Genomic DNA, 54,909 nt, shown 5'->3' with positions numbered 1-54,909 from the left:
CGAAATGGACACAACAGGCGCTTCGCCGGCCTCGCGGTATTCGGCGATGTCGCCGGAGGTTTCAACCACGACGTCGGGCAGTTCCTTGAGCGCGGGCAGCACCTCTTCGGTGAATGCCAGCGTGTCCAGGCCGCCCAGTTCCGCTGTTGCCGTGAGGCGTGGAGCTCCCCAGCCACCAGTGGCTGATTCGGCCAGCGCGGGCACCACGTCCCATGGCCTGCCTATGGTGTCCAGGATGCGGGCTTCCTCGGCGTCGTCTCGGTATCCGCGGTCCTCGGGGTGCCGCCACAGCGGCTGGGCCGTGACCAGCGTGCCGGATTTGTAATGCCATTCCCAGTGCAACCGGACCTTGTGGTCCGTGCCGTAATTAGCGAGCAGCGAGAGCGTGGGAACTGCAAGGGTGGGCAGCTCAACGGATTCGTCGGCAGCCTGAACGGGCGTGGACTGCCTGAGCTTTGGGTAGAACGAGGTCAGGAAGCGGCTCTCGTCCTCCGCCGGAATCTGCAGCGTGGAACCGTCCGTGACGAACTCCAGCAGTTCGTCGCTCACCCCGCCCTCCAAAGGGGCCAGCGTGATGAGGTTGTCCTGCGACGGAACGCCAGGCAGCGTTTCGGGTCCGCCATGCGTGAAAAAGATTCCGTATGCCGGCTTGCCGAGGAAGCCCACGGAGCCGGCATCAATCTGTTCGCCACCCAGTGTCACCGACGACGCAAGCTGCAGTCCGCCGTCGTGCGCTTTCGCCTCGCTGCCGCCGGCGATTGCTTCCAAGCGCGCCAAACTCAGCCCGACGACGGCGGGCTGGGACTCGATGCGGACAGGCTCGCTTCCAGCGGTGTGAAGGAGCGGGATGCCGATCTTGGCTGACTCGGAGAGCAGGGTCCAGAGGTTCTTCCCGGCGAAATCGTTCAGGCTCAGCCACATCGCCCCGGATGGTTGCTGGCGTCCGTTGCTGGAACCGTGTGCTGCCAGGAACGTCTGCAGCCACTCGACGTGGGACTCGTTGAACTCCCTGCGGTAGCTGACGTAGCTGAGGTTGTTCCACGAGACGTCGCCGCGGATCCATTTGCCCTTGGCGCCCATCATGACCGGGCGGGCCTTGAGCTGACGGACGCTGCGCATGGGGTCGCGGCGGCCTGTGTAGGAGAAGTGGGCGGCGGGCTCTTCGACCTCGAACTGCAGAGCCAACGGAACCCCGGCAGTGCTCGGGGCGGAACCTGGCTTCGCGATCAGCCTGTTGAGGGCTTGTTCCCATGCCGGCCGTGCCGAGCCGCCCTGATCGCCCGCACCCGGGCGTGACGCCGTTTGCGAGCCGGGCGATGCGGACAGCAACTGTGGACGGATGGTGGGGTGGTCTTCGGCGGTGAAAAGCAGCGCGGCAACGTGTTTGCAGTCCTTGCGGACCGGGCAACTGCAGATGCCCACCGTGCAGCTCCAGCCGCTGGGCTTGCGGACCAGTTTTGCCGACGTCGAATATGGTTGCGGACCGTTGCCGCGAACCTTGCCGAGGAGCAGGCCCGTGGACCCGTCGAAGGAAATCCCGCTCACCCTGCTGCCCATGGCATAGGCCAGTCCGGCCGCGAGCGAGCGGTCGTTGATGGCAGGAGTCTGTATGGCCAGTTCCCAATTTTCGTCTGTGTGGGACGGCATGCGTAGGGCTACTTTCGGCAGGAGGTTATCTGCTCAATCTTAGTCAGCCGGAAACGGCCCCCAAACTTCGCCCTCCGTTAACCTCAACCTCGATTGCCGCGCCACTCCCACGCGTACCTTGAAGGTGTCCGGAGCACCATCAGCTTTCAGCAGTGAGGATTTCCCATGACTACCAACGAGTACCCCGTCGTCCTGAACAAGACCAGCTTCGAAGCCGGCAATGCGGATGTTGTGGATTCAAACGTCAACGTCGTGAACGAGATGTACCAGGAGCTCCTCAACAGCGACGAAATCGCCCCCGCTGCGCTCAATAGCTACTTCGTCGATTTCTACTTGACGCAGGCATTGGCAGGCGGGTTCGCCCAGTACGTTTTCACCGTTCCTGAGCGTGAAGAAGTGGACGCGTACGTGCGTGCAGGCCTGGCAGGTATGGGCGCAACCCGCCACCTGGACCTGTTCAACCGCACGGCCGCCGCTTTCGACGCCCTCAGCGAGGACGAGGCCGAGGCCTACCTGGATGGGGACCTTGACGAGTCCGAAACGCCGCTCTCGGCCGTAGTTGTCCTGGACGAACTGGACGGCGAATTCGAGGCACTGCTCGAAGAAGAGGACATCATCGAGCTCAACGCAGCCTTCCTCCGGGACCAGTCCGACCTGCTGGTACTGTCCGACGAGGAGATCCACGCCCACATTGCCGAGCGCGTTTCCCTGATCCCTGACCTTGAAGAGCGCAAAGCCGAAGCTGAGGAAGAAGCCCTCGCCAACGCTCCCGAGTTCGAGGTCATCATCCGCGAACTCTGCGACGTCGCTGGGTACTCGCTCCAGAAGATCACCATGGGCGACCCGAATTACGAGCACGACGGCGAGAAGACCCTCGCATGGCACTTCTCCACCGACCACGGCGACTACATCATGGTCGAAGACGACGACGAAGCCTTCATGATCCACCCGGAAACGAAGGAAATTATCGCAGCCGTTGAATTTGAGGAGTCCGACGAGTTCGCTGACGCGTAGGTCTTGCCGCCGAGTTCGCCGGAACGCTGCGGGACCGCCGTAGCGTTCCTGGCGATTCCGGCGATCTCGTGGAACGCTTAGCGGTTCTGGTCCAGCGCCGTGGCTAGGTAGGCGAGCAACTCGTCGTCGACGTCGTCAATGGACCGGAGCCGCACTCGGCGGTGGAAGAAGTCGCCCTCCCGCACCTTCACGGCTTCCAGCCGGCCCTCAGCCGGGGCATCCACCCGCAGAGCAACGTCCACTGTGGTGTTGTTTGCCCTGGTCACTTGGGCGAACTTCCGCCGCGGACTGTGGAGGGATATATACCCCTTGCGCATTTGGATAGCGACGCCCTCGGTCTCCGCAGACCAAGCGAGTAAGGCATCGGCGATCGGTCGGAGCTCGGGGCGGTTGGCGTATTGGCCGTCGATGAGTTCGTCGGCGTCTCGGAGCATGAACTCGGGGTAACCGAACATTTCCCACGAGACGGCGTACTGGGCATAGCCCGTGATGCCGTGCTCGTCGCGCATCCAGTGCCGGAGCTCGGCGTCGTTCTTAAGACCTTGGGCCCGGCCCTGCTCGGCCCACCAGTGAAAATCGTGGCCTGACTTCCGCAACAGCAGCGCCTGGTTGCTATCTACCATGGTCTGCCAGGTCTTGGCGGCCGCCTTAAGGTCGGGGGTCTGGTCCATGTCCCGATGGTAGCCTGCAGCGCTTCCATTACTTCGCCCGACTTCGCTGGAACACTGTGACCGCGACGGCAAACCTCCCGCGTTCTCGCATCGTTTCCGCCGTCTCGGCGCCAGTTTTCCACATAGGGTGGCACAGCACTTCTGCGACTCCATAGGCAGTCGCCATGCTGAATCGATGGAGCCAACATCTACTGAAACCCCCGTCCCGACAGCCCGTTCGCTACCTCAACGCGGCAACATGTGGCGAACCGACGAGTTGCTCCGGCTTGGTCTCAACAGTCGACGCATTAAAGCGCTGGTGGACGCGGGCGAGCTGCATCGCTTGAGGTATGGCTGCTACATCAGGGCCAGCAGGTGGAAGGCCCTGGGGCCGAGGGGGCAAGCCAAGGCACGGATTGTGGCACATGCCCACGGGACTTTGACAACGTCAACGGGTGGCTTTGTCTACAGCCATCTTTCGGCGGCGCGACTCCATGGTCTGTTCTTGTGGAGTGTGGATGACAAGGTTCATGTCCTTCACCCCGTAAGGCCCTCATCCGATCGCTGGGGCAAGGATGTTCGGGGCCATACAGAAAGCTATAGTGAGGACGACGTCGTGGTGGTTCAGGGCATGCGTACCACCAGCCTTGAACGAACAATCTTCGACGCTGCCAGGATGCTTAGCTATCCCAAGGCACTGGTGGTCATGGACCATGGTTTGCGACTGGGCGCCGACTTCAGCACTCTTTCAAACATGGCTGCAGCCTCTGCCGGAAAGAGGGGCATCCGTACGCTGCGCAAGGCCTTGGACAATGCGGATCCCCGCTCCGAGTCTGCGGGCGAAACGCTGACCCGTGAGTTGATGCAGAGGCTACGCATCAAGCCTCCGCAGCCACAATTCGAGGTGCAGTCCCGCATGGGGCGCCATCGCTTGGATTTCGCTTGGGAAGAGGAAAAGCTGGCCCTGGAGTTCGACGGGCGAACCAAGTACTTCGACTTCAAACCTACGGAGGAGGTCATCTTCCAGGAGCGGCGACGGGAGAAGGCCCTTGTTGAGGACGGCTGGCGCTTCATCCGGTTCGAATGGAAGGACCTCTTTCAAGAGCGCGCCTTCAAGGAGCGCATACTTCGGGCGCTCAGGTGATGGTGCTGGAGCGTGAGTTCGCGGGAATCCTGCGCGCTCGCACGGAAGGTTCCGGCGACGCGGCGGGGTTCCCGCGAACTCGACGGAGGAGCAGCGGGGACAGGAGCAACGCTGGGATGTCAGTAGGCCGCCGCTGCGCCCTTGACCATCTCCCCGGCCGGGCTCACCACGTACCAGACGTTGTTCACGCCCTGGCCCAGGACATCGCCCGGTGCTTTGTCGTTGGCGAAGTAGTACAGGGGCATGCCGTTGAGCGTGACTTGCTTCTTCCCGTCGGGCGTCGCAATGGTTCCCACGGTTCCGGTGACACCTTCAACAGCGGGGGCGTCCGACGTCGTGGTGAAAACGGGCCAGGCCGCAAGGCAAGCGGCCGTGCATGCACTGGTTCCGGAGTCCTTGACGTCCTTGGTGAAGAAGTAGAGGGTCATGCCTTTGCTGTCCACCACGACGTCCCCGAGGCTCGAGGAAGCTACTTTCAGCTCCGCACCGGCTGCCGCCGGACTCGACGCCGGGCTCGACGCAGGAGCGGAGGTCGAAGCCGAGGGGGCCGAGGAAGCAGGCGCGGCAGATGGAGTGGTGGTCGTTCCCGGGCTGCCTCCACAACCGGCCAGAGCTGCGGCCAAAACCAAGATGCCGAATCCAAAGCTGAGTCGTTTCTTCATGTTTAGCTCCTTGTGATGAACCGGCCGGGACCAGCCGATGCGTACCCCTATGACGCAAGCGGGAGAAGAATGGTTCACAGGACTGAACCGTTTCCCGGCGTGCGGCGTCATATCAGCGCAGGGACACGCCGCAAAGGCAACAAGAGGGAAGCGAGGTGGCAATGCCGCTGGATGAGGACGTGGTGGCCGCGATCTACCGCGACCACGGCACCGCCTTGAAACGCTTCGTGCTCAGTTGCACCCCGGACGCACATATGGCCGACGACGTGGTCCAGGAAACCATCCTTAAGGTGTGGCAGCACGCCCCGCAGATCACGGGGAGCCTTCGCAGTTACCTTTTCCGAACGGCCCGCAACGTCATCATCGACAACTACCGCAAGGCGCAGCGGCGGCCTTCGGAGACCGGCGAGCACGATATGCCCGATCACGCCGCGGCTGAGCGTGTGGACGAGTTGCTGAACCGGGTCCTCATGGAGGAGGCGTTATTGCGGCTCAGCCACGAACATCGCGAAGTCCTGGTGGCCCTGCACTACCAGCGGTACACCGTGAACGAGGCCGCCCTGAGGCTGAACATCCCCAGCGGCACAGTGAAATCCCGGGCTTTCTACGCTGTGAAAGCCCTCCGAACAATCCTTGACGAAATGGGGGTGGAACGATGAACGAGAATTCCATGCACCAGTTGCTGGGCGCCTACCTACTTGGCGGGCTGGAGCCAGATGAGCAGCGTACGTTCGAGGACCACCTCGCCCGCTGCGCTGAATGCCGGCGCGGGCTGGAGGAACTGGAAAGCATCCCGGCGCTGCTCGACGCCGTGCCCGCTGCCGATGCCGTAGCCCTCACCGTGGCCGGCAACGCCAGCGCCCTGTCACCCCTTGAGTCGACTGCCCAGACAGTTCCGCAGAACGTCCTGATCGATTTGTCGGCACGCAGGCGGAAATCACGACGGCGGTGGGCTGCTCTTGTGGGCGCTGTTGCTGCCGCTTGCCTCGCCATTGGTTTCCTCGCCGGTCCGGCGCTGAACCAACCACCCAAACCGGACGCGAGCTATTCCGTCCAGGCCGAAAGCGGGCTGCAACTCACCGTAGGCATGGTGAAGAAGACCTGGGGCACCGAGCTTGAGGTCGAGGGCAGGAGCATGCCACTGCAGGGGACGCTGTACCTGTGGGTGAAGGGCCGGGACGGCGCGGAAGAGCGTACGTGCGGCTGGACGGCCACGCCCAGCGGACGCATCAAGATCACCGGGGCAACCCCGGTGCAGCTGACCGGGATCGCAGGTGTTGAACTTCGGGACGAAGCCGAGAACACGGTGGCCTCGATCTCGGTTCCGTGAGCGTTCGGGCCCGTGAGAGGTTCTGAGGAAGTCCGTTCCCCAAGACTCCGCAGGCGTCGCGGTACCTTGAGAGCTCAGGGAGCAGGTCCCTGAAAAGCTCAGCGACCTGCTTGCAGCTCAGCGACCTGCTTGCAGCTCAGCGACCAGCGCGGGATCCTCGCACGCCCGCGCGAACGCTTCGATCCTGCGTTCGATTTCGCGGCCCAACAGCCAAGCGCCGACCCTCTCCGCCACCGGCCTCATCAGGGCCGGCCGGCAGGAAAAGGTGTACTTCCAAACGGCCCGTGTGCCGCCGTCGTGGGGCGTGAACCGCCAGCCGCCGCCGAAGTTTTCAAAGAACCACGGCCCGGACACCATGGTCATGCCCACGTTGCGTGGCGGTGAGTAGGAGACGTACTCACTGACCATTCTCAGACCCATGCGGGAAACGGTTCGTGTCCTGACGCCTTTGCCCGCGGCGGTGGCGCCGTCCAGGAAACCCTGCGCCGAGATAAAGGGGTCCCATTTGAGCCGGAACTCACCGGTGGTCTGGGAGAGGGCGAAAGCGGTGTCCGGGTCCAACTTGATGAAGCGCTCGGCGCGTACTTGAGGCATTTCAGGCACCCTGCGCTGAGCCGAGCAGCAGGAAGACGAGGAACGTGACGCCAAAGATATTGACCGCCATGATCGCCAGCCCGATGATGCCCGTGACGCGGCCGGCGTTCATCCGCCCGGCGCGGAAGACGGCAATGAGGCCGCACACGACAGCCACTATGGCCAGCAGAACCGCCACAGCAGCGAGCACCAAAGCACCCACCCACCATGCGTCGTTGCCCTGGTTGTAGCGGCTGAGCTGGGAGGCGATCGCCGCGATGCCCAAAGGGATGCTGACAATAGCGGCGATGGGGGAGAGCACACCGGCCACGATGCTGGTGATGCCGGCGCCCAGACCCCGCGTCCCGGACTGCTGAGGTTGCTGATAGTAGTCAGTCGGCGGTTGGTAGCTCATGGTTCCCCCAATATCCGTTGCCTAGATCTTGCGGTACGTGAGGTCGAAGATCATGCGCCCCGCCTCGTGGGCTTTGTTCTCGAAGCTCGTCCGGATTCGGCCATCGAAACGCGGAGCCCAGCCGCCTTCCTGATCCACTCCCTCGTTCGGGCCGGTGTGCTCGGTGCTCACAGGCGCGCGGCCTTCCTTCACAGGGGCCCCACCAACTACGGATTCGACGCCGGATTGCCACACTTGCGTCAGTGGGCTTTCCTCGCCTCTGCGCTCGCCTTCGTGCATGTTCTCGAATTCCGTGGAATCAGCAAGGACTTCGCGAACGTGGACGGCGTAGTTGGACCAGTCGGTGGCGATGCGCCAGTATCCGCCCTTTTCGAGGGCCTTGGCCGCAACTGAGGCGAAGGCGGGTTGGATGAGGCGGCGCTTGTGGTGGCGGGCCTTGTGCCAAGGATCAGGGAAGAACACCCAGAGTTCGCTGACCGAACCGGCCGGGAGCATCGACTCGAGGACCTCAGGGGCGTTGGCTTCCACGACGCGCACGTTGGTCAGGCCGCGGCTGTTGATTTTGATGATGGTGTTGGCCAGCCCGGGCGTGTAGACCTCGACGGCCAGGAAGTCCTTGTCCGGATTCTCCTCGGCGGCATGGCACACGGCGTCACCCAGGCCTGAACCGATCTCGACGATCAGGGGAGCCTTACGGCCGAACACTGCTTCGGCGTCGAACGTGTAATCGGGGTGCACCGAGGTGTTGGCGACGTGCCGCGGAACCTGGATGGCCCAGCGGTCCGCATGTTCCTCCCATGCTGCCTGCCGGCGGCCCTGAAGTCGTGTACCACGGCGCACGAAACTCACCGGCCGTCCACCATACGTGCCGAACGAGGCCTGGCTGCCGGGGGTCACAGGACGGGGGGAATCTGGGGTTTCGCTCATCCTTTCCAGAATACTTGGGTTCGGCGGAGGTCGTTCGTCTAGGCCTTGCCAGGTACCAGTAACTAAGGAAGCTTCACGAAGCTGCCGAGGCTCTCCCATGCTTGCGTCGCATTGTTGAGAACAGTAGCTTCGGCACCAGTGCTTCGCACCTCTCTCAGTCCGTACTGATACCCGTTGATCGAGTACTCCTTGAGGCTTCCGTCCTTGGAGGTTTCCAGCTGAAGGAAGGCAACGTATTCTTTGCCGGCTTCAATGTCGATGTCGTCGGTGATCTTCGCCTGAATGTACTTCGCGTCAGTCGGTTTTTGACCCCGGTTCAACTGAAGTATCTTTTCCTGCTGGGCTTGATTGAGGCTATTCCAGTAGTCGTCGTAGGTTACAGTTCCGCCAACCCGTGAATAGTTCACTTGGACATCAGGCTTAAGGTCACCCTTGTAGACCTCTTTGATGGACATCCTTCCGACAGTTTGCGGGAAGACATACTGATTGGAGATTGGGCTGAACGATCGCCCGCTGTCGATTGACTCGATGTATACGCGGGCCACGACGGGGTACTCGTTGAATCCGTAGAATGGATCCTCAGGTTCCCACATAAAGTCAACGTCCATGCCGGCCTGTTGTATTTGGTTTGCAGGGATGTTGGCGTACGCATCATTGGAACTCGTGGGAGCTGCCTGACTTGACTCGGAGCCGAGAGGTTTGACTGATCCTGGGGCACAAGAGGGCAGGCTGATGAGCAGCAGCACGGCAGCCGCCATGACATGAGCTCGTGACTTGTTCATTGCGTAGACGCTCCTCCTTGATTTTGGATTGACGGCTGGCCTGCCCTTTTGACGTCCAAGGTATGGGAGGATTCCGGCGTTGCACTTGAAGAAAGAGTGAACCGGGAGAATGTGTGTTATCTCGGTGTCGCCTTAAAGAAGGAATGCAACTAGGCAAACTCTACCCTCAGTAGGCATAGTATAACTCGCGGTAGTTTTTGCCATTGGAATTTATGGCTCTTTTTAGATCGCACGCCATCTTTTTTCGATTTGAAAGAATATTCTGTCGTTGTTATCTGTTTTATAAAATATTTCGAATTTTGGCATCACGTTTTGGGGGTGACTGCCACTAATGCAAATCTCAAGTGTGTGCGATGTGCTGGATCGGGCGCCATTCTCTGCAAAGCGGTGATCTGGCGACACTTTGAGCGCACGGCAGCGTTCACAAGGGCGGGCCAGGCTGCTGAGCTCGATGGGCAGCGGACCCCAACTGCGGTCACATCCCGCCCAGCAACCCCCATCACGTGCAGCTGACAGAATAGGACGTGTGACCTCCTCCCAGACCCCCAGCTACCGAGGGAAATCAGTCCTCCCCGAAATAGCAGTCGACGCCGAGATCGACGAAGAACCGCCAGCGGAACCCACGCACCTGGACAGTAAACGGGGACTGGTCTACCTGGCCGTATGCCTGGTGCTGATCGGGCTGAATCTGCGGACGGTTTTCTCGAGCTTCTCGGCTGTCCTTCCGGAAATAACGTCCGACGCCGGTCTGCCGGGCTGGGCGGTGGTAGTGCTGACCACCGTGCCGGTGACTCTGCTGGGAGTTTTCGCACCCCTCGCCCCCGTCCTGGCTCGACGTTTCGGAGCGGAACGGGTGCTGCTCGGCGCGATGGCAGTCCTCACAGCGGGACTCCTGCTGCGGCCGAGCGAAATCCCCGGAGTCGGCCACCTGCCCACGCTCCTGGCTGGAACGGCGGCATGCGGAGCCGCAATCGCGCTTTGCAACGTGCTCCTGCCGGGCGTGGTGAAGAGAGATTTCCCGCACCGCCTCGGCCTCATGGGCGGCCTCTACACCACTGCCATCTGTGCCTCGGCAGCACTTGGCGCCGGGTTCACGTATCCGGTCTTTACGGCAACCGGCCACTGGACCTCGGCGCTGTGGTTCTGGGCGGTACCTGCCGCCGTCGTACTCTTGCTCTTCCTGCCGCTGGCTATCCGACAGCACCCCGTACGGCACCAGGCCGTGGGCGGCGGCGTCAACGTGTGGCGTTCGGCGGTGGCATGGCAGGTTACGGCGTTCATGGTGCTGCAGGCGATGATGTCCTTCAGCGTGTTCGCTTGGCTGGCGCCGATCTTGCGGGACCGCGGCATTGACGGCGGAACGGCTGGACTGATGGTGTCGGTGTCGATCGTGCTGCAGATGCTTGGCTCGCTGTTTGCGCCGGCGCTGGCAACGCGCCTCAAGGATCAGCGGGCCATCAACACCGTGGTGGCGCTCATGACCGGTGGAGGCTTCGCCCTGAGCATCTTCGGCCCGACGGAATTGATCTGGATCTGGACCGGCCTGCTCGGGCTGGGCCAAGGATCACTCACAGCTGTGGCCCTGACCATGATCATGGTCCGCACCCGCGATGGGCATACGGCCGCGCACTTGTCCGGGATGATGCAAGGCGTCGGCTACGGAGTGGGATCCGTGGGTACTTTGCTGGTGGGCCAACTGCACCAAGCCACCGGCGGATTCGGGGCTGCGGGAATCCTGTTCCTGGTGGTCGGTTCGCTGGCCGCGTTCTTTGGTTACCGCGCGGGTCGCGACAAGTTCGTTTAACCCAACTGGGTAGCAGCAGATGCCGTTTTGAGCGCTCAAAACGGCACCTGCTGCTACTTAGTTGGGAGGACCTAGTGCGTCAGGTCCTTGCCCTTCGTCTCCGGGATCGTGAAGGCGAACGCGATGCCCACCAGCAACAGGATCACTGCGTAGACGTTGAACAGGTAGCCTTGGCCGATCGTGCCGAGCCAGGTCTGCAGGTACGGGGCGGTGCCACCGAAGGCTGCGACGCAGATTGAGTACGGGACGCCGACGCCTACGGTGCGGATGTGGGTTGGGAACAGCTCGGCGTAGACGGCCGGAACAATGGACGCGCTGCCGGCGATGAAGAACAGCATCACAGACATGGACACAGACAGCTGCCACGGCGAATCCTTGAGCAGCCACGTCATGGGGAAGTGCATGAGCATGGCACCGATGGACGAGCCGATCAGCACAGGCTTGCGGCCGATGCGGTCGGACAGCTTGCCCCAGAACGGCAGGGCGGCGATGAAGACGATATTGGCGATCACGCCGGCCCAGAGTGCAGCGCCGCGGTCCATCTTCAACGTGGTGGCTGCGTAGCTCGGAGCCACGACACCCCAGATGTAGTAGACCACCGTGAGGCCAACCGTCAGGCCGATGACCTGCAGCGCCTGCTTACGGTACTTGACGATCTGCGGCCACATCGGCAGACGCTTTTCCTTGGGCGTCTCAGCCTCGAATGCTTCGGTTTCCTTCATCTTGGCCCGCATGAACAGGGCGTAGATGCCCAGTGCACCGCCGATCAGGAACGGGATACGCCAACCCCAGGCGCTCATGTCGTCCTTGCTCAGGACATTGGTGAGGATCGCGCCCAGCAAGGTACCGGCAAGGATGCCGGCGGTTCCGGACGTGTAGATCAGGGTCGCCCAGAAGCCGCGCTTTTCCTTGGGTGCCATTTCGGACAAGTACGTTTGCGACGACGGCAGCTCGCCACCGTGGGCAAGGCCCTGGATGAGCCGGGCCAGGAGCAGCATCATAGATGCGAAGGCGCCGACGGCCTGGAATGTGGGGGCGATGCCGATGAGCAAGCTGCCGAGGGCACCGAGGGCAACTGCCACGGTCATGGATGTCTTGCGGCCGATCCGGTCACCGATCCAACCGAACACGAAGCCGCCGAAAGGACGGGCGACAAACCCGACGGCGAAGATCGCCAACGTGGACAGCACAGCTGACGTGGGGTCGGCCTGGCTGAACAGTGCGCTCGCGATGAACGGCGAGAACGTTGCGTAGATGGCCCAGTCATACCATTCAACGGCGTTACCGATGCCGGTGCCGACGAGCGTGCGCAGATGGGACTTGTGGACCTTGACTTCGGTGGACGTTCCAACGGTGGCGGTCATGTGGTTCTCCAAGGTGGGGCGGGGAGGGGTGGTTAGTTGCCGGCGAGGGCGGAGATGCGGGATACGGCGAGCTCTGCGTACAGGGCAGCGCCATCGGTGAGGACGCCGTCGTCGAACGTGGCGTATGGCGAGTGGTTGAAGGGCGACGTCGCGTGGTCGGTACCGGGGGCTACGGCACTGAGTCCGACGAACGTTCCTGGAACCTCGGCGAGGACGCGGGAGAAGTCCTCGGACCCGCTGAGCGGAGTGGCCATGCGGGTGAGACGGGATTCGCCGAACATTCCGGCGATGACCCTTTCAGCGGTGTTCGTTTCGTCCTCATCGTTGATGGTGAGGGGGTATTCCTGCTGGTAGTCCACATCAACCTCCAGGCCGTGGGCTGCAGCGATGCCTTGGAGCAGCTTGGGTACTACCTCCATCATCTTCTGTCGCGACTCTTCGGAGAAGGTCCTGATGGTGGCTTCGATGCGGGCGGTCTCGGGGATCACGTTTCGCTTGGTTCCTGCATGCAGAACGCCAACGGTCAGGACTACGGGGTCGAACATGTTGAACTGGCGGGTCACCATAACCTGCAGGGCAGTGACCATTTCGGCGGCAGCCGTGACGGGGTCCTTCGCCGAGTGCGGGGCGGATCCGTGGCCGCCGGCGCCGAGCACCGTCACAACGAGTCCATCGGACGAGCTGAGCATCACGCCCTTCTTGGTGACGAATTGGCCATGCGGTTCCAGCGAAGAGAACACGTGCATGCCGTAGGCCGTATCTGCGCGGCGACCGGCAGCGTCCAGGACGCCTTCGTTGATCATGTAGCTCGCGCCGTCGAAGCCTTCTTCGCCCGGCTGGAACATGAGGACGACGTCTCCAGCCAGCTGATCGCGACGTTCCGCCAGGAGGGTGGCTGCTCCGGCCAGCATGGAGGTGTGCAGGTCGTGACCGCAGGCGTGCATGGCGCCGTCAACGCGGGAGGTGTAGTTCACTCCGGTGGTTTCCTGGACGGGAAGTCCGTCCATGTCCGCGCGCAACAGCACCACGGGCTTCTCAGCCGAAGCATACGAAGCGCCGCCACGCAGAACCGCGGTGACCGACGTCGTGTCCTTGCCGAGCGTGATCTCGTATGGGAGTCCGTCCAGCGCCTTCAGCACCTTTTCCTGCGTGCGGGGGAGTTGCAGTCCGATCTCCGGTTCGCGGTGGAGGTCGTGGCGGAGGCGGACAATGTCGTCCTGCAGTTCCTTGGCGTCGGCGGCGATGGTCATGTGTTCTCCTGGTCTTTCTCGGCTATGGGGCTCTTATGCCATTCTGTGGTGACCTGATTCACAATCATGAAAACTTCTGTAAATATGCAGTCCTAGTCCAAAAACGCAGGATTCATGCATCTGTTTGAGAGAATGGACTCATGGATCTCAGCGAAGAAGATTTACGGCTGATCAACGCCCTGCAGATTTCACCCCGGATGAGCTGGTCCGACGCCGGAGATGTCCTGGGCGTTCACGCCACCACTTTGGCGACGCGATGGGATCGCCTGCGGGCAGCGGGGGCGGCATGGACCACGGCCCACCTCATGGGCGACCCCAAGAACATGTGCCTGGCGATGGTGGATATCGACTGCGAGATGGACCTTCGGCCGGACGTCACCGCGGCCCTCGCCGAGCTGCCCGAAGTCATCACCGTGGAGGAGGCCGCGAGCAACCGTGACCTCACATTGACGGTCATCACCCAGGACCTTGATCAGTTCAGCACCGGACTGCTTCCGCGCCTTAAGGAAATCCGCGGGCTCACCAAATACCACACGTCTCTCTGCACGCGCATTCACACAAGTGGCTATGCGTGGCGGCTCAACGTACTCACCAAGGCGGAACAGCAGGCGCTCCGGGCGCTCGCCGGGCCGGAGTCGGCCAACCCTTCAGCCCCCGACGCCATAGTGGTCCCGCTCCCGGCAAGCCACTTGGCACTTATTCCGTTCCTAGCCCGCGACGGACGGGCCTCCGCTGCGGAAATAGCGCGGGCTTTGGGGCGCCATCCGGCCACCGTTCAGCGCCAGCTGGGCAGGGTGCTGGCGAGCAGGATGCTCTCCTTCCGCTGTGAAATTGCGCAGAAGTTCTCCGGCTATCCCATCACGGTGCAGTGGTTTGCGAACGTCCCGGCGGGCCAGCATGAAGCCGCCGCTACCGAATTACGGGCCATCAGGAATGTCCGGTTTTCCGCGTCGACCACCGGCCGAACCAACTTCACCATGATCATGTGGCTGCGGTCCTTGGCCGAGGTCATGGAAATGGAGCTCGCCATTCAGCAGCGGATTCCGGGAATCGAACTCGTAGAAAGCGTGGTCATGCTGAACACGGCCAAGCGCGTCGGCTGGATGTTGAACCCGGACTCGACGGCGACAGGAACGGTCGTGGCACCTTACGGCGAACTGCTGCCGGAAGTGGCTTAACGACGACGGCGGAGCTTGCCTTGGGTGCGGCCGTGCGCCTGTTCTGCCGCGCATGCCGACAGCTGGGCGGGACGGGATTTATGCGTGCCGGGTAGCCCGAAGAACGGTATCCAGGATGGTTGCCGTCTGGCCGTCGGGGCCTGAAATGATGCGTTCCCTTGAGGTCAGGACATTGACGAACCACGGCTCGCGGTCCAGCCGCAGTTCGCCGGCCAGCTGTTCCGGGGTGAAGAACATGCCTGTCTCGTGATGGTGCCCCCACGGCGCCAGGCCGTGTGGATGGTGCCCCACCACCAGCAAGGTCCCTCCCGGTGCGACTGCCGCGGCCGCGGACGCCACGGAGTGCCGCCAAGGGAGCAGCGGGCTGTGGAGGAATTGTGCGGAGACCAGGTCGAAGCTCGGCTCAGGGGTCCATGCGGCGAGATCCTGTTGCTGCCACGTGATGCGGGCCGCGTGTGAGGTTCCCGCTGCATGCGCGGCGGCCCGTTCAAGCGCGACGGCGGACACGTCCACCCCGGTGACCGTCCAGCCCTGTCCGGCGAGCCAGATCGCGTCGGCGCCTTCGCCGCACCCAAGGTCCAGAGCCGTACCTGGCGTGAGCCCGCCGGCTTCGACCACGAGTTGCGGGTTCGGATTCCCGCTCCACACCTTCGGACGCTCCCTGTACATGCCGTCCCACATGTCCTCGGCGTTCTCGGCATCCTGGTGAAGGTCCAGGCCGACTTGCTGCGGGCCGTGCTGGTGAGTGCCGTCGTCGTGCGCTTCCGCGTGGTGGTGGGTGCCGCCGTCGTGAGTGTGTTCAGCCATACGCCAAGCGTGCCGCGAGGATCAGGCGAAAGGCAATGCCTGTTGCTGTTTTAGCAAGTTCCCGAACGGAAATGAGGGGTCTGGTTTTTCCAATCGATGGTGGATAGCCTTTTGACCCACAGCGCCTCTCGCTGCAGGCGCCTGAACCTGGGGGGATTCATGGTGTTCTTCGCGCGTAAATTCCGAGTCCACACGGGCCTGGTTGGAGTAGCGTCAGTGCTGGCACTGATCACCACAGGACTTCCGGCCCACGCCGGTACGCCCCACGACGCGCCCGACGTCGGTGTGCCGGCTGCGGTGCCAACCGTCCCCGCTCCGATGGCCACCTTTGGGACACCGGTGAAGATCGACGTCCCCAGCCCGCTCTTCGTCGAGGTCAGCCGGGACAGTTCCACGGTGTACTCCACGTCGGCGTCCGGAGCCCTCAGCGTGATCGATGTGGCAACGGACACCGTCACCGCGAGCATTGACGTCCGCGATGTCTCCTCGATGGAGATCAGCCCGGACGGCGCCAAAATCTTCCTGGGCACACGGGAAGTCCAGGAATATTCGGTGACCGTGGTGGATACCGCCTCCCTGACTGCGACGAACATTATTGTGGGCGGTCCCGTGCACGGCCTCGCGGTCTCCCCGGACGGATCGACTGTGTACGCGGCTGTGTATGGCCTTCCGGCGGACACGGGGTCCATCCCCGGATCGGTTGCGGTCATCGACGTTGCAGCAGCGTCCGTGGTTTCCTCGATTCCCGTTGGCCGGGAGCCAGTCCAGGTTCTGGTCACGCCGGACGGTACCCAGGTGTACGGGCTGAACCTCCTGGACCAGTCCGTCTCTGTCATCGATGCGTCCACCAACACTGTGACCACCACTATCCCGCTGGGTGGAACGTCAACCGGCGGCACCATGTCACCGGACGGTTCGACGCTGTATTACCCCAAGCTCGAAGGCGGCATCGCCATCGCGGGAGTCGCCAGCAACACTGTGGTCGGGGAAGTGCCAACCCAAGGTGTGCCCACTGCCCCGAGCTTCTCGCCGGATGGGTCGAGGGCGTTTGTTGTGGATCAGGCGCCCAACGACTACTACGTGGCGGAAATCAATTTGCAGGGAAATTCCCTGACCCCCGTCAGCCTCTCCGATGGCCCCGTCATGAACATGGGGCCGCTGACGGTCCAGGTCAGCCCGGATGGCCGACGACTCTATGTCCTTGGCCACAGCATCAATGTCCTCAGCTTGCCGACGCTCAAGCCTGCGGGCGTCATCAACTTGGAGGACGGGTTGCTTCCACGTCAACTTGTCATGGTTCCGGACAGCTCCAAGGGGTACGTCCTTCCGGGAAACCAAGGCAACTACCTCGTGGCTGTTTCCACTCCACAGCCGGAGAACGTCTGGAAAGACTACAACTCCGACGGCGCTACAGACGTCTTGGCGCAGGATGGCGCCGGCGACCTGTGGCTGTATCCCGGAAACGGCAACAAAGGTTGGTTGCCGCGCTCGAAGGTTGGAACCGGGTGGAACGTCATGAACTTGTTGATGACTTCCGGCGACTTCGACGGCGACGCAGCACCGGACGTCCTGGCCCGCGACGCGGCCGGCGACCTGTGGCTGTATCCGGGCGACGGCGACTCAGATTGGCTTCCGCGCTCCAAAGTCGGCGTCGGCTGGAACGTAATGACCGCCGTCGTGGCCCCAGGCGACTTTGACGGCGACGGTAAGGCTGACGTCTTGGCGCGGGATGCTGCCGGTGATCTTTGGCTCTATCCGGGGAACGGCTCAGGTGGCTGGCTTCCGCGGACCAAGGTGGGCACTAACTGGAACATGATGACAGCGATCATGGGACCCGGTAACCTCCGCTACCCAGGGCGCGATGTCCTTGCCCGGGATACGTGGGGAACTCTGTTTCTTTACGAACCGGACGGCACGGGTGGCTGGCATCAGCCGCTGCTGGTTGGCATCGAGTGGAACGCGATGTCGGCTATCGCCACACCAGGTGACTTCGACAGCGACGACGTTCCCGACATCCTGGCGCGCGATGCAAACGGCATCCTGTGGCTATATCCCGGGCAAGGTTTCGGGGGATACTCCCCGCGCGTCCAGGTGGGTGTCGGCTGGAATGTCATGACCGCGATCGTCTGATGCTGCTAGCCGGACAGGTTCCAGCGCTGCGCTCCCGCGCCGGCAGCGCCGAGCTCGTCCGAGGGGTTCTGCAACGTGCACGACTTCAGGCTCAAGCAGCCGCAGCCGATACACCCGTCCAGGTCGTTGCGGAGATGCTCCAAGGCGGCAATCCGTTCGTCGAGTTCCTTGCGCCACCGCGACGACAACCGTGTCCAGTCCCGTTTGGTGGGCGTCCGACTGTTTGGCAGCGAGTCCAGCGCGTCCCGGATGTCCTTCAAAGGAAGGCCGACCCTTTGCGATGTCTTGATGAAAGCAACCCGCCGAAGCGTCTCGCGTCGGTAGCGGCGCTGGTTCCCTGCCGTGCGCTCGGCCGTGATGAGCCCGTTGCGTTCGTAGAAGTGAAGGGCCGACGGCGCCACTCCACTCCGCTCGGACAGCTCACCGATGGTGAGGGGCTTGTGGGCGGCGCCTGGGACTGGTGGCACGGCTCTGCTTCCGGTGGTTCGGGTGGTGAATTGACCTCAACAATAGTTGAGGTTCTAGGGTTGCGTCCATGACCACTGACACCTCAACGGCCGGCATTCTGCGCCGTCCGTACCTCTTGGCGACCATTGGCTCCTGCGCCCTCGTGTTCCTCAGCGCGTTCGAGTCCCTGGCGGTGACAACCATCATGCCGCTCGTGAGTCGTGACCTGGACGGTGCCAGCCTCTATGCACTTGCTTTCGCGGGTCCGCTGGCCACCGGCGTGATGGGCATGGTGGCGGCGGGTAACTGGTCTGATCGTCGTGGTCCGGCGGCTCCGCTGTACGCCTCGGTGGCATTGTTCGTTCTTGGCCTGCTTATCGCTGGAACGGCCGGAACCATGGAGGTTTTGGTCCTCGGCAGACTGGTTCAGGGGCTCGGCGGGGGCGCCATGACGGTTGCCCTGTACGTGCTCGTGGCCCGCGTCTACCCTCCAGTGCTGCACCCCAGGATTTTCGCTGCGTTCGCGGCATCCTGGGTGATCCCTTCACTGGTGGGCCCTTTCGCCGCAGGAGTGGTGGCCCAAGTGAGCAGCTGGCACTGGGTGTTCCTGGGCGTTGTGGGCCTGGTGGTTCCCGCGCTTGCCATGGTGGCGCCAGCCATCCGGGGAATGCGCGCGGGAGCGGAGGACGCGACAACTGAGCCAGACGTCGAATCCGCCACTGCAACCAAACCTGTCCCGTGGGCCTTTGGCCGAATGGGCTGGGCCGCCCTCGCGGCCGTCGCCGTCTTGGGCCTGAACCTGTCCGCGGAGGTGCCGGGCGTGGGCGGGGTGATTGCTGTTGTCGCGCTCGTCCTTGCCGTGGTGGCGGTACGGCCGTTGGTCCCACGCGGAACGTTGGTCGCCCGCCGAGGGCTTCCCAGTGTGATCCTTGCCCGCGGCCTGGCGTCGGCGGCCTTCTTCGGCGCGGAGGTGTACCTGCCGTACCTGCTCACCGAACGGTACGCATTCACGCCAACTTTCGCAGGGCTGACGCTGACCGGATCCGCGCTCGCCTGGGCCGGAGCGTCGGCAGTTCAGGGTAGGCTCGGCGCCCGGTTGGCCGATGCCCTTGCCGTGAAAATCGGCGCGACGCTGGTGTTGGTGGCTGTAGTCCTGACCTTTGTCACGGCGGCCTTCGCGTTGATGCCGGCCGTGGCGATCGGCGGTTGGATCTTTGCAGGCTTCGGCATGGGTCTCATGTACCCGAGGCTGAGCGTGATGACGTTGGCCATGTCCAGCCCGGAGGATCAGGGTTTCAACAGTTCGGCCATGTCCATCTCCGACTCACTGGGTGGTGCACTCGCACTCGCCGCTACGGGGCTCGTGTTTGCAGCGCTGACGACGACGAACTCGTTTGCGGGGGTCTTCGCGCTGACGGCGATCATCGCCGTCGTCGGGGTTCTTATTGCGCCGCGCGTCGCCGCCCGCGCGAGTGCGCCGGGTGCCACGGACAGCGCAAGCGCATCCAACACCCATCCCGACGCTCAACCCGAGCTCACGCACCACTCCTGACTCGTTGTGTGGCCTGCTCTGCGTGCCATGTGAGCCGGGAAGCACGCAGACCGGGCCCCGCAACGCAGGCTGTGCGACTTGTGGGGCCTGCTGTGCGTGCCATGTGAGCCGGGAAGCACGCAGACCGGGCCCCGCAACGCAGGCCTGAACCAGCCCGATGCAAGGCTCCACGCCCAACACTGCTAGACTGGCAATACTTGATGTGCGGTGACGCCCTGAAGCATGTGGCCTGACAGGCTGCGCGGCGGGGCATTTTTCATGTGAGAGGCACATCCTGCGTCGATGAACGCGTTCCATTTGGTCCCGGCCAACGCAATTGTTGCGAACCGGTAGACCACCTGACTTTTCCTCGGCGAACCCCTGGCCCAACCGGCGTCGGGGGCCGATGTCCGCAACTGGACACCGCCCGAAAGACATGAAGTTTATGACTACTTTTGCTGCCCTTGGCACGCCCAAGCCCATTGCTGAATCCCTCGCCGCAGACGGCATCGAAGAGGCATTCCCCATCCAGGTGAAGACCCTCCCGGACACGCTCGCAGGCCGCGACGTTCTGGGCCGTGGACGCACCGGCTCCGGCAAGACCATTGCTTTCGCCATCCCGCTCGTGGCCCGCTTGGCCGAGCGCGAAGCAAAGCATTTCCGCAAGCCGGGCCGCCCCATGGGGCTCGTCCTTGCCCCGACGCGTGAACTCGCAACCCAGATCAACGCCACCATCGAGCCTTTGGCCAAGGCCATGTGCCTGAACACCACCGTGATCTACGGCGGCATCTCCCAGGCCCGTCAGGAAAAGGCGCTGCGCGCCGGCGTCGACATCGTCATCGCCTGCCCGGGCCGTCTCGAAGACCTGATCCGCCAGCGCATCCTGACCCTTGAGGCCGTCGAGGTCACCGTGCTGGACGAGGCAGACCACATGGCCGACCTCGGCTTCCTCCCTGTAGTCAAGAAGCTCATGGACATGACCCCCACCCAGGGTCAGCGCCTGCTCTTCTCCGCGACGTTGGACAACGGTGTTGACAAGCTGGTCAACCGTTACCTCTCCAACCCGCTGACGCACTCTGTGGATGACCCGCAGGCCGCCGTGACCACCATGGAACACCACGTCCTGGTGGTCAACGATCAGACCGTCAAGAAGCAGCTCATCGTTGAACTGGCCTCCGGCGCCGGCCGCCGCGTCCTCTTCATGCGGACCAAGCACCATGCCCGCAAACTTGCCAAGACCCTCACCGACGCCGGCATCCCCGCCGTCGACCTTCACGGCAACCTGTCGCAGAACGCCCGTGACCGCAACCTGGCCGAGTTCTCCAACGGTGACGTCCGCGTCCTGGTGGCTACCGACGTCGCGGCCCGTGGCGTGCACGTTGACGATGTGGAACTCGTCATTCACGTGGACCCGCCCACAGAGCACAAGGCGTACCTGCACCGCTCCGGTCGCACGGCCCGCGCCGGTTCCGATGGCACCGTTGTCACCCTGACGCTCCCGGAGCAGCAGAGCGACGTCAAGAAGCTCATGAAGGCTGCCGGCGTTGACGTGAACTTCGAGCGCGTGACGGCCAACTCCCCGCTGGTTGCCGAGCTTGTGGGCGACATCGCCGACAAGGTTGACCCGCGTACCCGTGCGGCGCTCCTCGCGGCGAAAGCCCCGCAGGGTGGCGGCACGTCCACCGGCGCCAACGCCCAGCGCAAGCGCGCACGCCGTACTGGCGGCCAGGCGGCTCCCACCGCGGGTGGCCGTGGCGGGCGCGGCGGACGCGGAAAGGTCGCGGCTGAGCCGGTTCGTACGGACATTAACCGCGCCGACCGTCGTGCCGCAGCGAACGACGACGTCGCCCGCAGCTCACGCGGTCGAGGCAAGGCTGGTGCCACTCACCGCAACGACGTTCCCGGCTCGCAGGGCCAGAACGGCCGCAGCGGTCGTCCGGCTACCGGCCAGCGGGGTGCTGCAGCTACCGGCGGACAGCGCTCGGCTTCGGCTCCGCGCACGGCGTCCACCACGAGCACACGTACCAGCGGAAACAAGGCCGTATGGTCGTCCGCTACGGGCGCGACGTCGGGCGGATCCTATGGTTCGGGTGCCTCCGGCAACTCAGGTCGCGGTGGCTCCGGCGCCGGTCGTCCGGCACGCAGCGGCCCGCGTCGTGCCTCGGCGCCGGCTTCGAACGAGCGTCGCGGCCGCTAAGGTCCTACTTCACACGTTGTGAGGCCCGCTCTGCGCCCTATTCCTCCGGGGCGGAACGCAGAGCAGGCCCCACAACGCATGGGCTCCACGTTGTGAGGCCCGCTCTGCGCCCTATTCCTCCGGGGTGGAACGCAGAGCAGGCCCCACAACGCCAGGCTCACCAGCCGCGGGCGCGCCACTCGTCAAGATGTGGCCGCTCGGCTCCGAGTGTCGTGGGCAAACCATGGCCGGGGTGCACCACGGTATCGTCCGGGTAAACGTCGAACAGCCGTTCCGACACGTCGTTCAAGAGTGACGTGAAACGTGCAGGATCGTTCTGTGTGTTGCCGACGCCGCCCGGAAACAACGAGTCGCCACTGAAAATGTGGGCTGGCCCGTCCGGATCCTGGTACACGAAGGCGATCGAACCCGGCGTGTGTCCGCGCAGGTGGACCGCCGTGACCTCGAAGTCGTCGAACCGCTCAACGTCGCCGTGATCAAGCTGGACATCCACCGGAACCGGCAGCGCATCGGCGTCGTCCGCTCCTGCTGAAGTGCTTGCGCCGGTAGCTGACACCAGCTCACCCAAGGCGCGGACGTGGTCCCAGTGCTGGTGGGTAGTGGCGATCCTGGCAAGCTTCGGCTCCGCGGAAGTATCCGCAGCGCTGTCCTCCAGGAGTTGCTGAATGGCCGGAAGGTCATCTGCGGCGTCGATCAACAACTGCGCACCTGTGGCCTTGGAGGTCAACAGGTACACGTTGTTGTTCATCTCGCTGACTGAGATGCTGCGGATGGTGACGTCACGCGATGTGTGAATAAGCGAATCCATCGTGCCAGTCTATGCAGTGGCCGGATTGGCTTCGCGGCCCTGCGACACCCAGTTGGGGTCGGCGGACCGTGAACCCACGACGGCGTTCGCGGCTTGGTCGAGCACCTCAAGTTGTGCTGTTCCCAGTTGCACGGACAGCGCGCCCAGGTTCTCATCGATCCGGTGCGTCTTGCGCGTGCCGGGGATGGGGACCACCGAAATCCCAAGTCGCTGACCTTGGGTAAACAGCCAGGCGAGAGCCACTTGGGCGGGGGTTGCACCCAGCCCGCTGGCTACCCCGCGAACCGCGGCCACCACGGCCTGGTTCGCATCAAGTGCGTCGCTGCCAAAGCGGGGGATCTTGTGGCGGAAGTCGTTCTCGCCCAGATCGCCAGCGCTGACGGTTCCCGTAAGGAACCCGCGGCCGAGCGGCGAATACGGCACAAAGCCAACACCGAGTTCCTTCGCTGCAGGAACAACGTTGAGCTCAACATCCCTGCTCCAGATTGACCATTCACTCTGGACCGCGGCAATGGGATGGACGGCGTTGGCCTGCCTGAGCTCCTCGGCTGTCACTTCGGACAGTCCGAGGTGCCGGACTTTGCCCTCTCGGACCAGCTCCGCCATGGCCTCCACGGTTTCCACTATCGGAACGCGGAGGTCACGGCGGTGCAGGTAGTAGAGGTCAATCACGTCAGTGTCCAGGCGTCGGAGGCTCGCTTCCGCCGCCTGCCTGACGTAGGGCGCATCCCCGCGGACTCCCGTGTACCCGTCCGCGGGGTTGCCCTCAATTCCGAACTTCGTGGCGACCTGGATCTCGTCCCGCCGGTCTTTGAGGAGCTTGCCGACGAGTTCCTCGTTGCTCCCCGCGCCGTACACATCAGCCGTGTCGATGAACGTGATGCCCGCATCCACCGCATGCCGCAGCGTTTGCAGGCCTTCCTCAGGGTCGATTCCGCCGTAGACAGGGGTCAGCGCCATGCCACCGAACCCCAGAGGACTGACAGTGAGGCCATCGCCGAGTTGGACTGCAGTCATGAAAAGTCTCCCGTTCGCGGTTGCTTGCTCTTGGTGGCGTGAACCCCGCTGCGGGCTTGGGTATTCCTGCTGGTTCTTCGGGCGTTGCCGACGCTCCTTCCCAGTTGGTCCGGGTAGCACCTGGCACCCCTGCAAGCCCGTCCCTGTGATTGCGGGGATTCTGCTGCTGGCCTAGGGGTGCCGGGGGAGGTAACTGGGAAGGAGCGCTGAGGAGTGTTGGCTACTCGGCCTCAGCGTGCTGTTTATCAAGTTTGCTGGTGGGCAGGGCCTTCAAACCGGCAGCACAGCCCACGATTCCCGCGATAAACAGCAGCTTCAACGGGCTGGCGGGCTCGACGCCGCTGAGCATGGCCCAACCAACCGTCAACGCCGCGCCGATTCCCACCCATACCGCGTAGGCCGTGCCGAGGGGGATGCGCTTCACGGCGATGCCCAAACCGAACATGCTCAGCACCGCGGTGACAGCGAAGACCAGCGTCGGTGCGAGTTGGGTGAAGCCGTCTGACAGTCCCAATGCTGTTGCCCACACGGCTTCGAGTATGGCCGAAGCCAACAGAATGGCCCAGAAGCTGCCTGACTTGGCCTTACCGGAGGTTGCAGGAGCGGCGGCTGTGCGGTTCGTGTTCGTCGTCATGGCTACGCCACCACCTTCAGTCCGACCACGCAGGCGCCGATGCCCGCGAGCAGGAGCAGCCGGGCCGTCGTCGCGCGTTCAACCTTGGTGACCATCGCATAAGCCGAGGTCAGCACAACGCCAACTCCAACCCACACCGCATACGCCGTACCGGTAGGAATGGATTGCATGGCCATTGCGAGTCCGCCCATGCTTGCGACGACTGACACGAGGAAAACGGCCGTGGGAACAGGCTTGCGGAAGCCGTTGGAACGGTGCAGTGATGCGGCCCAGACGGCCTCAAGCGCACCGGAAAGAATGAGAATTAACCACGACATGACAGATCCTTTGGCCAGTCTTGTCGCGTGCCGGGTACTGAACCGTCGTCCGGAGGTTCCAGAGGGAACCTTGATTTCTAGGCTAGCAACTCCCACGCGGGGTGGCCACTTCTGGTGGTTAACGTCACCAGCTCAGGCGTGCGCCGGGCCTACGTGGTCGATCGAAATAACCGCCACGAACCCACGCCCCAGAATCTCGGGGCTACGGACGTCGGAGCCAACCACAGCGTCGTAGCGCGACAGTTCAAGAGGCTCGGTTGCTGGCTCGCTGGAACCGGGCCCGGCGTCGTCGGGATCTTCCGTTGAGTCTTCCGCGCCGGGAGCCACCGTCGCTTTTCCTTCCAGCAAGATGGCCAGCTGGCCTTCAAAGACAGGGTGTGCCCGCTTCTTGGAGATCTCGATGATGGACGTGTACCCCTTGAAGGCCCCGGCCCGTGCGATGACGTTGAGGTCGCGGATATCGCCGGTGGGGAGCGTCGCGGAGGAAGTGGCCTCACCGGAGAACCGGAACGGACGGTACTTCTCCAAAGGATGCTCTGCACCGTCCACCGTCAGGAGCATCAGCTCGCCGTCGATGATGGTGATCACGCGCTCCATGCCCGGGAAGTTGGAGAAGTCGCCGGCCTTCGAGACGTCTGCGATGCTGACACGCCAATCCCATGCGCCGTCCTGCGCCGAGGCAGCCTTCGGATGGCTGGCGAGTTCGCGTGTCACCCCGCCCCCGTTACGCCACGGTTCAGGATGGATGTCTGCAAAGCGGATGATCTCCATTCGTCCAGCCTAGTGGTGGACACCGTTCTGCGTTGGCAACATGGCTTGCTAACGTCATATGTGAGAACTGTTGTGAGTACAGCTGGAGGCCCGGGAATGTTCGTCAAAGTGTGCGGTTTGAGCACACCCGAATCCGTCCGCGAAGCCGTCGACGCCGGTGCTGACGCCGTTGGATTCGTCCTCACCGCGAGCCCCCGCGAAGTCACACCGGACCAGGCCCGTTTGTTGTTGCCCCTGGTGCCAGGCAGTGTGAAAGCCGTGGCTGTTTTCCGGCATGAGACTGCAGCTGATGCCGTAGCTGCCGCGCGTGCCGCCGGACTCACCTGGGTACAGCTGCACGGTCGCCGGACTGCCGATGACGTCAAAACAGTGCACGACGCCGGGATGCGGCTTATTCGGGCCGTCACCATGAGCGCCTCCCAGGACGAGTTCGGTGACCTGGGCGAAGAGATATTGCTGATCGACGCGGCCGTGCCGGGGTCGGGGGAGTCTTGGGACTACTCGTCAGTGCGCGCCAAGGGACTCGATGGCCGCGAATGGCTGCTGGCCGGCGGGCTCGAACCCGCCAACGTAGCCGTCGCTGCCGCTGCGGCCGGTGCTTGGGGTGTGGACGTGTCCTCGGGTGTCGAATCGTCCCGTGGTGTGAAGGACCTGGCCAAAGTACGGGCGTTTGTCGAATCCGCGAAGGCCGCCCGCGTCTGACCCTCTCTCACGTCCTGCGGGTTTTTCCGGGTTCCTCTCTCACGTCCTGCGGCGGACGCGCGTCGGACGGTTCGTGAGGTGGGCGAGCATCGGACGATTCGGGTGATGATGTGAGGGAGCCTCCGGCTTGTCACTGGGACAACCTAGACTCGCTAGCGACGACACGATTCACTGAAACGCGACACTGAATCAAACGCACGGTCACACTGAACCAAGGAGTCAAGCAATGAGCACGGAACAACACACCCTGACCATGACCCGCGAGTTCGATGCTCCCCGTGAGCGCGTCTTCGGCGCTTGGATGGAACCGGATCAGCTGACCCAGTGGTTTGGGCCGGCCGGGGTTGATTCTCCGCGCGAGAAGATTGTGATTGACCCGCAAGTTGGCGGTGTGTGGCAAGTGGTGATGACCTGGGCTGAGGGCGATGAAACCAAGGAAGGTCCTATCGATGCCGTCATCACGGAGCTCAACCCGCCAGCTCTCCTCGTGGCGTCAGCGAAATCGGGTGAGGAATCCAGCAGCGACGAGCTCGAGATGCGCCTGGAGTTCGAGGACCTGGACGGACGGACCCGCATGGTAATGACGCAGGGGCCGTTCGAATCCGAAGAATGGGTTGAAATGACGCGCGAGGGCTGGGGAACGTCCTTCGACAAGCTGGACGGGCTCCTGGCCTAGCAGGGTCAGGGTCGATTCAGGGCAGACCCTTAGGCTTTTTGTCAGACCGACAAGGGAGAATTGAGTCTATGAAAACGCTGCTCAACATCATCTGGCTTGTCTTCGGTGGGTTCTGGCTGGCCCTGGGCTACTTCGCGGCGGGCATCATCTGTTGCGTCCTGATCGTGACCATCCCTTGGGGCATTGCTTCGTTCCGGATCGGTGCTTACTGTTTGTGGCCATTCGGCCGCATGGTGGTGGAGAAGCCTGGCGGAACGGGCGTCTTCGCGCTTTTGGGCAACGTGATTTGGCTATTGGTCGCGGGCATCTGGATTGCGATCGGTCACGTGGTCACCGCAGTTGCCATGGCTATCACCATCATCGGGATCCCGTTGGCCATCGCCAACCTGAAGCTGATCCCGGTGTCTTTGATGCCGCTGGGCAAGCAGATTGTCCCGACCAACCAGCCGTTCGTTAGTTCCTATCGCTGACCGTCACCACGCCGCCACGGCACCGGAGCGCAGGTCGAAACTGAACCTGCGCTCCAAAGGCGCGCTCCCGCCGTCGGACGTCGCCGTGAACGTGAGTTCAAGCGTGTCCAACAGCACGTCCGATTCCGTGATCGTGTAGGTCGGAGTGAAGTAGAGGGCATGCTCGCCCGGCGGCAGGTCGGCCGGGGCGAAGTCAGCTGGGTTGCTGTGCGGTCCGTGAAGTTCGACGCCGGTAGCCGGCTTGGTGCCCTCGTTGCGGATCCGCCCGGTGAAGGCCAGGATGTCCCCGGCTTTGTAGCCTGGGATGATGGGGCCGTAGTTGAGGTCCTGTGCCTCCCGGGTACCGAGGACCTGATCTTGTTCGGTGTAACCTTGGCCGATTTCCTTCCACGTCTGAACATCCCATTTACCGTCGCTGTTCGATGGAATGACGTGGAATTCCCCGGCGTGCTGCCAATGGGAAGGCCGGCCGGGGGTGATGGAGCGGAGTTCCATGTGGAACACGAGGCCATGAGTCTCCCGAGTGGGCTCTCCTGCGTCGACATCCGCGGCTTCCCCTGCGTCGACATCCGCGCCGGCACCACGAACGGGCACCGGGGCCGGAGCAAGCCCGACTGGAGCAAGCCCGACTGGTGCGAGCTGCGCCGTCAACTGTTCGGCCGGCACTGAGGCGAACACGATCTCCCGGTAGCCTTGCCGCTCATACAAGACGCCGATGTTGCCATCTGGCAGCCGGGCCGCCGTCGAGTAGGCCGAGCTGCCCTCACACAGCAGAAGTTTGGCGGGCCAGGTGGCCCCGTTATCGGGGGAGAGGCTGAGGACAGTGTTGCGGCGCAGATGGGTGTCCTGGTTGTTGCTCGCGAGCAGCCAGCCCGCAGTCTCTTCCCCCGCAAGTGAAGTGACGTTCGGCAGGCCGTCGAAGCGGACCAGCGACCCGTTGTCGCTGGGATCGGGCAACGCGGGAACGGGCTGCAAGGGATCCCACGTCTGACCGCCATCGTGGGAAACGGCTGACAGTCTGTGCGGTGTAGCCCTCGAATGCAGCAGCAACCGGCCGTCATCCAGGCAGGCCACCTTGTTCTCATTGGGTCCTGCGCCGGATGGTCCCGGACCTATCAGGTCACCGAGGGCCCAGGTCTCGCCGTGGTCGTCGCTGTAGGCCGACGCCGCCATGATGTTTCCGTCGACCAGCAGCACGTACTGCTGGACAAGCCTGCCCTTGAGGGGGCCGGTGTGCATTTGGATGCCCTGTCCAGCGGCGGCGAACAAGCCCGTGATTCCGTCCGCAGCCAGCTTGAGCTGAGCGGTAAGCCGACGATGTTGCCACGTGACGCCGTCGTCATCGGAGAAGCTGACGTCCGCATGCTGCACATCCTGGTCCGGTTCCAGTCCGGTGACGGCCTCGAAGAAGCCGGCGTGCGTTCCGGCCGCGTGGAACATGAAGATTCGCCCGGTTTCGGCGTCGACCAGCAGGCTCGGATCGCCGTAACCGTTGAGCCCTCCGCCTGTGCGCACCACCTGTTGCTCGCCCCAGGTCTGGCCATTGTCCAGGCTTCGCCGCAGGAGGAGGTCGATCGGGTTGGGCAGGTCATCCAGATTGGGCCTGCCATCGTACGCGGCCAGAACTGTCCCGCGCGTGCTGATTGCAAGCGCCGGGATGCGGTACTGCCGGTAACCGCCCACGCCGCGGACAGCCAGAACATGCTCGACGTCGGGCCGCGCCTGTGGGAGTGAATCACCAGGGTTTGAGGTGAGGAGGTAGGAGGTCACACCTCCATGCTACAGCCCTCAGAATACGTCACGCCGGCCCGAACGCACCGTCCCGTAACAGAGCCACGACGGAACTGCCGTCCAGCTCTCCGGCGATGTCGACGTCGTCCGCGTAGCCCGCATCGATCAGTTCACGACCACTTGAGCAGCCCCGCAAAATGCCGGCAAGCCGCGGCTCGGCTGCATCGAAGGCGGCAGCCGCAGACTCAGCCTCCGGCGCGAAGTTGCGACGCCCGGCAGCAGCCAAGCCGGCGATGAAAGCCCCCGCGCCCAACTCGTCCTCTAGGGCCGGCCGCAAGGTGCCGCGGTCCCATTTCTCCCCGGCGGCAATAACCGCGATCACGGCATCTGCAGGAACGTTGGCGTGAACCCAGTCGGCGGTCGCGGCGGCATTGCGGAGGCACACGGCCACAACCAACCGTGCCGAATTGCCGAGCTCGTGGCTCAACGCCGACCCGTTGGGCGACGGCAGGACAACCCGCTCAAGTGACGTCGCCAGACGCAGGCTCGACGGCGACAAACTCACGCCACCCGCCCCCCGGGGGCCCGCCAGCAGCGCATTGTGGCGGGCCGCGAATTCGCTCGCGGCAGCGTCACCCCAAGGAAGCGGGAACACCTCGGCCCCGCGATCAACGGCGACGCTGACGCATGTGGTGAACGAGAGGACGTCCACAACCACCGCAAGGTCAGCATGCGGCACCACAGCACGGGCGCCGTCGAGCCCCCATTCAAACCGCACTGAGTACGGAAGTTGTCGCTGCGGCGCTCCGGCTTCGCTCATGTGAGTTCGGCGGCCAGGTTCCGACGGGCGGCGTCGGACCACAGCGCTTTGGCGCGGTCACCGTGGAAGAGCGGTTCCAAGGACAGCAAATGGCGTACGACGGCGGCGCGTCCTTGGGCAAAATCGGCGTCGCTGACGTGGGCGTAGTCTTCGCGGACGGCGGCCAGATACCGTGCATAGGACTGTTCGTCGCCACCAAGAACGGAGAGGTCGGCGTCGCAGAGGAGTGCGCCGGCGTGATCATCTGGGTTGGGGCTATGCGTTGCGGTCAGCCGGACAAGGCGAGCCACCTCAGCCACATCGTCGGGCGACAAGCCGGCAGCAGCGAGCCGATCCTCGGCCAGACGGGCCGAGTCCTCCTCATCCTGGCCCGCGACGCCCTCGTACACAGCGTCGTGGAACCAGACTGCCAAAGAAACTGTCCTGGCGGGCAATGCGGGTTCGGTCAAAGTATCCAAGGCTTCAAGTACAGCCAGCAAGTGCGTCCGGCTGTGGTATTTCCGGCCGTCTTCGCCCCAACGTTCCAGCAGTTCGAGGCCCAATTCTTCGTGCCCGGGGTAGGTGCTGTTCCAACGTTCCATCAAAGGCACCGTCAAGGCTTTGCTCCGTTCCCGGGCAGGAATTCGAAGGCCGCTGGCGATGAGTTTGCGGACCAGGATCCGGGCTTCCACAGGGATTGCCCCGGCAGCAATGAGGTCATCGTAGCGTCGTTCGGGTACGTCATAGTGGTCACCGTCAAAGGCCCTCTCCGGGACTCCGGCTGCGGCCGCGAACGCGTGCAACTCGTCAAGGGATTTGTCGGACACGAGGTGCGAAAACACTGTCCCGTGCGCAGGCCACAGGGGAGGATCGACGTATACGGCCATGGCCAAAGTGTAGTCCCGCGCGCATCCCAAGCGTTCCTTCCCAGTTGCCGGCCATCGGGACGGCCACCGCCGATCTTCCGTCCCGGAATCACGGGCCTCAATGTCCGTGCGGTTCACAGCAACTGGGAAGGAGCGTAGGGAAATCAGCGCTCCGCCGGCAGGATGTTCTGGTTGCCGCGGAACACATTGTCGGGATCGAACGCGGCTTTGACCTTGGAGAGCCGCCGGTAGTTCTGCTCTCCATAGGCCGCCATGATCCGGTCCTGGCCTTCGTCGCCGATGAAGTTCAGCCACACTCCGCCCGTGGTGTGCGGGGCGATGTCTTGGCGGAACTGCTTGACCCAAGCCTTGGCTTCCTGACCGCCCTCACGGGTTTCGGACAAGCCAAACGGGTGGCTGACCCAAGCGGCGCCCCGGTGTTGCAGTGGTGTGTTCGCCGCCGCCGGTCCGCTCACTGCTCCTCCCCAGCGTGCAATGAGCTGCTGTGAGTGCGCACCTGGCAGCCGGTGCGCGGAGGCTACGAAGAGATCCAGGGCATCGTCGTTGAGTTCGTTGTGATAGTCGGCGCTCCAATAGTTGTAGTGGTCAGGAGGGTCATCGATCATGCACTGGAAATCGGCGTACCCCATGGGCGAGACGAGGTCTACCGTTGGCCCGAGTTCCCGGAATGGTTTCGCATGCTGTTCACCGGCCTCAAGGTCGCCTGCATACAGGTAGGCCATTCCGACGGCGAGCTTGCCCACCATGTCCTCGGGCACGAACTCTTCCGGCGGGGCGGTGAGGTACACGAGCGCCGTTCCGACGGCGTCGGGAACCTCAAGCGCCAACTCCCGGAAGGCGCGGGACAAGCCCGTGGCTTCCTCACCGGGGAACAGCATGAGCCCGGCCATGACCGTAGGGCCGAGGTCGTGGAGTTGGAAGGTGAGCGAGGTCGCCACGCCGAAGTTGCCGCCCCCGCCGTGGAGTGCCCAGAACAATTCCGAATTCTCGCCCGCGCTGGCAGTGACCCGCTCGCCGGACGCGGTCACCACGTCGACGGAGAGCAGGTTGTCGCACGCGAAACCATAGGAGCGCTCAAGCCAGCCCGAGCCGCCACCCAAGGTGAAACCGGAAACTCCCGTGGTGGATGCGCGGCCGCCCGTGACAGCGAGCCCATGCTGCTGCGTGGCGCGGTCGAACTCGCTCCACGTCACTCCGGCGCCCACGGTGGCAGTCTTCGCCTCGGGGTCAACGCTGATGGATTTCATGGGACGGACGTCCACTACCAATCCGTCGTCATTCGTGGACATGCCAGCCACCGAATGCCCTCCGGAACGCACGGCGACATCCAGGTTGTGGGTCCGTGCATAGCTAAGCGCCTCGGCCACTTCGGCGGGATCTGAACACTTTGCAATGACGGCCGGTCTGCGGTCGATCATCGCGTTGAAGAGCTTACGGGCTTCGTCATAATCCGGGTTGTCCGGACGAATCCATTCCATGGGACGCTCCTTCGCGTCTGAGACTCTCTCCCTAGAACAGAGTACGGCTGCGGCCCCCGGCGGGCTATGGGTAATGCTTACAGATCGCTTTCGCTTCGCTTCCACTCGGTTCGCCGGAGCCCTGCCGACGGTGGCGGGTTCGACGGCGGCCCGCGCCCCTTCGCGCCGGGTTCGACGGCGGCCCGCACCCCTTTCCGCCCTGCGCACCAGTCCTTACGGGAGCGTCAGGCGGGAAGTGGTGCGCTTGGAAGGCCGAAAGGGTGCGTCAGGCGGGAACGGGTGCGCCCGGAATGTCGAAAGGTGTGTGAACAGGAACAAGCGCGCCAGTTACCTGGCCGGCAACCCAGCAACACCTTCCCCCAGCTACCCCAGCAACGCAGCTGCCCGAGCCGAGGCGTCGCTGCGAATCTTTTGTACTTCAGCGACCTCGGATTCCAGCTCTTTCATGCGGGTGGTGAGGTACTTGTCCAGAACAGCGGAGAGTTTGGCGTCGAAGCCCGTGTTCTCACGGCACGTCGCATCAGTGACGGCGATCTTTAGCTCCTTTTGGCCACCCGCGGAAAGCCCGGCCGAGACAGCCTCACCTGGCTGGCTGTAGGGGAAGGCCGTGCTGGACATGCAATCCTTCCAGCCCTCCACGGCCTCTTGGATTTCGGGATCCTGTCCAGCGGATTGGGTCGCGATCAAAACCGAGTTGTAGGCCAGGCCTGTCGCCCGCATGTAGTCCTTGGGATTGCCGTAGATAACAGTGATCCCTTCACCGGTGCACCCGCCGGCCAACATGCCCGTGCCGTTTGACGACTTCACCATGTTCTGTTCCTGGGGTTCGCCACCGTGAAGGGCTGTTTGGAAGGCGGGATCCGCGAACAGCTTTCCCTCAACGGAATCCGCCGCAGGCTCACTCGGTCCCTTGGGTTTCGAAACCGCGTATCCGGAAGCCCGGGCGTCCTCAACCGTGAGGGTGTCGAATCCGATGGAATTCTTCAGATCGACCCTATCGGTCCGGACTGAGGCAGGCGTGTAGTCGTATCCGGCCTTTGCCATGCAGCGCCGGACTGCTTCGGCCAGCCCCTTCTCGGCCGTTGTGTCCACTGACGCAAATTGCTCTGCGGACCACGTGATCCCTGAGACCGGGTGCTCCGCAGGTTTGGTCACCATGGACGAGAATCCGGGCGTAGCCGCCGCAGCCAAAGTGGCTGCCGCGCCCGCCGCAAGAATCAGTGCCCCCAATGTTTTCTTTTTCACTGTTTCTCCTTGGTATCGATTTTTGGCAATGCTGTGGCCAGGCCTAGGCCCTCGCGCCGGCTCGGGAACAAGCCTGGGCTTAGGAACAAGCACGGGCTCGGGAACAAAAGGCTAGAGCGGAACAGAGCATGCGTGGCCCCAAACGAACTAGCCGAGCAGCCGGTTCTCGTAGGCGAACGCGACCAACTGAATCCGGTTCTTGAGTTTGAGTTTGGCCAGGATGCTGCCCACATGAGATTTCACCGTGGCATCGCTGAGCACCAACGACGCCGCGATTTCGCCGTTGGCCAGCCCTTTGGCCGCCAGCATGAACACGTCGCGCTCGCGGACGGATAAGGGATCCAAAACAGCTGTATTGGCAGCCGATGGCGTGGTGTAATCCCTCAGCAACTCGTTCGTTGCAGAGGGAGCCATCACCGCATGGCCCGAGTGGACCGTTCGAATGGTCGCCAGAAGGAACTCCGGCGTCGCGTCCTTGGTCAGGAATCCACCGGCTCCCGCTTGGATGGCCCGAACTACGGCTTCGTCATGCTGGATGGTGGTGAGGACAATGACTTTGGTCCGCCCGGCGCTTTCGGTGATCCGTCGAGTCGCCGTGATTCCGTCCATCACGGGCATGCGAATGTCCATCAGCATGACGTCAGGTTCTGTGGCTGCGGCAAGTTCAACGGCTTGTTCTCCATCCGTGGCCTCGCCCACCAGGTCAAGATCGGGCTGGCTACGAAGGATCATCTTCAGTCCGGCGCTGAACAGCGGCTGATCGTCCACCAGCGCTACTCGGATTTTGGTCTCGTTCACGGCAGAATCGCCTCCACTTCGAAGAGTGTGCCTGTGGTGACGGTCGTGAGTTGGCCGCCTGCCGCCGTCGCGCGTTCACGCATGCCAGGGATGCCACGGCCAGCTCCTGACGGCGGCACTTCCGTCCCGCCGTCGACGAGCCTTGAGCGGATCCGAACGCGAAGCCCGCTCGGGTCGCGCTCGGCGGTAACCGTGGCGCCGGCTGCGCGGTCGCCGTGTTTGAAGGCGTTGGTGAGGCTTTCCTGAACAATCCGATAGACGGTGAGGCCTTCCACCGGGGTCAGCTCTTCCAGCCCGGCGGTCTGCATGTCGACGGGCATGCCGCTGCTCTGGAGCCGTGCGGCGAGGGCGGGAAGATCGGCTGCGCCAGGAGCAGGTGCATCCAGTTCCGAGCCGAAGCTCTGCACGAGTCGGCGGGTTTCCTGCAATGCACTCCGGGCCGAAGAAGCGATGATTCCGGCTGCTTCCTCTACGGATTCCGGCTCTGTCCTGTGGACATACCGGATGCCCTCGGCCTGTGCGGTGATGACCGCCAGGGAGTGCGCCAGGACGTCGTGAAGTTCCCGGGCGATCCTGTTGCGTTCCTGTTCGATGACCAAAGCGCCGGCCGTTGATTCGAGGCGTGACTCGGCGTGTTCCTTGGCCTGCCTGTTGACGGCAGCGTTCCGGACCGATGTTGCAGCAGCCCACCCGGCCAGATTCAGCGCCGAGACGGAGGCGAAAATCAGGAAGGCGTAGACAATGATCCTGAGCGTGCCGGCTTCGGCGAGCTGCTTGCCGAAGACGAAGTTGATCCAGGTGGTGTCTGCGAAGCAGTTCACGGCAACCAGTCCTGCAGCGGCCGCCGCGGCCACCGGCAGCGGCCACCGCTGCGGGTCTTTCTGCTGGTTCCAGCCCAGGGTCGCGAAAAAGAAGACGAGCGGAAGGGCAACGTACGGCGTCGCGCCGGAGTACATCACGGACGGGAAGACGCCGACGGCCTGAAGCGCCAGGGTGGCGAACGCGAAGATGATGGCCGGGAGTGGGATCAGCTCCGCCGCCGCTACTGCAGCAGTGAGGGCGAACAGGACTGCGCTGGCGGGGTTGAAGAATCGTTCCTCGAGAATCATCAGCGCTACGAGCATGGCGACGGCCGCGATCGGAGCAGCGACCGGGCGAAGTGTCTGGATTCTCGGGAACATGAGTTCAACACTAGGGTGCGGCTCCTCGGCGTGAGGTCAGTTCCGGTCAGGTTCACCCGAGCGGTGGAGCAACTTCGTCCGAGGTGCTGAGTGCTGGGCTCCTACGACGGCGGCGCGCACCTCTTCGCGCCGGGTTCGACGGCGGCGCGCACCCCTTTCCGCCCGGCGCACCAGTTCTTACGGGAGCGTCAGGCGGTAAGTGGTGCGCCCGGAAGGTCGAACTGGTGCGTGCGGCGGGAACTGGTGCGCCGCCACGAAGAAGAGCCACCAAGGAGTCATATTTCGTTTGCGGTGAAATCAAGACTCTGAATCCGCATCTACGGATCTACACTCTTCTCATGCCGCAAATACGAATTTCCGAGGCTGCTCGCTTTTTGGGAGTCAGCGATGACACCGTGAGGCGCTGGACCGAGAACGGGACCCTCACGGCCCAAAAGGACGCATCGGGCAGGCTTGCTGTGGATGGGTTGGAACTCGCCAAGCTTGCACGGGACCAGTCGCACCTCCCTGATGACCCTGCGCGCTCTGGAAGTTCGGCCCGCAATCGTTTTGTGGGACTCGTTACGGGTATTACGGCCGACAAAGTCATGGCCCAGGTAGAGCTTCAATGCGGACCGTTCCGCGTCGTTTCCCTGATGAGCAGCGAAGCCGTCCGTGAACTCGGGCTCGAACTCGGCTCAGTCGCCACGGCCGTGGTCAAGGCCACCACCGTCATCATCGAAACACCCCAAGGAAAGAGCATCGTATGAGCATCACCCGCAGGAACGTCGCGGCCCTCCTCGCTGCCGGCACCCTGGCCGCCAGCCTCGCGGGCTGCGTTTCAGGAAACCCCAGCTCAGCATCAACCGGCACAGCAGCATCAACCGGCACAGCCAGTTCCACACCCACCTTGACCGGCGAGATCACGGTCTTTGCTGCGGCCTCCCTGAAGGCAACGTTCACCAAGTTGGCCAGCGACTTTGAGGCGAAGAACCCCGGCGCCAAAGTCACACTGAACTTCGCCGGTTCCTCGGACCTGGTCACGCAGATTACACAGGGTGCACCGGCGGACGTCTTCGCATCCGCCGACACCAAGAACATGACCAAACTTTCGGACGCGAAATTGGTCGACGGCACCGCAACCAACTTTGCCACCAACGTCCTGGAAATCGCCGTCCCGCCCAGCAATCCGGCGTCGATCGCTTCCTTTGCCGACCTCGCCCGGCCGGGTATAAAAGTAGTGGTCTGCGCGCCGCAGGTTCCGTGTGGGTCCGCCACCGAAACCATTGAGAAGGCGACCGCAACTACGCTGACACCGGTCAGCGAAGAGTCGTCGGTAACCGACGTGCTCGGCAAGGTCACCTCGCAGGAGGCCGACGCGGGCCTTGTCTACGTCACCGACGTCAAAAACGCGGGCGACAAGGTCAAGGGCATCCCTTTCCCGGAGTCGGACAAAGCCGTGAACACCTACCCGATTGCTACAGTGGGCGCGAGCAAGAACAAGGAACTCGCCCAGGCATTCATCGGCATGGTCACCAGCAGCGAAGGCAAGAAGGTGCTGAACGACGCCGGATTCGGCACCCCGTAAGGATCTCGGTAAGGACTTCATGAATCGTCGACGTGGCACCGGCTACACCGGCGTTCCACCATGGATTTATGTCATCGCGGCAGCCGGGGCACTTTTTGTCCTGCTGCCGCTGGTGGCGATGGTGGCCAAGGTCAACTGGCCGCAATTCATCCCACTGATCACGTCGGAATCCTCAGTCACTGCGCTCGGCCTGAGCCTCCGCACGTCAGCGGCGAGCACGGCGTTGTGCGTCGTCATGGGCATTCCGCTGGCGTTGGTTCTTGCGCGCAGCCCCTTCCCGGGCCAACGGCTACTCAGGGCGTTCGTGCTGTTGCCCCTCGTGCTGCCGCCCGTCGTCGGAGGTATTGCGCTCTTGTACACGTTCGGCCGCCAAGGCCTGCTGGGGAAGTCGCTCGAAGTGGCCGGTATCCACATCGCCTTCTCCACCACCGCCGTCGTCCTCGCCCAGACCTTCGTGGCTTTGCCGTTCCTGGTGGTCAGCCTCGAAGGGGCGTTGCGAACAGCCGGGAATCGTTACGAGATGGTCGCCGCAACCTTGGGCGCGCGGCCCACAACTGTCCTGCGCCGCGTGACCGTGCCGCTCGTCTTGCCGGGACTGGCTTCCGGAGCGGTGTTGTCGTTCGCGCGGAGTCTCGGCGAGTTTGGCGCCACGCTCACGTTCGCCGGCAGTTTGGAGGGCGTAACTCGAACCCTTCCGCTGGAAATCTACTTGCAACGCGAGACCGACGCCGATGCCGCCGTCGCATTGTCGCTGGTCCTCGTGGCAGTCGCCGTGGCGGTTGTAGGACTCAGCTATGGTCGTCGCAACACGAGCGCTCCGGTGGAGGTTCAGCCGTGAGTTTTGAGCTGCAGGCACGCCTTCATGCCAGGGATTTCGACATGTCCCTGAGCCTCGGTCGTTCGGAAACCGTAGCGATTCTGGGGCCAAATGGTGCGGGCAAGTCTACGTTGCTTGGTGTGATTGCCGGGCTGCTGCGGCCGGATTCCGGCGCTGCCCGACTCGGTGACTTGCAGTTGTTCGAACTCGACGGCGGCACCCGGCTCTGGACGGCGCCGCACCTTCGCGGCACGGCGCTGCTGGCCCAGGAAGCCCTCTTGTTTCCGCACCTTAATGCCCTGGACAATGTGGCCTTCGGCCCGCGCAGCACGGGTGCGTCGAAGGCTGTGGCGCGCGAAACCGCCCGCCACTGGCTGTCCGAAGTCGACGCACTGCCGCTCGCGTCACGGAAGCCCGCCCAACTGTCCGGCGGGCAGGCCCAGCGCGTGGCCGTGGCACGCGCACTCGCTGCCGATCCAGCGCTCCTGTTGCTCGACGAACCCATGGCAGCCCTGGACATTCACGCAGCTCCGTTGCTGCGCAGGGTGCTCAAGCGGGTTCTTTCCGGTCGGCAGGCCATCATCGTCACGCACGATGTCTTGGATGCGTACATGCTCGCCGACCGCGTCATCGTCGTGGAAAATGGGCGGATTGCAGAGGAAGGCCCAACGCGGCAAGTCCTGGAACGACCCCGTAGCCATTTCGCCGCCGGACTTGCAGGCCTCAACCTCGTCACCGGCACCATCACGGATGCGGGAATTACGACGCCGGATGGCCGGTTTTTCGCCGGACAGCACGATCCCCTGTGGTCACCCACGCCCGGCCAGGCAGGCGTGGCGGCGTTTCCGCCGTCGGCGGTCTCCGTCTTCCTGGGCGATGTGCACGGTAGTCCGCGCAATTCCTTCCCCGTCACCATCACGGACCTTGAGCCGCACGGCGACCAGATTCGCGTCCGCGCCGGAAGCCCAGTCGGGCAGGGAGCAGGTGGCCCGGTCCGGCAGGGTGTGGGCACGCTGTTTGCGGATATCACGCCCGCGGCCTCAGCGGACCTGGGGCTCGTCCCTGGGATGTCGGTGCGGTTTGTGGTCAAGTCTGCCTTGGTGTCCATCTACCCCGCGTAGGGCTTCGCACGCTAATCCCGATACATCCGTTCTGCGTACGACGGCCCGTAGTACTGCTCAAGGTCTGCCAACGGAGTCTCTGGCTGGACGTACGTTTTGGAGAGCAAGGCAATGCTCGGCAGGCCATCGGCATCCCACGTGCCAGGCTCCCACAGGCCGCTGCGCATGAACGCCTTGCCGCAGTGCGTGAACACTTCCTCCACAGAAACAACGACGGCGGCGCGCGGCCTGTGGCCTTTGACCACCATGCGATCGAAGAAGTCGGCGTCGCTGACGATGCGTGCCTTGCCGTTGATCCGCAGCGTATCCGTGCGGCCCGGCACGACTGAGAGCACTCCGACGTTCGGGTTCTCCAGGATATTCCGGAAGCCGAAAGCCAACTTGTTCCCCGGGCGCTCGGGGATAGCAATGGTGGCGTCGTCCAGGACCAGGATGAAGCCGGCGGGATCGCCCTTCGGAGAGGCATCGACGCGGCCGTGCGCGTCCGCCGTCGAGATCACGCAGAAGGGGCTGGCCGCAAGCCATTGCCGGTCGAAGTCGCTGAGCGAGCTGCGCACTTTTCGGCGCACTCTCTCAAGGGGGAGGCCAATGAGTTCTTCCAATTCGTCCGCAGTGGCGATTGATTTCATGGGCCCAGCCTACGGTCCCCGGATCGAGCTTGGGGCGGGCGCACCAGTTCCCGCCGTCCGCGCCAGTGGTTACGGGTGCGCTCGGCGGGAACGGGTGCGCTCGGCCGGAACGGGTGCGGCGGATGACTGGAACGGGTGCGCTCGGCGGGAACGGGTGCGGAGGGACCAGCTACATGCCCGGAAGCTCGAGAGCTTCGAACACCTGGATGGTCGCATCCGGTCCCATCATGAAGTGCGGGTGGCCTTCCAAGATTGCGAGGACGGAATCCATGTCCTCCGCCTGAAGGATGCTGTAGCCGCCAACGTTGGCCTCTGCATCGGTCTCACCGGAGTTGCCAATCTCCTTGCTCGCGCCAAGGGGAGTGCCGAGATCAACGATGCTGTCGGCCGGCTTTGTTGGCCCAATCCATCCAAACGTTCATGCCCTCCTCGGCTGCCTCCGGCGAGGCGTCGGCCATGGCGGATTCTGCGAACTGAGGGGACTTGTAGAGCACCACAAACTTCTTGGTGACGTGTCTTTTCCGATGCGATAAGGGACGCTCTGGCCGGGGAACCGCCGGGTCACAGACCGATCGTAGACCTGCGTAATCCACATAGCCATGGTTTCGTCTGGACACCTGCTTCGCTGTGGGCAAACATGGAACCCAGAGGGCCGAAAAGCAAAGTTGAGCGTAGTAGACTCAACTTTGAAAGTATTGGTCACACTCCAGAAAGGGAGCTCTCTTGGACGTCAAGTTCACCACCAAAAGCCAGGAGGCCCTCTCTGCGGCCGCCATGAACGCTTCCACAGCCGGCAATCCTCAACTCGAACCGGCACACCTGTTGAAGGCCCTCATGGATCAGCGTGAGGGCGTGGCCGTGGCGCTTTTGCGTGCCACCGGCGCGGATCCTGATGCCGTGAGCGTGCAGGCCAGTTCTGCCATCAAGTCGTTGCCGTCGTCATCCGGCGGTTCCGTGCAGCAGGCCCAGCTCTCCCGTCAGTCCATGCAGGCCATCCAGGCCGCCCAGAACGAGGCTGACAAACTCGGCGACTCCTTCGTCTCTACCGAACACCTGTTGTTGGGCCTTTCGGCCGGGAGCGACGCCGTGGGGAAGCTGATGCGCGACGCCGGTGCCTCCCACGAAGCGCTGCTTGCCGCCCTGCCGGGTGTCCGCGGTGACCGGAAAGTCACCTCTCCGGATCCCGAAAATACGTTCCAGGCCCTCGAGAAATTCGGCACGGATCTCACAGCCGTAGCACGTTCCGGCAAGCTGGACCCTGTGATCGGGCGCGACAGCGAGATCCGTCGCGTGGTCCAGGTTCTGAGCCGCCGCACAAAGAACAACCCTGTCCTCATTGGTGAACCCGGTGTGGGCAAGACTGCTGTCGTCGAAGGCCTGGCCCAGCGGATGGTGGCCGGGGACGTCCCGGAGAGCCTCCGCGGCAAGACGCTCATTGCCCTGGACCTGGCCTCCATGGTGGCGGGCGCAAAGTACCGCGGTGAGTTCGAAGAGCGGTTGAAGGCCGTGCTGGAGGAGATCAAGAACTCCAACGGCCAGATCGTCACGTTCATCGATGAAATCCACACAGTCGTCGGTGCCGGCGCCACGGGTGAAAGTGCCATGGACGCGGGAAACATGCTCAAGCCGATGCTGGCGCGTGGCGAACTCCGGCTCATCGGCGCCACCACCCTGGACGAGTACCGCGAAAACATCGAAAAGGACCCCGCGCTGGAACGACGTTTCCAGCAGGTCTACGTGGGCGAGCCGAGCGTCGAGGACACCATTGGTATTCTCCGCGGTCTCAAAGAACGCTACGAGGCCCACCACAAGGTGGCCATCGCCGACTCTGCGCTGGTGGCGGCGGCAACTCTGTCCAACCGCTACATCTCGGGCCGGCAGCTGCCCGACAAAGCGATCGACCTCGTGGATGAGGCAGCATCCCGGCTCCGCATGGAAATCGATTCGGCTCCGGAGGAGATCGACCAGCTCCGCCGCGCCGTCGACCGTCTGACCATGGAAGAGCTGGCGCTCCAAGGTGAGACCGATCCTGCGTCAGTGGAGCGGCTGGCCGCCCTCCGTGCCGATATGGCTGACAAGAAGGAGGCGTTGGGTGCGTTGAACGCGCGCTGGGAGGCCGAGAAAGCCGGGCTCAACCGGGTTGGCGACCTCAAGGCGAAGATTGACGAGCTCCGTTCAGCCGCGGACAAATACCAGCGCGAAGGAGACCTGGAATCGGCGTCCCGCATCCTTTATGGCGAACTCCCCGCACTCGAGCGTGAACTCAACGCCGCGGCCGAGGAGGAATCGGCGCGGACCGCGGGTGACGCAAAACCGGAGCTCATGGTCGCCGAGGAAGTCACAGCGGACGATATCGCCGAGGTCATCTCAGCATGGACGGGCATCCCGGCGGGGCGCATGCTGCAGGGTGAATCCCAAAAGCTGCTCCATATGGAAGCTGAACTCGGCAAGCGGCTGATCGGCCAGTCCAAGGCTGTCCAGGCGGTCTCAGACGCCGTTCGCCGTGCCCGCGCCGGCATCAGCGACCCCAACCGTCCCACTGGCTCGTTCCTGTTCCTGGGCCCCACGGGCGTTGGCAAGACCGAGCTGGCCAAAGCCTTGGCGGACTTCCTGTTTGACGACGAACGCGCAATGATTCGGATCGATATGTCCGAGTACGGTGAGAAGCACTCGGTGGCCCGACTGGTTGGTGCCCCTCCCGGATACGTTGGATATGAGGAAGGTGGCCAGCTCACTGAGGCCGTCCGCCGCAGGCCGTACTCGGTGGTGTTGCTCGACGAAGTTGAGAAGGCCCACCCGGAGGTCTTCGACATTCTCCTGCAGGTGCTCGACGACGGCCGGCTCACCGACGGCCAGGGACGCACTGTGGACTTCCGCAACACGATTCTGGTGCTGACCTCCAACTCCGGAAGCCAGTTCCTGGTGGACCAGTCGCTCGATGCCAAGGCCAAACGCGACGCCGTGATGGCGGTGGTCCACGCATCCTTCAAGCCTGAGTTCCTCAACCGCCTCGACGAGATCGTGCTCTTCGACCCCCTGTCAGTCGACGAGCTCGCCAGGATCGTGGAGCTCCACGTCGCAGAGCTCACCAAGCGCTTGCGGGACCGCCGGCTCAGCCTTGAAGTCACGGACGGTGCGCGCGCCTGGCTTGCCATGGACGGGTATGACCCCGCGTACGGAGCACGGCCATTGCGTCGGCTGGTCCAGCGCGAAATTGGCGACAGGCTTGCCAAGGAGATCCTGGCCGGCGAGATCAATGACGGCGACACCGTGCTTGTGGACACGGCGGCCGACGTCGATGAACTCACCATTGAAGGTCTGGCGGCATTCTCAGCGCCCGACGGCGGCGCGCCAATGCGTGCGGGCCTCACCGTTCGCCGGAAGGAGTAACGGCTACTTCTCGAGGAGATCGTCCTTGAGGGTGTTGCCTGAATCCACCACGATGAAGCAATCCACGCGTCGGTCGCCACGGTCCCAACTGGTTTGGCTCGGGTAGACATTTTGCTTGAGCAGTTGGAGCGTGACGTACTTTTGGGCTACCTCGTTGTTCAACGTCATGGTTCCGCAGACCTCAAGGCCCTTGTCCCTCAAGGCGTTGGTGCCAGGGAAGGAATCTTCGGCTGCGTAGGTGTGGACTGCGGCCAGCTGGGCGGAGTGCCCAGTGTCGCAGGCTACGACCCGGGCCTTGGGGGCATTGGGATCAAAGTCGGCAAAGCAGTCGCCTACTTGGAAGTCCTTGGACTCGGTGTCCCGGGGGAGGGGACCAAGTGTTGCCGTGGGGGACGGTGTGATGGTGGCCTGCTGTTGGGTACTGCCCAGCAAGTTCAGCAGCACCCAGATGACCACGCCAATGAGGGCCAGGACACCCACAACGATCCCACCGATAACAAGCCTCTGGCGCTTAATGGGATCCATGGACGGCGCCGGTTCGGGTTCGACGGGTGGCAGTATCATTTCAGGCGGCAGCGGGGGCATGTGTGGAATGCCATTCTCGCCTCGATTGCCTGGCGAATTATCCTGTGGGGGAGTGCTGTCCTGGCTCATGTCCCGGGGATGCCTTCCTGCTGTGGAGCCGCATTGAGGCAGACTCTACCTAAAATTCGGCTCCATTGGAGGGGCTTCGAGACGCTTTCGGCCTGAGACACCCCACACATGGCGCGCGACTGGCACGCAGGCACCCTCGAAAGCATGTAATCTAGACATACGACAAATTGACCAAACATTCCGGGGCCTCACCGATAGCCAAGGTGACCACCTCCGGTCCAAGTACAAAAGGGGGTCACGCCATGGGGCGCGGCCGTCAAAAGGCAAAAGCTACCAAGCAGGCTCGGGACATTAAGTACTACTCCCCGAACACTGACTATTCGGCACTTGAGCGGGAGCTCACGGGTCCATCTAGTCGTGCAAAGAGCCACTTCCCGGAAGATCCCCCGGAGCCGGACTACTCGGCTTATGAGGACAAGTACGCGGAAGACGATGACGACGAGGTAGACACCCGCCGTATCGGATAGCTGTCGCAACCATCAGGTGCCCCTGGCACTGAGTTGCGTACCGCCGTCGTACATCAGGTCGTCGCGCATCCCCGGATGCCGAATATCTCTGAAAAGGGCCCGCAGGGCACGCCAGCCATTGGCGTACCCTGCGGGCCCTTTTTTGTGACGTAATCTGGTATACCAAATTACGTCAAACCATTGCGCACTCGTCGCGACAGGGCTACAGTCTCCTCAAGATATCGACTCTTTATGACGGTCATAAAGGAATCGCTATATGAGGCTGCGGCCGGCGGGAGGCAATCGTGGGAGACACTTCACAGATAGCGGGCGAATGGCCCGACGTCATTTTCCATGGTGGAACGGTCATGGCGGAGAGCGCACCGGGCACCGATGACGTGACCGCCGTGGCTGTGGCGGGGCAAACCATTACGTGGGTCGGGAGCGATGCCGAAGCGCTCCGGCTTGCAGGCCCGGCAACGAAATTGGTGAACCTTGGGGGCCGCTTCCTGTGCGCAGGCTTCCACGACTCGCATAACCATATGCTTTCCACGGGACTGGGGCTGCTGCTGCCAACGCTGTCGAGGTCCGGATCCATCCCCGAGCTGTTGGCTGTTGTCCAAGACCAGGCGGAAACCGCGGCGCCCGGCGAGTGGGTGGTCACCGCGAGTGACTGGCACGAGAGCGGCTTGGCCGAAAGGCGCATGCCGACGCGGAGCGAACTCGACGCCATCGCCCCTGACAACCCGCTGATCGTTCGCAGGGGAGGTCACAACGTGGTGCTGAATTCGCTGGCCCTGGAGCGCTTTGGGATCACGGAAGCCAGTGAGGCCCCTGACGGCGCAAGCTACCTTCGCGATGGCGGAACGTTGACGGGGCAGATCGTAGGGAGCGGCTATGTCGCCGGGCTGCTGAACCAGTTGCCCAAGCCGGGTCTTGAGGACTACCGCGCCGCCTTGGAGGCGGTCCAGCAGCAGTACAGCGCCGCCGGGATCACGGCGGTCATCGATCCCGGGTTGACGCTTGACGAGATGGACGCATACAAGGCCGTGTACGCGGAAGGGCAGCAGAAGGTCAGGGTGTCCATGATGTGGAAGCTCCCGACACCGGGCGGCACAGCCGCGGAGGCCGTGGAACTGCTCGATTCCGGAACCGTCAAAGCGCAGCTCGACGACGTCTGGTTGCGGACGTTGGGCGTGAAACTCTGCGTCGACGGCGGCGTCGAGACCGGTTTTTACCGCGACCCTTACGAGCGGCAGGATGATCCCGGGTACCCGTGCGGCAAATCGTTCCAATCGGCGACGGAACTGGCGGACATTTGCGTTGCGGCCAACCGCGCGGCTCTTCCTGTTGGTGCGCACTGCGTTGGTGATGCCGGGATCGACATGGCCCTGACTGCCTTTGAAGCAGCGCATTCGATGAGTCCCATTTCGGATGCCCGCTGGACCCTCATTCACATGCTGTACCCCCAGGACGACCATTGGGGCAGGCTGAACGCTTTGGGTGCGGGAGTCGCGGCCCAGGAACCGCTTCACTATGCTCTGGGTGGCGGATTCGCCGAGTATCTCGGCCGCGACCGTGCTGCCAACATCGCCCCGTTGTCGCAGTACGTGAGAAACGTCGACGCGCCAGTCGGCGGCGGTTCGGACAGCCCGGTTGCACCGTTCCAGCCGCTTCGGGGTATTTCGAGTTCCGTCACGCGGCGCAGCCGATCCGCGGGAGTGCTGGGTCAGGAATGGGCGGTCACGGCCGAAGAAGCATTGCGGATGTACACCAGCGGCAGTGCATGGTGCGCTTCCGACGAGCACCGCACAGGCACCATCCGGGCCGGCATGCTCGCAGATCTTGTAGTCCTCGCCGCAGACCCACGCGCCGTTGATCCCGACGACATCGCCGGCATCGGAGTTGAGCTGACCATGGCGGCGGGGACGGTCACCCACGGGTCCCTGGATCAATAGAGCAAAAAACAGTAAGCACTTTCGTCTCCCCAACGCTGCCGGATATCCGTCCGACGGCTATTCCTCCGCGCCTTTCGAAAGGAATCCCCATGCTTGAATCCAACACTTCCGCAAGCAAGTCCCATCCACCTGAAGGCCAAGCGAAAAGCCGGTCCCGCTGGGCGGTCATCGTCCTGACGTTCCTCGCGGTGCTGCTGGACGGCTTTGATACTGCTTCCTTGGGTCTCGCTGTCCCCAGCCTGGCGAAGGACTGGTCCTTGTCGCCAGCGGCGTTTGCGGCGCCACTCATCGCCACCAATGCTGGGGTGGTGCTGGGCTACATGATTTGCGGGCGGTTGTCAGTCCGTCTTGGCCTGAGACGGATGCTCTTGGCCGGAGTGGTTGCCTTCGCTCTGGGGTCGGCCTTGACTGCGATGTCCGCGGGTATCCCCTTCATGACTATCGCCCGCTTCGTGACCGGAGTCGGTTTGGGTGCCGTATTGCCGTCAGCCATATCTTTGGCAACTGCAGGGAGAAGCGGCGGCAAGCGCGAACGCATTGCCGTTTTCGTGACCATGGGCCTCTCCGCGGGATCGTTGGCTGCAGGTTTGAGTGGCGGGAAGCTGATCGGCGATCTCGGATGGCAGTCAATATTCTGGCTCGGTGCCATCTTGCCGGTCATTCTTTTGCCCATCATGTGGTTTGGGATCAAGGATGCCGAGGCACCCAAGCCTTCGTCCCGGGCAGGACAGGAAACCGTGCAGAGCCTGTTCCGGAACGGATTCGGGGTGTCCACCGTTCTGCTCTGGTCGTTTGCCTTCCTGATCTTTGCAACCTTCTATGCTTTCTCCTCGTGGCTCCCCACGCTCCTGACGAACTTCGGTCTCGGCCTCGCCATGGCGCCGCTTGGGGCCGCCGCACTGGGCATCGGCGGAATCGTTGGAGCCCTGCTGCTCATGGTGTTCTCGGTCCGTTTCAAGACCAGCCGGATGCTGGTGGTCGCCGCCGCTGTGGCCATTGCGTTCTTGCTCATGATTGCGCTGGGGCATCCTGGGCAGTGGCAGCTCCTGCTCCTGTTTGCAGGAGTCGGGATGGGCTTGGCCACCAGCATGGTGGGACAAGCGGCGGTTGCCGTCTCGGTCTACCCGGCGTCTTCGCGCACGTCCGGCGTTGCCTGGGCCGCCGCCCTTGGCCGGCTGGGTTCCATCGTCGGTCCTGCACTGGGCGGTGTCCTGCTGGCGACGGGCCAGTCACCGCAAAGCATCGTCCTTGCGGTGTGCATCCCGGTGGTGTTGGCTGTCGCCGTCATGACCCTGCTGTCCAGGCGGCTGACCCGCCCAGCGGCGGAAGACGCCGTCGAGCCTGTCCGGCTTCCCGGGTAAGGGCGAGCAGCGGCTGCCTGGCCTCATGGCCGGGGAGCCGCTGGGGCGTTGTCACTGTCAGACCCCGGTACTAAGTTGATGGAGGACAACGCTCATCGAAAGGGAACGCCATGCCGGAGGTCGAAAGCTACAAACAGGGGACACCATGTTGGGTGGACCTGTCCTCCACTGACGTCGAAGTCTCCAAGAACTTCTACCGCGACCTTTTCGGCTGGGAGTTGGACCCCATGGACGCAGGGAATGGCATGACCTATTACATGGCCAAGCTCCAAGGGCGCAACGTTGCCGGCATGATGCAGCAGTTGCCGGACGCCCCGGAGGGGATGCCGTCGTACTGGGCGAATTACCTTGCTGTGGACTCCGCTGATGAGGCAGCTGAGCGGGCAGTGGCCGCAGGCGGAACCATCCTTTTCCCGCCGGACACCGTTCCCAACGGCAGTGGCCGCATGTTCTTCGCCGCCGATCCCACTGGCGCCCAAATCGGATTCTGGGAGGCCGGAAACCATCATGGTTCGGGTTTGGTCAACGAGCCCGGCACCATGATCTGGAATGAGCTTCAGACAAACGACGTCCCCAAGGCCGTGGCCTTCTACGAAGCCGTCACAGGCTGCGCCAGCAATACTGCGCCGGCCGGGGACCTGCAGGAATATACCAATCTGGTGGTTGACGGGAGGACGGTGGCCGGTGCCTTGAAACTTCCGATCGAAGGACTGTTGCCGTTTTGGATGACCTACTTCAACGTGGTGGACGTCGATTCCACAGTGGCCCAAGCTGTGGACATGGGCAGCCACGTGATCGCGCCGGCCTTCGACGTTCCCGGCATCGGACGCATGGCCGTACTTGTGGATCCGGCCGGGGCCGCCTTCAGCATCATGACGGGAATTGCGGCATGACGGCGAGAAACCATTACGCCAGCGGCGAGCCCTGCTGGGCGGATCTGCAGACCAGGGACGTCGCAGCGGCCAAGGATTTCTACCAACAGGTGTTCGGTTGGACGTATCAGGACCTGCCAACTCCGGACGGCCGCAGCTACGCCCAGGCCTTCGAGGGCAAGGACCTGGTGGCCGTCATCGCCCCGCAAAACCCCATGCAGGAGGCTGCGGGAACGAACGGGCAATGGAACATCTACCTCGCTGCGACTGACGCTGAGGAGATCGCAGAAGACGCGTCCCACGCCGGAGGGAAGCTCCAGTTCGGTCCGGAAGCGGTGGCCGACACCGGTGTGTTGGCGTTCATCGAGGCACCCGGCGGCGGAGCCACCGGTATCTGGCAAGCGGGGACGCATGTGGGCAGCCACCTTTTCAATGAACACGGGGCGCTGGCCTGGGCTGAGCTCATGACGCCCGAGCCGCAGGCCGCCGTCGCATTCTTCCAGCAGCTTTTCGGGCACGAGGTCACCGAATATCCCCAGGACGACGGCGGCAGCTACAGCACGCTGATGGTCAATGGTGAGGAGGTGGCCGGAATCGTCCCTGCCGAAGAAGGCGACGACGCCGGCTGGCAGATCTACTTCGGAGTTGCCGACCTTGGAAAGGCCACGGAAGCTGCGACCGCTGCCGGTGGAGAGGTTCTGGTGGAACCTGAAGCAACGCCCGAGGTTGGCTCGCTGGCCACCATCATGGATCCGCAGGGCGGCGTGCTGAGCCTGATTCAGATCTGAAGCTACTGGTCTTTCTCGTGGCAGAGGTCCAACAGGGGAATGAGAACATCCAGGTCACCGGCCCGGGCTGCTGCCACGATCTTGCGGTGCGCGTCCGCAACGCGGTCAAGCTTGGCCTGGTCCAGAGTATAGGAACGGCTAATGAGCCGCTGGACGGGGTTATCCCACACGGATTGGAGCGTTTTCAGCAGAAAGCCATTGGGGGATGGTGCAGCCAGGCTCAAATGGAAGGCCCGGGTGGCTGAGAACAACTCCTCGGCGTCTGTGCTGGCCGCGCCCTCGGCGATCAAAAGCTCCAGTCGCGCAATGTCAAGATTGGTGTATTTCGCGCCAGCCTGTTTGATGGCCATGACCTCAAGCGCCTTGCGGACCTCGTAGACTTCCTCAACCTCTGAGCGTGTCAGCGTCGTTGCGAAGTAGCCGGACCCCGGCTCGAGTGTTGCCAATCCGTCGTGCACCAACCGCGTCAGCGCATCCCGGACGGGAGTGCGGGAAACTCCGTACTCCTCCGCGATTTGCTCCTGGACGAGCGCGGCACCGGGAGCAATGACGCCATTGACAATGTCATTGCTGATCCTGTCGTAAACGTGTTCGCTCAGTGGCCGCACCTTCTTGGCAGCTTGCGCAGGCATTTCGCCCCATCCCCTCATCGGTAGAAAAACTCATTTGATCCTACGTGGTTTACATCACGGTATTCACTGTATACAGTGAATCCAATTCCACCAAGCCTCATGAAAGTTGCCCCATGACTTTGCACGTCCCCCGTATTGCCGGCATCGACTTCGCCGCCGCTGGCAAGCAGTTGGGTTACCTGGAGATCGAATACTCGGACAACGAGAATGATGCAGCTGTGATCCCTTCACCCGTTGCGGTGATCAGCGGCGGGGACGGGCCCACCGTACTCCTGCTGGCCGGAACGCACGGCGATGAATACGAAGGCCAGATCCTGCTCCAGGAATTGATCCGTTCAGTCCGGGCCGATGATGTTTCCGGGCGGTTGATCATCTTGCCGGCATTGAACATCTCCGCCGTCAGGGAAGGCCGACGCGTCGCCAGCGTGGATGGCGTGAACCTCAACCGTGCGATGCCCGGCCAAGCCGATGGCGGACCGGCCCGGCAGATCGCGTCCATCGTGGCTGAAGACCTCATTCCCATGGCCGACTACGTCATGGACATTCACTCAGGTGGGATCGCTTCGGAGTACGTACCGTCTGCCTTCGTCTACCTCGGCCCGACCCCGGATCTCTGGGCGGAGAAGGTCTCCGCAGTCGAAGCCTTCAACGCTCCCTACTCCGTGGCGGTCAAGCCCATGCTCAAAGCTGGATCCATCAGTGGAGCGGCCGACCTTGCCGGGGTGCCCATGATTTCCACAGAGCTTGGCGGGCGGGGAACAGTCTCCTTGCCCATCCTGAACCGGGCCAGGACAGGGCTCCGCTCACTGCTGGGCCACTGGGGCGTGCTCAAAGATGAGCGCGCGGTTCCGGAAAAGCCCATCCAATGGGTGGAGCTCACAGGACGATCGGCCGTCCACTCCACCATGGCCGGACTGTTGGAACCCATGGTGGAACTCGGCCAGAAGGTCACCGCCGGCGATGTCGTGTCCCGGGTCCATTCCGTGGAGGAACTCGATCGGCCTGCCAAAGATTTCCATGCACCGATTGACGGGATTGTCGCAATCGTGCGGCACCCCGCGATCGTCAACGTCGGCACCACCCTGGTCAACATCGCCGTTGACCACGGCACAACCCCACCGGAAGGTCATCATGTCCCGTCCTAACGTCATCAGAACCGGCGCGCTGCTCCTGGCAGCATCCGTCGGATTGTCCGGCTGCACCACAGCCTCCCTCGACGCCGGCAAAGAATCCGCCGTCACATCAGGCCCGGAAAGCACCACCACAGTGGCTCCGGCTGCATTCAACCAGGCAGCAGCCGATCTGCTGCCCGCCGACGTCAAAGCCAAGGGAACACTGGTGGTTGGCACCGACCCTACGTTCCCGCCCTACGAGTTTTACGCAGACGACAACAAGACCGTGGTGGGTTGGGATGCAGACTTCGCCACAGCACTTGGCGAGACGCTGGGACTCGAGGTCAAGATGGTGCCGGCCACGTTCGATACCATCCTGCCCGGCGTCAGCTCGCACAAGTATGACGTCGGCATCTCCGGGTTCAACGTCACGGCTGAACGCCAGAAGAACGCAGACTTTGCCGCTTACCAAAGCAGTGGTTCCGGCCTGGCGGTCAAGGCGGGCAACCCCAAGAAGCTCGCCCTTGATCCACTGAAATTGTGTGGCACCAAGGTGGGCGGTGAGAAGGGGACGACGCAGGGAATCGAGACACTGCCGGCATTCTCCCAGCAGTGCGTGGACGTCGGCAAAGCACCCATCGACATCCAGCTCTTCCCGTCGCAGAACGAGGCCAACCTGGCACTGATCTCGGGCCGCGTGGACAGCGTCCTTTCGGGACTCATCGGCATGGGGTACGCCAGCAAACTCTCGGGAGGCGCCTTTGAGCTCGCCGGTGACGAGGACTACGACCCCACACCCGTCGGCATCGCCATGCCCAAGGGTTCGCCACTCACAGCGTCCATCGTGGCCGCCGTGAAAGAACTCGTTGGGAGTGAGACGTACAAGCAGATCAATACGAAGTACGGGATCCCTCAGACCGTGACCATCAGCGCGGACGCCGTCGACGCCGGAGGCGCACAATGAGTGGACTCATGACCGCCACAGCAACGGCCCGGGCCCGTTTCACGGTGGTGCCAGCCCGGCACCCATGGCGCTGGGTGGCAGGGACGGCTCTTGCCGCCGTCGTGATTCTTCTGGTGGTTTCGGCAGTGACCAATCCGCGCTTCGGCTGGGACAAAGTGGCCCTGTACTTCCGGGATGTCGCAATCGTGAACGGCATTGGGATCACACTGTTCCTGACCGTGATCTGCATGGCACTGGGCGTTGGTCTGGGTGTGGTCCTGGCCGTGATGCAGCTGTCCGCGAATCCAGTGGTCAAGGCCTCAGCCAGCGCCTACGTCACCATTTTCCGCGGAACCCCGGTGCTGGTTCAGCTCCTGTTCTGGTTCAACTTGTCGGCCCTTTACCCCGAAATCACGTTTGGCATTCCCGGCGTCAGCCTCGATGCAAACCAGCTCATCACTCCCTTGGCAGCTGCAATCCTGGGCCTTGGCCTGAACGAAGCCGCGTACATGTCCGAGATTGTCCGGGCAGGCATCCAGTCCATCGACCAAGGCCAGAGTGAAGCCGCCGGTGCCTTGGGCATGTCCCGGCTCCAGACCCTGACCCGCGTGGTGCTGCCGCAGGCCATGCGAGTCATCATCCCACCGACGGGAAACGAGTTCATCGGGATGCTCAAGACCACGTCGCTGGTGAGCGTGCTGGCGGTCCCGGAGCTCCTCTACTCCGCGCAGATCATCTACTCCAAGAACCTGCAGGTAGTTCCGCTGCTTCTGGTGGCCAGCATCTGGTACATCATCATCACCACGATTTTCAGCATTGGACAGGGATACCTGGAACGCCGGTTCTCCCGCGGCACGTCCCGCTCCGTGCCGCCCACCACCATGGAGCGCCTGCGCAAATTCTTTAGGGTCCATTCGCCGCTGGCCACAGGAAAGGGCAAAGCATCATGACCACCGAATCCATGCCGCGGCAAACCGCTGCGACACCGCTGGTGCGGGCCGAAGGTGTCCGCAAAAGCTTCGGCAGCAACGAAGTTCTCAAAGGGATAGACCTGGACGTGAAGAGCGGGGAAGTGGTCTGCCTGATCGGCGCCTCAGGATCCGGGAAAAGTACGTTCCTGCGGTGCGTGAACCACTTGGAAAAGATTGACGGCGGCCTGTTGTGGGTTGAAGACCGCGTGGTCGGATACCGGATCAAGGGCAACAAACTCCACGAACAGTCGCACAACGAGATCTGCGCTGACCGGACGGACATCGGCATGGTCTTCCAGCACTTCAACCTGTTCCCGCACATGACGGTGCTGGAGAACTTGATGGAGGCCCCGCTCAGGGTGCTCAAACACCGCAAGGACGAGGTCCGCCGTCGGGCGCTTGACCTGCTCGAAAAGGTCGGTCTCCAAGAGAAAGCGCATGCCTACCCACGGCATCTCTCAGGTGGCCAGCAACAGCGGGTGGCCATTGCCAGGGCGTTGTGCATGCAGCCGAAGCTGATGCTGTTCGACGAGCCGACGTCGGCGCTGGATCCGGAGCTCGTGGGGGAGGTACTGCGGGTCATGAAGGACCTGGCCAGGACGGGTATGACCATGATTGTGGTGACGCACGAGATGGGGTTCGCCCGGGATGTGGCGGATCGCGTGGTGTTCATGCACGATGGGCGCATCATCGAGGAAGGGCCGGCCGAGGCTGTCATCAACAATCCCCAGCATGAGCGGACGAGAGCTTTCCTGTCTGCGGTGTTGTGACTCTTTCCGACGCAAAAGGAGCGGGCGGGCAGTTGAAAAATCAACTGCCCGCCCGCTCCTTTTGCAAACCTTGCTACGCGCTTAGGCGTAGGCGTTCACCAAACGTACGGCACCGCCGTCGACGCCCTTGGCACCCTGGACGTAGTCCGTGCCGGTCTTGTCGATCGAGTCGGAATCCGCGGAAACGGTACCCATGACCCAGGAAGGCAGACCGCGCTCGTTGAGGCGTGCCACCGCTGCGTCCGCAGCTTCGGGGGAAACGATTGCGACCATGCCCACGCCGAGGTTCAGCGTGCGCTCGAGGTCGGCCAGCGGCACGTTGCCGAGCTCGGAAACCAGCTTGAAGATTGCAGGCAATTCCCATGTGTTGCGGTCAACCGTGGCCACGAGGCCCTGCGGAAGGACGCGTGCCAGGTTGGCGGCCAGGCCACCACCGGTGACGTGGCTGAAGCCGTGAACAGCTGCGTCGCCCGTTACCGGGAAGGTGCGGGCAAGGTCGAGGCAGTCGGCTGCGTAGACGCGGGTCGGCTCGAGGAGTTCCTCGCCGAGGGTGCGGCCAAGCTCGGAAACCTGGCGGTCCAGGGCCCAACCGGCGTGGTTGATGACACGGCGAACCAAGGAGTAGCCATTGGAGTGCAGGCCGGAGGAGGCCATGCCGATGACGACGTCGCCAGCGCGGACGCGGTCCGGGCCGAGCAGGGCATCGGCCTCGACGATACCGGTTGCGGCACCTGCGACGTCGTACTCGTGCTCGCCCAGAAGGCCCGGGTGCTCAGCGGTTTCGCCACCAACAAGGGCGGTGCCGGCAACGGAGCAGGCAGCAGCAATACCGCGGACGATGTCAGCGATACGCTCCGGGACAACCTTGCCGCAGGCAATGTAGTCGGTCATGTAGAGGGGCTCAGCGCCAACAACTACGATGTCGTCCACAACCATGCCCACGAGGTCGAAACCGATGGTGTCGTGGATGTCCATGGCCTGGGCGATTGCGACCTTGGTGCCCACGCCGTCCGTGGACGTGGCCAGCAGCGGCTTCTTGTAGGTCAGCAGTTTGGAGACGTCGTACAGGCCAGCGAAACCGCCGACGCCGCCAATCACCGAAGAGTTGTGGGTCGCCTTGACGGCGTCCTTCATGAGTTCGACTGCGCGGTCTCCCGCTTCGACGTCGACACCTGCGGAAGCGTAGGTGATGCCGGCTGTATTCGCGGTGTTTCCAGCGGCTGGGGTTGCGGAGGTCATACAGACTCTTTCTTGTCGGCGTCGGTCAAACGATCAGCGTCGGTCAGGAGGTTCTCGAATTCGGCGTCGGGCCCGGGGTCGCAACCCGTAGCACCCGGCTTGTCGGCCGGATCCTCCGAATCGTCCACTGAAGTGGATTCATCGGCAGCAGGCAGCCCGCCCAGGTCCGTGCGTTCCAGCAGGTTCTTGCCCAGTTTGTCTGCGTGCGGCAGCTCAATCGGGTACTTGCCCGTGAAGCAGGCTGTGCAGAGGCGTTCGCGCGGCTGCTGCGTT

At 63.3% G+C, this 54,909-nt stretch carries 54 protein-coding genes and 1 riboswitch (2 of these 55 running past the window's edge); of the genes, 26 read left to right on the top strand and 28 right to left on the bottom strand.

Annotated elements, in window-relative coordinates; all coding sequences use genetic code 11:
• On the bottom strand, window positions 1-1,647 hold the 5' portion of the coding sequence (locus tag ACIQC5_RS13530; RefSeq protein ID WP_400282997.1) for an SNF2-related protein. Its footprint begins 1,911 nt before the window's first position; the window shows 1,647 of its 3,558 coding nt (coding positions 1-1,647); the start codon lies at window positions 1,645-1,647; its stop codon lies off the left edge, out of view.
• 165 nt (window positions 1,648-1,812) lie between these two features.
• Between ACIQC5_RS13530 and ACIQC5_RS13525 the strand changes: the two genes are divergently transcribed.
• The gene (locus tag ACIQC5_RS13525) at window positions 1,813-2,661 is read left to right on the top strand and encodes a hypothetical protein (RefSeq protein WP_400282994.1); all 849 of its coding nucleotides are present in this window, start codon (window positions 1,813-1,815) and stop codon (window positions 2,659-2,661) included.
• A gap of 77 nt (window positions 2,662-2,738) precedes the next feature.
• On the opposite strand, the gene ACIQC5_RS13520 is transcribed toward ACIQC5_RS13525, so the two are convergent.
• Window positions 2,739-3,332, bottom strand: coding sequence for a DUF5655 domain-containing protein (locus ACIQC5_RS13520; protein ID WP_400282991.1), 594 nt, complete (start codon window positions 3,330-3,332; stop codon window positions 2,739-2,741).
• A gap of 175 nt (window positions 3,333-3,507) precedes the next feature.
• Between ACIQC5_RS13520 and ACIQC5_RS13515 the strand changes: the two genes are divergently transcribed.
• Window positions 3,508-4,455 carry a DUF559 domain-containing protein gene (locus ACIQC5_RS13515; RefSeq protein ID WP_400282989.1) on the top strand — a complete coding sequence of 316 codons (948 nt, stop codon included), beginning with the start codon at window positions 3,508-3,510 and terminating at the stop codon, window positions 4,453-4,455.
• A 119-nt stretch (window positions 4,456-4,574) separates the two neighbouring features.
• Here the strand turns inward: ACIQC5_RS13515 and ACIQC5_RS13510 are convergent, their stop codons facing one another.
• Window positions 4,575-5,117, bottom strand: a complete 543-nt coding sequence (locus ACIQC5_RS13510) for a hypothetical protein (protein WP_400282986.1) — start codon at window positions 5,115-5,117, stop codon at window positions 4,575-4,577.
• Window positions 5,118-5,278: 161 nt separating this feature from the next.
• On the opposite strand from ACIQC5_RS13510, the gene ACIQC5_RS13505 reads away from it, so the two are divergent.
• Together ACIQC5_RS13505 and ACIQC5_RS13500 are read left to right on the top strand one after the other, a co-directional pair.
• Entirely contained in the window at window positions 5,279-5,776 is a 498-nt protein-coding gene (locus ACIQC5_RS13505) for a sigma-70 family RNA polymerase sigma factor (RefSeq protein WP_400283225.1), read from the top strand.
• The gene (locus ACIQC5_RS13500) at window positions 5,773-6,447 is read left to right on the top strand and encodes a zf-HC2 domain-containing protein (protein WP_400282984.1); all 675 of its coding nucleotides are present in this window, start codon (window positions 5,773-5,775) and stop codon (window positions 6,445-6,447) included. Before ACIQC5_RS13505 ends, ACIQC5_RS13500 begins: the two co-directional genes overlap by 4 nt.
• A gap of 117 nt (window positions 6,448-6,564) precedes the next feature.
• Here ACIQC5_RS13500 and ACIQC5_RS13495 read toward each other — a convergent pair whose 3' ends face one another.
• The 4 genes from ACIQC5_RS13495 to ACIQC5_RS13480 form a co-directional block, all read right to left on the bottom strand.
• On the bottom strand, window positions 6,565-7,041 hold the full coding sequence (locus ACIQC5_RS13495) for a type II toxin-antitoxin system RatA family toxin (protein WP_400282981.1): 477 nt from the start codon (window positions 7,039-7,041) through the stop codon (window positions 6,565-6,567).
• Window position 7,042: 1 nt separating this feature from the next.
• The gene (locus ACIQC5_RS13490; protein ID WP_400282978.1) at window positions 7,043-7,435 is read right to left on the bottom strand and encodes a hypothetical protein; all 393 of its coding nucleotides are present in this window, start codon (window positions 7,433-7,435) and stop codon (window positions 7,043-7,045) included.
• Between the two features lie 21 nt (window positions 7,436-7,456).
• Window positions 7,457-8,362 carry a tRNA (guanosine(46)-N7)-methyltransferase TrmB gene (gene trmB, locus ACIQC5_RS13485; protein ID WP_400282975.1) on the bottom strand — a complete coding sequence of 302 codons (906 nt, stop codon included), beginning with the start codon at window positions 8,360-8,362 and terminating at the stop codon, window positions 7,457-7,459.
• A gap of 62 nt (window positions 8,363-8,424) precedes the next feature.
• Window positions 8,425-9,144: a hypothetical protein gene (locus tag ACIQC5_RS13480; RefSeq protein WP_400282972.1), complete on the bottom strand. Its 720-nt coding sequence runs from the start codon at window positions 9,142-9,144 to the stop codon at window positions 8,425-8,427.
• A 526-nt stretch (window positions 9,145-9,670) separates the two neighbouring features.
• Between ACIQC5_RS13480 and ACIQC5_RS13475 the strand changes: the two genes are divergently transcribed.
• On the top strand, window positions 9,671-10,948 hold the full coding sequence (locus ACIQC5_RS13475) for an MFS transporter (RefSeq protein ID WP_400282969.1): 1,278 nt from the start codon (window positions 9,671-9,673) through the stop codon (window positions 10,946-10,948).
• Between the two features lie 71 nt (window positions 10,949-11,019).
• On the opposite strand, the gene ACIQC5_RS13470 is transcribed toward ACIQC5_RS13475, so the two are convergent.
• Both ACIQC5_RS13470 and ACIQC5_RS13465 read right to left on the bottom strand, forming a co-directional pair.
• On the bottom strand, window positions 11,020-12,312 hold the full coding sequence (locus ACIQC5_RS13470) for an MFS transporter (protein ID WP_400282967.1): 1,293 nt from the start codon (window positions 12,310-12,312) through the stop codon (window positions 11,020-11,022).
• Window positions 12,313-12,344: 32 nt separating this feature from the next.
• Window positions 12,345-13,562, bottom strand: coding sequence for a M20 family metallopeptidase (locus ACIQC5_RS13465; protein ID WP_400282964.1), 1,218 nt, complete (start codon window positions 13,560-13,562; stop codon window positions 12,345-12,347).
• Between the two features lie 140 nt (window positions 13,563-13,702).
• Between ACIQC5_RS13465 and ACIQC5_RS13460 the strand changes: the two genes are divergently transcribed.
• Window positions 13,703-14,740 (top strand): Lrp/AsnC family transcriptional regulator, encoded by a 1,038-nt coding sequence (locus ACIQC5_RS13460; protein WP_400282961.1) that lies wholly within the window; start codon window positions 13,703-13,705, stop codon window positions 14,738-14,740.
• 78 nt (window positions 14,741-14,818) lie between these two features.
• Here ACIQC5_RS13460 and ACIQC5_RS13455 read toward each other — a convergent pair whose 3' ends face one another.
• The gene (locus tag ACIQC5_RS13455) at window positions 14,819-15,547 is read right to left on the bottom strand and encodes a class I SAM-dependent methyltransferase (protein ID WP_400282959.1); all 729 of its coding nucleotides are present in this window, start codon (window positions 15,545-15,547) and stop codon (window positions 14,819-14,821) included.
• A gap of 159 nt (window positions 15,548-15,706) precedes the next feature.
• On the opposite strand from ACIQC5_RS13455, the gene ACIQC5_RS13450 reads away from it, so the two are divergent.
• Complete coding sequence (locus tag ACIQC5_RS13450) at window positions 15,707-17,677, top strand: FG-GAP-like repeat-containing protein (protein ID WP_400282956.1); 1,971 nt, start codon at window positions 15,707-15,709, stop codon at window positions 17,675-17,677.
• 5 nt (window positions 17,678-17,682) lie between these two features.
• Here ACIQC5_RS13450 and soxR read toward each other — a convergent pair whose 3' ends face one another.
• Window positions 17,683-18,144: a redox-sensitive transcriptional activator SoxR gene (soxR, locus tag ACIQC5_RS13445; protein WP_400282953.1), complete on the bottom strand. Its 462-nt coding sequence runs from the start codon at window positions 18,142-18,144 to the stop codon at window positions 17,683-17,685.
• A 68-nt stretch (window positions 18,145-18,212) separates the two neighbouring features.
• Here soxR and ACIQC5_RS13440 point away from each other — a divergent pair, with 68 nt between their 5' ends.
• Window positions 18,213-19,676: an MFS transporter gene (locus ACIQC5_RS13440; protein ID WP_400282950.1), complete on the top strand. Its 1,464-nt coding sequence runs from the start codon at window positions 18,213-18,215 to the stop codon at window positions 19,674-19,676.
• A 424-nt stretch (window positions 19,677-20,100) separates the two neighbouring features.
• Window positions 20,101-21,852, top strand: a complete 1,752-nt coding sequence (locus ACIQC5_RS13435) for a DEAD/DEAH box helicase (RefSeq protein WP_400282947.1) — start codon at window positions 20,101-20,103, stop codon at window positions 21,850-21,852.
• 157 nt (window positions 21,853-22,009) lie between these two features.
• On the opposite strand, the gene ACIQC5_RS13430 is transcribed toward ACIQC5_RS13435, so the two are convergent.
• The 5 genes from ACIQC5_RS13430 to ACIQC5_RS13410 form a co-directional block, all read right to left on the bottom strand.
• Window positions 22,010-22,660 carry an MBL fold metallo-hydrolase gene (locus tag ACIQC5_RS13430; RefSeq protein WP_400282944.1) on the bottom strand — a complete coding sequence of 217 codons (651 nt, stop codon included), beginning with the start codon at window positions 22,658-22,660 and terminating at the stop codon, window positions 22,010-22,012.
• A 9-nt stretch (window positions 22,661-22,669) separates the two neighbouring features.
• Window positions 22,670-23,677: an aldo/keto reductase gene (locus ACIQC5_RS13425; protein ID WP_400282941.1), complete on the bottom strand. Its 1,008-nt coding sequence runs from the start codon at window positions 23,675-23,677 to the stop codon at window positions 22,670-22,672.
• Window positions 23,678-23,897: 220 nt separating this feature from the next.
• Window positions 23,898-24,311, bottom strand: coding sequence for a DMT family transporter (locus ACIQC5_RS13420; protein ID WP_400282938.1), 414 nt, complete (start codon window positions 24,309-24,311; stop codon window positions 23,898-23,900).
• A 2-nt stretch (window positions 24,312-24,313) separates the two neighbouring features.
• Entirely contained in the window at window positions 24,314-24,628 is a 315-nt protein-coding gene (locus tag ACIQC5_RS13415; protein WP_400282935.1) for a DMT family transporter, read from the bottom strand.
• Between the two features lie 9 nt (window positions 24,629-24,637).
• A riboswitch (guanidine-III (ykkC-III) riboswitch) is annotated at window positions 24,638-24,702 on the bottom strand.
• Between the two features lie 58 nt (window positions 24,703-24,760).
• Window positions 24,761-25,399, bottom strand: a complete 639-nt coding sequence (locus tag ACIQC5_RS13410) for a HutD family protein (protein WP_400282932.1) — start codon at window positions 25,397-25,399, stop codon at window positions 24,761-24,763.
• Between the two features lie 96 nt (window positions 25,400-25,495).
• On the opposite strand from ACIQC5_RS13410, the gene ACIQC5_RS13405 reads away from it, so the two are divergent.
• From ACIQC5_RS13405 to ACIQC5_RS13395, 3 genes are all read left to right on the top strand, one after another.
• On the top strand, window positions 25,496-26,101 hold the full coding sequence (locus ACIQC5_RS13405) for a phosphoribosylanthranilate isomerase (protein ID WP_400283222.1): 606 nt from the start codon (window positions 25,496-25,498) through the stop codon (window positions 26,099-26,101).
• 226 nt (window positions 26,102-26,327) lie between these two features.
• Window positions 26,328-26,777 (top strand): SRPBCC domain-containing protein, encoded by a 450-nt coding sequence (locus ACIQC5_RS13400; protein ID WP_400282929.1) that lies wholly within the window; start codon window positions 26,328-26,330, stop codon window positions 26,775-26,777.
• A gap of 68 nt (window positions 26,778-26,845) precedes the next feature.
• Window positions 26,846-27,247 (top strand): YccF domain-containing protein, encoded by a 402-nt coding sequence (locus ACIQC5_RS13395; RefSeq protein WP_387439602.1) that lies wholly within the window; start codon window positions 26,846-26,848, stop codon window positions 27,245-27,247.
• A gap of 3 nt (window positions 27,248-27,250) precedes the next feature.
• On the opposite strand, the gene ACIQC5_RS13390 is transcribed toward ACIQC5_RS13395, so the two are convergent.
• The 7 genes from ACIQC5_RS13390 to ACIQC5_RS13360 all read right to left on the bottom strand — a co-directional run bounded on the left by ACIQC5_RS13390 (window position 27,251) and on the right by ACIQC5_RS13360 (window position 35,366).
• Window positions 27,251-29,017 carry an exo-alpha-sialidase gene (locus tag ACIQC5_RS13390; protein WP_400282926.1) on the bottom strand — a complete coding sequence of 589 codons (1,767 nt, stop codon included), beginning with the start codon at window positions 29,015-29,017 and terminating at the stop codon, window positions 27,251-27,253.
• Window positions 29,018-29,045: 28 nt separating this feature from the next.
• Complete coding sequence (locus ACIQC5_RS13385) at window positions 29,046-29,798, bottom strand: 2-phosphosulfolactate phosphatase (RefSeq protein WP_400282923.1); 753 nt, start codon at window positions 29,796-29,798, stop codon at window positions 29,046-29,048.
• Complete coding sequence (locus ACIQC5_RS13380) at window positions 29,795-30,664, bottom strand: DUF4031 domain-containing protein (protein WP_400282920.1); 870 nt, start codon at window positions 30,662-30,664, stop codon at window positions 29,795-29,797. The genes ACIQC5_RS13385 and ACIQC5_RS13380 overlap by 4 nt, the downstream gene beginning before the upstream one ends.
• Before the next feature lie 143 nt (window positions 30,665-30,807).
• Window positions 30,808-32,142 carry an FAD-binding oxidoreductase gene (locus tag ACIQC5_RS13375; RefSeq protein ID WP_400282918.1) on the bottom strand — a complete coding sequence of 445 codons (1,335 nt, stop codon included), beginning with the start codon at window positions 32,140-32,142 and terminating at the stop codon, window positions 30,808-30,810.
• Window positions 32,143-32,505: 363 nt separating this feature from the next.
• Window positions 32,506-33,387, bottom strand: coding sequence for a hypothetical protein (locus ACIQC5_RS13370; RefSeq protein ID WP_400282915.1), 882 nt, complete (start codon window positions 33,385-33,387; stop codon window positions 32,506-32,508).
• Window positions 33,388-33,534: 147 nt separating this feature from the next.
• Window positions 33,535-34,185 (bottom strand): response regulator, encoded by a 651-nt coding sequence (locus ACIQC5_RS13365; protein WP_400282912.1) that lies wholly within the window; start codon window positions 34,183-34,185, stop codon window positions 33,535-33,537.
• Window positions 34,182-35,366 carry a sensor histidine kinase gene (locus ACIQC5_RS13360; RefSeq protein ID WP_400282909.1) on the bottom strand — a complete coding sequence of 395 codons (1,185 nt, stop codon included), beginning with the start codon at window positions 35,364-35,366 and terminating at the stop codon, window positions 34,182-34,184. The genes ACIQC5_RS13365 and ACIQC5_RS13360 overlap by 4 nt, the downstream gene beginning before the upstream one ends.
• Window positions 35,367-35,704: 338 nt before the next feature.
• On the opposite strand from ACIQC5_RS13360, the gene ACIQC5_RS13355 reads away from it, so the two are divergent.
• Genes ACIQC5_RS13355 through ACIQC5_RS13340 form a run of 4 tightly spaced genes read left to right on the top strand, consistent with a single transcriptional unit; the run spans window position 35,705 to window position 38,871 of the window.
• Window positions 35,705-36,115, top strand: coding sequence for a TOBE domain-containing protein (locus tag ACIQC5_RS13355; RefSeq protein ID WP_309928491.1), 411 nt, complete (start codon window positions 35,705-35,707; stop codon window positions 36,113-36,115).
• Window positions 36,112-36,933: a molybdate ABC transporter substrate-binding protein gene (gene modA / locus ACIQC5_RS13350; protein WP_400282905.1), complete on the top strand. Its 822-nt coding sequence runs from the start codon at window positions 36,112-36,114 to the stop codon at window positions 36,931-36,933. The genes ACIQC5_RS13355 and modA overlap by 4 nt, the downstream gene beginning before the upstream one ends.
• A 19-nt stretch (window positions 36,934-36,952) precedes the next feature.
• Window positions 36,953-37,771: an ABC transporter permease gene (locus ACIQC5_RS13345; RefSeq protein WP_400282903.1), complete on the top strand. Its 819-nt coding sequence runs from the start codon at window positions 36,953-36,955 to the stop codon at window positions 37,769-37,771.
• Window positions 37,768-38,871 (top strand): sulfate/molybdate ABC transporter ATP-binding protein, encoded by a 1,104-nt coding sequence (locus tag ACIQC5_RS13340; RefSeq protein ID WP_400282901.1) that lies wholly within the window; start codon window positions 37,768-37,770, stop codon window positions 38,869-38,871. The genes ACIQC5_RS13345 and ACIQC5_RS13340 overlap by 4 nt, the downstream gene beginning before the upstream one ends.
• 11 nt (window positions 38,872-38,882) lie before the next feature.
• Here ACIQC5_RS13340 and ACIQC5_RS13335 read toward each other — a convergent pair whose 3' ends face one another.
• On the bottom strand, window positions 38,883-39,500 hold the full coding sequence (locus ACIQC5_RS13335) for an MSMEG_1061 family FMN-dependent PPOX-type flavoprotein (protein WP_400282898.1): 618 nt from the start codon (window positions 39,498-39,500) through the stop codon (window positions 38,883-38,885).
• Window positions 39,501-40,223: 723 nt separating this feature from the next.
• Between ACIQC5_RS13335 and clpB the strand changes: the two genes are divergently transcribed.
• A complete protein-coding gene (gene clpB / locus ACIQC5_RS13330) occupies window positions 40,224-42,890 on the top strand; it encodes an ATP-dependent chaperone ClpB (protein ID WP_400282895.1) in 2,667 nt (888 codons plus the stop codon).
• Between the two features lie 3 nt (window positions 42,891-42,893).
• Here the strand turns inward: clpB and ACIQC5_RS13325 are convergent, their stop codons facing one another.
• Window positions 42,894-43,415 (bottom strand): septum formation family protein, encoded by a 522-nt coding sequence (locus tag ACIQC5_RS13325; RefSeq protein ID WP_400282893.1) that lies wholly within the window; start codon window positions 43,413-43,415, stop codon window positions 42,894-42,896.
• Between the two features lie 371 nt (window positions 43,416-43,786).
• Here ACIQC5_RS13325 and ACIQC5_RS13320 point away from each other — a divergent pair, with 371 nt between their 5' ends.
• The 5 genes from ACIQC5_RS13320 to ACIQC5_RS13300 all read left to right on the top strand — a co-directional run bounded on the left by ACIQC5_RS13320 (window position 43,787) and on the right by ACIQC5_RS13300 (window position 48,969).
• A complete protein-coding gene (locus ACIQC5_RS13320) occupies window positions 43,787-44,011 on the top strand; it encodes a DUF3073 domain-containing protein (RefSeq protein WP_364165422.1) in 225 nt (74 codons plus the stop codon).
• A 284-nt stretch (window positions 44,012-44,295) separates the two neighbouring features.
• The gene (locus ACIQC5_RS13315; protein WP_400282890.1) at window positions 44,296-45,948 is read left to right on the top strand and encodes an amidohydrolase; all 1,653 of its coding nucleotides are present in this window, start codon (window positions 44,296-44,298) and stop codon (window positions 45,946-45,948) included.
• Between the two features lie 89 nt (window positions 45,949-46,037).
• On the top strand, window positions 46,038-47,309 hold the full coding sequence (locus ACIQC5_RS13310; protein WP_400282887.1) for an MFS transporter: 1,272 nt from the start codon (window positions 46,038-46,040) through the stop codon (window positions 47,307-47,309).
• Between the two features lie 110 nt (window positions 47,310-47,419).
• A complete protein-coding gene (locus ACIQC5_RS13305; protein ID WP_400282885.1) occupies window positions 47,420-48,202 on the top strand; it encodes a VOC family protein in 783 nt (260 codons plus the stop codon).
• Complete coding sequence (locus tag ACIQC5_RS13300) at window positions 48,199-48,969, top strand: VOC family protein (protein ID WP_400282882.1); 771 nt, start codon at window positions 48,199-48,201, stop codon at window positions 48,967-48,969. Before ACIQC5_RS13305 ends, ACIQC5_RS13300 begins: the two co-directional genes overlap by 4 nt.
• A gap of 2 nt (window positions 48,970-48,971) precedes the next feature.
• On the opposite strand, the gene ACIQC5_RS13295 is transcribed toward ACIQC5_RS13300, so the two are convergent.
• Window positions 48,972-49,601 (bottom strand): GntR family transcriptional regulator, encoded by a 630-nt coding sequence (locus ACIQC5_RS13295; RefSeq protein ID WP_400282879.1) that lies wholly within the window; start codon window positions 49,599-49,601, stop codon window positions 48,972-48,974.
• 113 nt (window positions 49,602-49,714) lie between these two features.
• Here ACIQC5_RS13295 and ACIQC5_RS13290 point away from each other — a divergent pair, with 113 nt between their 5' ends.
• Genes ACIQC5_RS13290 through ACIQC5_RS13275 form a run of 4 tightly spaced genes read left to right on the top strand, consistent with a single transcriptional unit; the run spans window position 49,715 to window position 53,397 of the window.
• Complete coding sequence (locus tag ACIQC5_RS13290; RefSeq protein WP_400282877.1) at window positions 49,715-50,746, top strand: succinylglutamate desuccinylase/aspartoacylase family protein; 1,032 nt, start codon at window positions 49,715-49,717, stop codon at window positions 50,744-50,746.
• Window positions 50,733-51,677: an ABC transporter substrate-binding protein gene (locus ACIQC5_RS13285; RefSeq protein WP_400282875.1), complete on the top strand. Its 945-nt coding sequence runs from the start codon at window positions 50,733-50,735 to the stop codon at window positions 51,675-51,677. Before ACIQC5_RS13290 ends, ACIQC5_RS13285 begins: the two co-directional genes overlap by 14 nt.
• Before the next feature lie 8 nt (window positions 51,678-51,685).
• Window positions 51,686-52,606 (top strand): amino acid ABC transporter permease, encoded by a 921-nt coding sequence (locus tag ACIQC5_RS13280; protein WP_400282872.1) that lies wholly within the window; start codon window positions 51,686-51,688, stop codon window positions 52,604-52,606.
• Entirely contained in the window at window positions 52,603-53,397 is a 795-nt protein-coding gene (locus ACIQC5_RS13275) for an amino acid ABC transporter ATP-binding protein (RefSeq protein WP_400282870.1), read from the top strand. The genes ACIQC5_RS13280 and ACIQC5_RS13275 overlap by 4 nt, the downstream gene beginning before the upstream one ends.
• An 81-nt stretch (window positions 53,398-53,478) precedes the next feature.
• On the opposite strand, the gene purM is transcribed toward ACIQC5_RS13275, so the two are convergent.
• Together purM and purF are read right to left on the bottom strand one after the other, a co-directional pair.
• On the bottom strand, window positions 53,479-54,636 hold the full coding sequence (purM, locus tag ACIQC5_RS13270) for a phosphoribosylformylglycinamidine cyclo-ligase (RefSeq protein ID WP_400282867.1): 1,158 nt from the start codon (window positions 54,634-54,636) through the stop codon (window positions 53,479-53,481).
• On the bottom strand, window positions 54,633-54,909 hold the 3' end of the coding sequence (purF, locus tag ACIQC5_RS13265) for an amidophosphoribosyltransferase (protein WP_400282864.1). It continues 1,355 nt past the right edge of the window; 277 of the gene's 1,632 nt are visible here — the last part of the coding sequence; its start codon lies beyond the right edge, outside the window; its stop codon occupies window positions 54,633-54,635. The genes purM and purF overlap by 4 nt, the downstream gene beginning before the upstream one ends.

The sequence above is a fragment of the Paenarthrobacter sp. NPDC092416 genome (assembly GCF_044755025.1).
GTDB lineage: Bacteria > Actinomycetota > Actinomycetes > Actinomycetales > Micrococcaceae > Arthrobacter.
Note: the sequence above shows the minus strand (reverse complement) of the source record. Positions and strands in the feature narration are given on the sequence as shown.

What these genes read in the sequence shown, in the direction of transcription:
- ACIQC5_RS13355 (WP_309928491.1), top strand. Translation starts at nt 35,705, where the DNA reads ATGCCGCAAATACGAATTTCCGAGGCTGCTCGCTTTTTGGGAGTCAGC.
- modA (WP_400282905.1), top strand. Translation starts at nt 36,112, where the DNA reads ATGAGCATCACCCGCAGGAACGTCGCGGCCCTCCTCGCTGCCGGCACC.
- ACIQC5_RS13380 (WP_400282920.1), bottom strand. Translation starts at nt 30,664, where the DNA reads ATGGCCGTATACGTCGATCCTCCCCTGTGGCCTGCGCACGGGACAGTG.
- trmB (WP_400282975.1), bottom strand. Translation starts at nt 8,362, where the DNA reads ATGAGCGAAACCCCAGATTCCCCCCGTCCTGTGACCCCCGGCAGCCAG.
- ACIQC5_RS13395 (WP_387439602.1), top strand. Translation starts at nt 26,846, where the DNA reads ATGAAAACGCTGCTCAACATCATCTGGCTTGTCTTCGGTGGGTTCTGG.
- ACIQC5_RS13300 (WP_400282882.1), top strand. Translation starts at nt 48,199, where the DNA reads ATGACGGCGAGAAACCATTACGCCAGCGGCGAGCCCTGCTGGGCGGAT.
- ACIQC5_RS13360 (WP_400282909.1), bottom strand. Translation starts at nt 35,366, where the DNA reads ATGTTCCCGAGAATCCAGACACTTCGCCCGGTCGCTGCTCCGATCGCG.
- ACIQC5_RS13490 (WP_400282978.1), bottom strand. Translation starts at nt 7,435, where the DNA reads ATGAGCTACCAACCGCCGACTGACTACTATCAGCAACCTCAGCAGTCC.
- ACIQC5_RS13280 (WP_400282872.1), top strand. Translation starts at nt 51,686, where the DNA reads ATGACCGCCACAGCAACGGCCCGGGCCCGTTTCACGGTGGTGCCAGCC.
- ACIQC5_RS13285 (WP_400282875.1), top strand. Translation starts at nt 50,733, where the DNA reads ATGTCCCGTCCTAACGTCATCAGAACCGGCGCGCTGCTCCTGGCAGCA.
- ACIQC5_RS13435 (WP_400282947.1), top strand. Translation starts at nt 20,101, where the DNA reads ATGACTACTTTTGCTGCCCTTGGCACGCCCAAGCCCATTGCTGAATCC.
- ACIQC5_RS13440 (WP_400282950.1), top strand. Translation starts at nt 18,213, where the DNA reads ATGACCACTGACACCTCAACGGCCGGCATTCTGCGCCGTCCGTACCTC.
- ACIQC5_RS13460 (WP_400282961.1), top strand. Translation starts at nt 13,703, where the DNA reads ATGGATCTCAGCGAAGAAGATTTACGGCTGATCAACGCCCTGCAGATT.
- ACIQC5_RS13495 (WP_400282981.1), bottom strand. Translation starts at nt 7,041, where the DNA reads ATGCCTCAAGTACGCGCCGAGCGCTTCATCAAGTTGGACCCGGACACC.
- ACIQC5_RS13275 (WP_400282870.1), top strand. Translation starts at nt 52,603, where the DNA reads ATGACCACCGAATCCATGCCGCGGCAAACCGCTGCGACACCGCTGGTG.
- ACIQC5_RS13420 (WP_400282938.1), bottom strand. Translation starts at nt 24,311, where the DNA reads ATGACGACGAACACGAACCGCACAGCCGCCGCTCCTGCAACCTCCGGT.
- ACIQC5_RS13320 (WP_364165422.1), top strand. Translation starts at nt 43,787, where the DNA reads ATGGGGCGCGGCCGTCAAAAGGCAAAAGCTACCAAGCAGGCTCGGGAC.
- ACIQC5_RS13525 (WP_400282994.1), top strand. Translation starts at nt 1,813, where the DNA reads ATGACTACCAACGAGTACCCCGTCGTCCTGAACAAGACCAGCTTCGAA.
- ACIQC5_RS13345 (WP_400282903.1), top strand. Translation starts at nt 36,953, where the DNA reads ATGAATCGTCGACGTGGCACCGGCTACACCGGCGTTCCACCATGGATT.
- ACIQC5_RS13470 (WP_400282967.1), bottom strand. Translation starts at nt 12,312, where the DNA reads ATGACCGCCACCGTTGGAACGTCCACCGAAGTCAAGGTCCACAAGTCC.
- ACIQC5_RS13480 (WP_400282972.1), bottom strand. Translation starts at nt 9,144, where the DNA reads ATGAACAAGTCACGAGCTCATGTCATGGCGGCTGCCGTGCTGCTGCTC.
- ACIQC5_RS13505 (WP_400283225.1), top strand. Translation starts at nt 5,279, where the DNA reads ATGCCGCTGGATGAGGACGTGGTGGCCGCGATCTACCGCGACCACGGC.
- ACIQC5_RS13515 (WP_400282989.1), top strand. Translation starts at nt 3,508, where the DNA reads ATGGAGCCAACATCTACTGAAACCCCCGTCCCGACAGCCCGTTCGCTA.
- ACIQC5_RS13510 (WP_400282986.1), bottom strand. Translation starts at nt 5,117, where the DNA reads ATGAAGAAACGACTCAGCTTTGGATTCGGCATCTTGGTTTTGGCCGCA.
- ACIQC5_RS13400 (WP_400282929.1), top strand. Translation starts at nt 26,328, where the DNA reads ATGAGCACGGAACAACACACCCTGACCATGACCCGCGAGTTCGATGCT.
- ACIQC5_RS13385 (WP_400282923.1), bottom strand. Translation starts at nt 29,798, where the DNA reads ATGAGCGAAGCCGGAGCGCCGCAGCGACAACTTCCGTACTCAGTGCGG.
- ACIQC5_RS13310 (WP_400282887.1), top strand. Translation starts at nt 46,038, where the DNA reads ATGCTTGAATCCAACACTTCCGCAAGCAAGTCCCATCCACCTGAAGGC.
- ACIQC5_RS13520 (WP_400282991.1), bottom strand. Translation starts at nt 3,332, where the DNA reads ATGGACCAGACCCCCGACCTTAAGGCGGCCGCCAAGACCTGGCAGACC.
- purM (WP_400282867.1), bottom strand. Translation starts at nt 54,636, where the DNA reads ATGACCTCCGCAACCCCAGCCGCTGGAAACACCGCGAATACAGCCGGC.
- ACIQC5_RS13290 (WP_400282877.1), top strand. Translation starts at nt 49,715, where the DNA reads ATGACTTTGCACGTCCCCCGTATTGCCGGCATCGACTTCGCCGCCGCT.
- ACIQC5_RS13325 (WP_400282893.1), bottom strand. Translation starts at nt 43,415, where the DNA reads ATGGATCCCATTAAGCGCCAGAGGCTTGTTATCGGTGGGATCGTTGTG.
- ACIQC5_RS13450 (WP_400282956.1), top strand. Translation starts at nt 15,707, where the DNA reads ATGGTGTTCTTCGCGCGTAAATTCCGAGTCCACACGGGCCTGGTTGGA.
- ACIQC5_RS13305 (WP_400282885.1), top strand. Translation starts at nt 47,420, where the DNA reads ATGCCGGAGGTCGAAAGCTACAAACAGGGGACACCATGTTGGGTGGAC.
- ACIQC5_RS13405 (WP_400283222.1), top strand. Translation starts at nt 25,496, where the DNA reads ATGTTCGTCAAAGTGTGCGGTTTGAGCACACCCGAATCCGTCCGCGAA.
- ACIQC5_RS13410 (WP_400282932.1), bottom strand. Translation starts at nt 25,399, where the DNA reads ATGGAGATCATCCGCTTTGCAGACATCCATCCTGAACCGTGGCGTAAC.
- ACIQC5_RS13375 (WP_400282918.1), bottom strand. Translation starts at nt 32,142, where the DNA reads ATGGAATGGATTCGTCCGGACAACCCGGATTATGACGAAGCCCGTAAG.
- ACIQC5_RS13455 (WP_400282959.1), bottom strand. Translation starts at nt 15,547, where the DNA reads ATGGCTGAACACACTCACGACGGCGGCACCCACCACCACGCGGAAGCG.
- ACIQC5_RS13415 (WP_400282935.1), bottom strand. Translation starts at nt 24,628, where the DNA reads ATGTCGTGGTTAATTCTCATTCTTTCCGGTGCGCTTGAGGCCGTCTGG.
- ACIQC5_RS13295 (WP_400282879.1), bottom strand. Translation starts at nt 49,601, where the DNA reads ATGCCTGCGCAAGCTGCCAAGAAGGTGCGGCCACTGAGCGAACACGTT.
- ACIQC5_RS13430 (WP_400282944.1), bottom strand. Translation starts at nt 22,660, where the DNA reads ATGGATTCGCTTATTCACACATCGCGTGACGTCACCATCCGCAGCATC.
- ACIQC5_RS13465 (WP_400282964.1), bottom strand. Translation starts at nt 13,562, where the DNA reads ATGACCATCGCCGCCGACGCCAAGGAACTGCAGGACGACATTGTCCGC.
- ACIQC5_RS13425 (WP_400282941.1), bottom strand. Translation starts at nt 23,677, where the DNA reads ATGACTGCAGTCCAACTCGGCGATGGCCTCACTGTCAGTCCTCTGGGG.
- ACIQC5_RS13335 (WP_400282898.1), bottom strand. Translation starts at nt 39,500, where the DNA reads ATGAAATCAATCGCCACTGCGGACGAATTGGAAGAACTCATTGGCCTC.
- ACIQC5_RS13500 (WP_400282984.1), top strand. Translation starts at nt 5,773, where the DNA reads ATGAACGAGAATTCCATGCACCAGTTGCTGGGCGCCTACCTACTTGGC.